This window comes from Enterobacter sp. AC1, from assembly GCF_050434705.1.
Taxonomy (GTDB): Bacteria; Pseudomonadota; Gammaproteobacteria; order Enterobacterales; family Enterobacteriaceae; genus Enterobacter; species Enterobacter cloacae_L.
Genome location: NZ_JBNDIZ010000003.1, coordinates 55235 through 111274, shown reverse-complemented (window position 1 = coordinate 111274; position 56040 = coordinate 55235). Strand labels below are relative to the sequence as shown.

General features: G+C 57.1%; 59 protein-coding genes (2 of these 59 only partly in view). 44 read left to right on the top strand and 15 right to left on the bottom strand.

All coding sequences use genetic code 11. The features are described 5' to 3' along the window. The 9 genes from fliJ to fliR form a co-directional block, all read left to right on the top strand. Positions 1-28, top strand: partial view of a flagellar export protein FliJ gene (fliJ, locus tag M2433_RS10345; protein ID WP_429054539.1) — the final stretch only. 422 nt of this gene lie to the left of the window's left edge; 28 of the gene's 450 nt are visible here — the last part of the coding sequence; the start codon falls outside the window, past its left edge; its stop codon occupies positions 26-28. Then, positions 25-1068, top strand: coding sequence for a flagellar hook-length control protein FliK (locus M2433_RS10340; protein ID WP_429054541.1), 1044 nt, complete (start codon positions 25-27; stop codon positions 1066-1068). Before fliJ ends, M2433_RS10340 begins: the two co-directional genes overlap by 4 nt. A 129-nt stretch (positions 1069-1197) precedes the next feature. Beyond that, on the top strand, positions 1198-1704 hold the full coding sequence (locus M2433_RS10335) for a flagellar basal body-associated FliL family protein (RefSeq protein ID WP_153907621.1): 507 nt from the start codon (positions 1198-1200) through the stop codon (positions 1702-1704). A 5-nt stretch (positions 1705-1709) separates the two neighbouring features. Further along, complete coding sequence (gene fliM / locus M2433_RS10330; protein ID WP_059385146.1) at positions 1710-2702, top strand: flagellar motor switch protein FliM; 993 nt, start codon at positions 1710-1712, stop codon at positions 2700-2702. A gap of 7 nt (positions 2703-2709) precedes the next feature. Beyond that, positions 2710-3093: a flagellar motor switch protein FliN gene (fliN, locus tag M2433_RS10325; protein WP_059385145.1), complete on the top strand. Its 384-nt coding sequence runs from the start codon at positions 2710-2712 to the stop codon at positions 3091-3093. Continuing rightward, on the top strand, positions 3093-3464 hold the full coding sequence (gene fliO, locus M2433_RS10320) for a flagellar biosynthetic protein FliO (protein ID WP_429054542.1): 372 nt from the start codon (positions 3093-3095) through the stop codon (positions 3462-3464). The genes fliN and fliO overlap by 1 nt, the downstream gene beginning before the upstream one ends. Positions 3465-3490: 26 nt before the next feature. After that, on the top strand, positions 3491-4189 hold the full coding sequence (gene fliP / locus M2433_RS10315; RefSeq protein WP_429054690.1) for a flagellar type III secretion system pore protein FliP: 699 nt from the start codon (positions 3491-3493) through the stop codon (positions 4187-4189). A gap of 9 nt (positions 4190-4198) precedes the next feature. After that, on the top strand, positions 4199-4468 hold the full coding sequence (gene fliQ / locus M2433_RS10310) for a flagellar biosynthesis protein FliQ (protein WP_429054544.1): 270 nt from the start codon (positions 4199-4201) through the stop codon (positions 4466-4468). Continuing rightward, entirely contained in the window at positions 4468-5247 is a 780-nt protein-coding gene (gene fliR / locus M2433_RS10305; RefSeq protein ID WP_429054545.1) for a flagellar biosynthetic protein FliR, read from the top strand. The genes fliQ and fliR overlap by 1 nt, the downstream gene beginning before the upstream one ends. Before the next feature lie 5 nt (positions 5248-5252). Here fliR and M2433_RS10300 read toward each other — a convergent pair whose 3' ends face one another. Both M2433_RS10300 and M2433_RS10295 read right to left on the bottom strand, forming a co-directional pair. Continuing rightward, positions 5253-5777: a hypothetical protein gene (locus tag M2433_RS10300; protein WP_429054547.1), complete on the bottom strand. Its 525-nt coding sequence runs from the start codon at positions 5775-5777 to the stop codon at positions 5253-5255. Continuing rightward, positions 5743-6552 (bottom strand): winged helix-turn-helix domain-containing protein, encoded by an 810-nt coding sequence (locus tag M2433_RS10295; protein ID WP_429054548.1) that lies wholly within the window; start codon positions 6550-6552, stop codon positions 5743-5745. The genes M2433_RS10300 and M2433_RS10295 overlap by 35 nt, the downstream gene beginning before the upstream one ends. Positions 6553-7007: 455 nt before the next feature. Between M2433_RS10295 and M2433_RS10290 the strand changes: the two genes are divergently transcribed. The 4 genes from M2433_RS10290 to M2433_RS10275 all read left to right on the top strand — a co-directional run bounded on the left by M2433_RS10290 (position 7008) and on the right by M2433_RS10275 (position 10203). Further along, complete coding sequence (locus M2433_RS10290; protein WP_429054550.1) at positions 7008-7499, top strand: DoxX family protein; 492 nt, start codon at positions 7008-7010, stop codon at positions 7497-7499. Between the two features lie 111 nt (positions 7500-7610). Continuing rightward, on the top strand, positions 7611-8750 hold the full coding sequence (locus tag M2433_RS10285) for a methyl-accepting chemotaxis protein (protein ID WP_429054551.1): 1140 nt from the start codon (positions 7611-7613) through the stop codon (positions 8748-8750). Positions 8751-8830: 80 nt separating this feature from the next. Beyond that, positions 8831-9082 (top strand): hypothetical protein, encoded by a 252-nt coding sequence (locus M2433_RS10280; RefSeq protein WP_429054553.1) that lies wholly within the window; start codon positions 8831-8833, stop codon positions 9080-9082. Positions 9083-9807: 725 nt separating this feature from the next. Further along, positions 9808-10203: a hypothetical protein gene (locus tag M2433_RS10275; protein ID WP_429054555.1), complete on the top strand. Its 396-nt coding sequence runs from the start codon at positions 9808-9810 to the stop codon at positions 10201-10203. A gap of 39 nt (positions 10204-10242) precedes the next feature. On the opposite strand, the gene M2433_RS10270 is transcribed toward M2433_RS10275, so the two are convergent. After that, positions 10243-11784, bottom strand: a complete 1542-nt coding sequence (locus M2433_RS10270; protein ID WP_429054557.1) for a flagellin — start codon at positions 11782-11784, stop codon at positions 10243-10245. Between the two features lie 300 nt (positions 11785-12084). Between M2433_RS10270 and fliD the strand changes: the two genes are divergently transcribed. Genes fliD through fliT form a run of 3 tightly spaced genes read left to right on the top strand, consistent with a single transcriptional unit; the run spans position 12085 to position 14325 of the window. Continuing rightward, positions 12085-13560, top strand: coding sequence for a flagellar filament capping protein FliD (gene fliD / locus M2433_RS10265; RefSeq protein WP_429054558.1), 1476 nt, complete (start codon positions 12085-12087; stop codon positions 13558-13560). Between the two features lie 44 nt (positions 13561-13604). After that, a complete protein-coding gene (gene fliS / locus M2433_RS10260; RefSeq protein WP_225283158.1) occupies positions 13605-14012 on the top strand; it encodes a flagellar export chaperone FliS in 408 nt (135 codons plus the stop codon). After that, positions 14005-14325 (top strand): flagellar protein FliT, encoded by a 321-nt coding sequence (gene fliT / locus M2433_RS10255; RefSeq protein ID WP_429054560.1) that lies wholly within the window; start codon positions 14005-14007, stop codon positions 14323-14325. The genes fliS and fliT overlap by 8 nt, the downstream gene beginning before the upstream one ends. A gap of 153 nt (positions 14326-14478) precedes the next feature. Here fliT and M2433_RS10250 read toward each other — a convergent pair whose 3' ends face one another. The 3 genes from M2433_RS10250 to flgA form a co-directional block, all read right to left on the bottom strand. Further along, the gene (locus tag M2433_RS10250) at positions 14479-14922 is read right to left on the bottom strand and encodes a flagella synthesis protein FlgN (protein ID WP_429054562.1); all 444 of its coding nucleotides are present in this window, start codon (positions 14920-14922) and stop codon (positions 14479-14481) included. 17 nt (positions 14923-14939) lie between these two features. Beyond that, entirely contained in the window at positions 14940-15233 is a 294-nt protein-coding gene (gene flgM / locus M2433_RS10245) for a flagellar biosynthesis anti-sigma factor FlgM (protein ID WP_429054563.1), read from the bottom strand. A gap of 71 nt (positions 15234-15304) precedes the next feature. Further along, positions 15305-16000, bottom strand: a complete 696-nt coding sequence (gene flgA / locus M2433_RS10240; RefSeq protein WP_429054565.1) for a flagellar basal body P-ring formation chaperone FlgA — start codon at positions 15998-16000, stop codon at positions 15305-15307. Between the two features lie 248 nt (positions 16001-16248). Between flgA and flgB the strand changes: the two genes are divergently transcribed. The 20 genes from flgB to M2433_RS10140 all read left to right on the top strand — a co-directional run bounded on the left by flgB (position 16249) and on the right by M2433_RS10140 (position 35129). Beyond that, complete coding sequence (flgB, locus tag M2433_RS10235) at positions 16249-16659, top strand: flagellar basal body rod protein FlgB (protein WP_429054566.1); 411 nt, start codon at positions 16249-16251, stop codon at positions 16657-16659. 6 nt (positions 16660-16665) lie between these two features. After that, a complete protein-coding gene (gene flgC, locus M2433_RS10230; RefSeq protein ID WP_259566646.1) occupies positions 16666-17070 on the top strand; it encodes a flagellar basal body rod protein FlgC in 405 nt (134 codons plus the stop codon). Positions 17071-17078: 8 nt separating this feature from the next. Beyond that, the gene (locus M2433_RS10225) at positions 17079-17780 is read left to right on the top strand and encodes a flagellar hook assembly protein FlgD (RefSeq protein ID WP_429054567.1); all 702 of its coding nucleotides are present in this window, start codon (positions 17079-17081) and stop codon (positions 17778-17780) included. A 22-nt stretch (positions 17781-17802) separates the two neighbouring features. Beyond that, positions 17803-18990, top strand: coding sequence for a flagellar hook protein FlgE (flgE, locus tag M2433_RS10220; protein WP_429054568.1), 1188 nt, complete (start codon positions 17803-17805; stop codon positions 18988-18990). 9 nt (positions 18991-18999) lie between these two features. Further along, positions 19000-19737 carry a flagellar basal body rod protein FlgF gene (locus M2433_RS10215; protein WP_429054569.1) on the top strand — a complete coding sequence of 246 codons (738 nt, stop codon included), beginning with the start codon at positions 19000-19002 and terminating at the stop codon, positions 19735-19737. A 19-nt stretch (positions 19738-19756) separates the two neighbouring features. Further along, on the top strand, positions 19757-20539 hold the full coding sequence (flgG, locus tag M2433_RS10210; RefSeq protein ID WP_429054570.1) for a flagellar basal-body rod protein FlgG: 783 nt from the start codon (positions 19757-19759) through the stop codon (positions 20537-20539). A 47-nt stretch (positions 20540-20586) separates the two neighbouring features. Then, positions 20587-21288, top strand: coding sequence for a flagellar basal body L-ring protein FlgH (locus M2433_RS10205; protein WP_429054572.1), 702 nt, complete (start codon positions 20587-20589; stop codon positions 21286-21288). 1 nt (position 21289) lies between these two features. Continuing rightward, a complete protein-coding gene (locus tag M2433_RS10200; RefSeq protein WP_429054574.1) occupies positions 21290-22417 on the top strand; it encodes a flagellar basal body P-ring protein FlgI in 1128 nt (375 codons plus the stop codon). Beyond that, positions 22417-23337 carry a flagellar assembly peptidoglycan hydrolase FlgJ gene (gene flgJ, locus M2433_RS10195; protein WP_429054575.1) on the top strand — a complete coding sequence of 307 codons (921 nt, stop codon included), beginning with the start codon at positions 22417-22419 and terminating at the stop codon, positions 23335-23337. Before M2433_RS10200 ends, flgJ begins: the two co-directional genes overlap by 1 nt. Before the next feature lie 93 nt (positions 23338-23430). Continuing rightward, complete coding sequence (gene flgK, locus M2433_RS10190; RefSeq protein ID WP_429054577.1) at positions 23431-25068, top strand: flagellar hook-associated protein FlgK; 1638 nt, start codon at positions 23431-23433, stop codon at positions 25066-25068. A gap of 10 nt (positions 25069-25078) precedes the next feature. Further along, positions 25079-25972 carry a flagellar hook-associated protein FlgL gene (gene flgL, locus M2433_RS10185; RefSeq protein ID WP_429054579.1) on the top strand — a complete coding sequence of 298 codons (894 nt, stop codon included), beginning with the start codon at positions 25079-25081 and terminating at the stop codon, positions 25970-25972. Between the two features lie 71 nt (positions 25973-26043). Beyond that, the gene (locus M2433_RS10180; protein ID WP_429054580.1) at positions 26044-27669 is read left to right on the top strand and encodes a methyl-accepting chemotaxis protein; all 1626 of its coding nucleotides are present in this window, start codon (positions 26044-26046) and stop codon (positions 27667-27669) included. A gap of 158 nt (positions 27670-27827) precedes the next feature. Next, positions 27828-28553: an RNA polymerase sigma factor FliA gene (fliA, locus tag M2433_RS10175; protein ID WP_429054582.1), complete on the top strand. Its 726-nt coding sequence runs from the start codon at positions 27828-27830 to the stop codon at positions 28551-28553. A gap of 361 nt (positions 28554-28914) precedes the next feature. Further along, positions 28915-29265, top strand: a complete 351-nt coding sequence (flhD, locus tag M2433_RS10170) for a flagellar transcriptional regulator FlhD (protein ID WP_025759751.1) — start codon at positions 28915-28917, stop codon at positions 29263-29265. A 2-nt stretch (positions 29266-29267) separates the two neighbouring features. Next, a complete protein-coding gene (flhC, locus tag M2433_RS10165) occupies positions 29268-29843 on the top strand; it encodes a flagellar transcriptional regulator FlhC (protein WP_225283093.1) in 576 nt (191 codons plus the stop codon). Between the two features lie 84 nt (positions 29844-29927). Then, positions 29928-30824 carry a flagellar motor stator protein MotA gene (motA, locus tag M2433_RS10160; protein WP_429054583.1) on the top strand — a complete coding sequence of 299 codons (897 nt, stop codon included), beginning with the start codon at positions 29928-29930 and terminating at the stop codon, positions 30822-30824. Continuing rightward, positions 30821-31726, top strand: coding sequence for a flagellar motor protein MotB (gene motB, locus M2433_RS10155; protein WP_429054584.1), 906 nt, complete (start codon positions 30821-30823; stop codon positions 31724-31726). Before motA ends, motB begins: the two co-directional genes overlap by 4 nt. Next, positions 31713-33623 (top strand): chemotaxis protein CheA, encoded by a 1911-nt coding sequence (gene cheA / locus M2433_RS10150; protein ID WP_429054586.1) that lies wholly within the window; start codon positions 31713-31715, stop codon positions 33621-33623. Before motB ends, cheA begins: the two co-directional genes overlap by 14 nt. After that, complete coding sequence (locus M2433_RS10145; protein WP_429054587.1) at positions 33620-34132, top strand: chemotaxis protein CheW; 513 nt, start codon at positions 33620-33622, stop codon at positions 34130-34132. The genes cheA and M2433_RS10145 overlap by 4 nt, the downstream gene beginning before the upstream one ends. 97 nt (positions 34133-34229) lie before the next feature. Then, the gene (locus M2433_RS10140; RefSeq protein WP_429054589.1) at positions 34230-35129 is read left to right on the top strand and encodes a LysR family transcriptional regulator; all 900 of its coding nucleotides are present in this window, start codon (positions 34230-34232) and stop codon (positions 35127-35129) included. Here the strand turns inward: M2433_RS10140 and M2433_RS10135 are convergent. The 3 genes from M2433_RS10135 to M2433_RS10125 form a co-directional block, all read right to left on the bottom strand. After that, complete coding sequence (locus M2433_RS10135; protein WP_429054590.1) at positions 35104-35892, bottom strand: substrate-binding domain-containing protein; 789 nt, start codon at positions 35890-35892, stop codon at positions 35104-35106. The genes M2433_RS10140 and M2433_RS10135 overlap by 26 nt on opposite strands. Then, entirely contained in the window at positions 35889-37202 is a 1314-nt protein-coding gene (locus M2433_RS10130; RefSeq protein ID WP_429054591.1) for an MFS transporter, read from the bottom strand. Before M2433_RS10130 ends, M2433_RS10135 begins: the two co-directional genes overlap by 4 nt. A gap of 280 nt (positions 37203-37482) precedes the next feature. Next, a complete protein-coding gene (locus tag M2433_RS10125; protein ID WP_429054593.1) occupies positions 37483-38781 on the bottom strand; it encodes a serine hydrolase domain-containing protein in 1299 nt (432 codons plus the stop codon). 101 nt (positions 38782-38882) lie between these two features. On the opposite strand from M2433_RS10125, the gene M2433_RS10120 reads away from it, so the two are divergent. Beyond that, complete coding sequence (locus M2433_RS10120; RefSeq protein WP_429054595.1) at positions 38883-39776, top strand: LysR family transcriptional regulator; 894 nt, start codon at positions 38883-38885, stop codon at positions 39774-39776. Here the strand turns inward: M2433_RS10120 and fumA are convergent. Together fumA and M2433_RS10110 are read right to left on the bottom strand one after the other, a co-directional pair. Continuing rightward, positions 39765-41414: a class I fumarate hydratase FumA gene (fumA, locus tag M2433_RS10115; protein ID WP_429054597.1), complete on the bottom strand. Its 1650-nt coding sequence runs from the start codon at positions 41412-41414 to the stop codon at positions 39765-39767. The two genes, M2433_RS10120 and fumA, sit on opposite strands and share 12 nt — an antisense overlap. 53 nt (positions 41415-41467) lie before the next feature. Further along, complete coding sequence (locus M2433_RS10110) at positions 41468-42976, bottom strand: anion permease (RefSeq protein WP_014884418.1); 1509 nt, start codon at positions 42974-42976, stop codon at positions 41468-41470. A gap of 610 nt (positions 42977-43586) precedes the next feature. On the opposite strand from M2433_RS10110, the gene M2433_RS10105 reads away from it, so the two are divergent. Both M2433_RS10105 and M2433_RS10100 read left to right on the top strand, forming a co-directional pair. Further along, positions 43587-46367, top strand: a complete 2781-nt coding sequence (locus M2433_RS10105; RefSeq protein WP_429054599.1) for a flavocytochrome c — start codon at positions 43587-43589, stop codon at positions 46365-46367. A 94-nt stretch (positions 46368-46461) separates the two neighbouring features. Further along, positions 46462-47424 carry an FAD:protein FMN transferase gene (locus M2433_RS10100; RefSeq protein ID WP_429054601.1) on the top strand — a complete coding sequence of 321 codons (963 nt, stop codon included), beginning with the start codon at positions 46462-46464 and terminating at the stop codon, positions 47422-47424. Here M2433_RS10100 and dcuR read toward each other — a convergent pair. Beyond that, a complete protein-coding gene (dcuR, locus tag M2433_RS10095; protein WP_395304110.1) occupies positions 47405-48124 on the bottom strand; it encodes a two-component system response regulator DcuR in 720 nt (239 codons plus the stop codon). The two genes, M2433_RS10100 and dcuR, sit on opposite strands and share 20 nt — an antisense overlap. Continuing rightward, positions 48121-49737, bottom strand: coding sequence for a sensor histidine kinase (locus M2433_RS10090; protein ID WP_429054602.1), 1617 nt, complete (start codon positions 49735-49737; stop codon positions 48121-48123). Before M2433_RS10090 ends, dcuR begins: the two co-directional genes overlap by 4 nt. Positions 49738-49902: 165 nt before the next feature. On the opposite strand from M2433_RS10090, the gene M2433_RS10085 reads away from it, so the two are divergent. Continuing rightward, positions 49903-50766, top strand: a complete 864-nt coding sequence (locus M2433_RS10085; protein WP_429054604.1) for an N-acetylmuramic acid 6-phosphate etherase — start codon at positions 49903-49905, stop codon at positions 50764-50766. A 51-nt stretch (positions 50767-50817) separates the two neighbouring features. Here the strand turns inward: M2433_RS10085 and ompC are convergent, their stop codons facing one another. Next, positions 50818-51972 carry a porin OmpC gene (ompC, locus tag M2433_RS10080; RefSeq protein ID WP_429054606.1) on the bottom strand — a complete coding sequence of 385 codons (1155 nt, stop codon included), beginning with the start codon at positions 51970-51972 and terminating at the stop codon, positions 50818-50820. Positions 51973-52256: 284 nt separating this feature from the next. Between ompC and M2433_RS10075 the strand changes: the two genes are divergently transcribed. From M2433_RS10075 to M2433_RS10065, 3 genes are all read left to right on the top strand, one after another. Then, a complete protein-coding gene (locus M2433_RS10075) occupies positions 52257-52958 on the top strand; it encodes a phosphohydrolase (protein ID WP_429054608.1) in 702 nt (233 codons plus the stop codon). Between the two features lie 61 nt (positions 52959-53019). After that, positions 53020-54435: a DNA cytosine methyltransferase gene (locus M2433_RS10070; protein ID WP_429054610.1), complete on the top strand. Its 1416-nt coding sequence runs from the start codon at positions 53020-53022 to the stop codon at positions 54433-54435. Beyond that, positions 54416-54907 (top strand): very short patch repair endonuclease, encoded by a 492-nt coding sequence (locus tag M2433_RS10065; RefSeq protein WP_429054611.1) that lies wholly within the window; start codon positions 54416-54418, stop codon positions 54905-54907. The genes M2433_RS10070 and M2433_RS10065 overlap by 20 nt, the downstream gene beginning before the upstream one ends. On the opposite strand, the gene yedA is transcribed toward M2433_RS10065, so the two are convergent. Next, positions 54879-55793: a drug/metabolite exporter YedA gene (gene yedA, locus M2433_RS10060; RefSeq protein WP_429054613.1), complete on the bottom strand. Its 915-nt coding sequence runs from the start codon at positions 55791-55793 to the stop codon at positions 54879-54881. The two genes, M2433_RS10065 and yedA, sit on opposite strands and share 29 nt — an antisense overlap. 178 nt (positions 55794-55971) lie before the next feature. On the opposite strand from yedA, the gene M2433_RS10055 reads away from it, so the two are divergent. Next, positions 55972-56040, top strand: the start of a protein-coding gene (locus M2433_RS10055; RefSeq protein WP_429054615.1) for a DUF808 domain-containing protein. Its footprint extends 843 nt past the window's final position; 69 of the gene's 912 nt are visible here — the first part of the coding sequence; its start codon is at positions 55972-55974; its stop codon lies off the right edge, out of view.

Here is a 56040-nt window from a genome sequence, read left to right as displayed (position 1 = left end):
TGCCGGACAAAAGAGAGAAAGGCTATGAACATTGATATTGCCACCCTGCTGTTGGGCAGCGGGGCACCGGGCAAACCGAAGGCCGGGCTGCTCGCTGACGAGAACTTCAGCCTGGCGCTGGATGACAAGCTGGCCGAGCTGGCGCAGCTTTTCCCGGGCTTTGATCCGCAGATGCTGGCCGCGCTGCCGGAGGACGCATTACCCGCCGGGTTACTGCCGGGCAAGCTGGCTGAAGACGCACCTGTCATCGATGACGAGGGAAGGCCGCTGATGGCGATGCCCGCGCTGGCAGAGGCGTTGCAGGGCATCGCGCTGACCGACGGTGAAGGGGACGAGAGCCCCCAGTGGCAGTTGCAGCAGCTGGTGACCCGCAGCGTCACCGGGGAGGTGCCGGTGAAAGGCGTACCGGGCGAAAAAAACGCGGCGCCGGAGGGCAAAACCGCAGCACCGTTGATGATGAGCGGGGATAAAACCCCACTGGCCGCTGCCGCGCCGCTGACGGCGCAGCCCGCAACGGTCAGCAGCGAAGCGCCGGTCGCAACCGAGGTCTCCGCGACGCCATCGGTGAACGCCGTGGCACTGCCTGCCGCCGTACGCACCAGCGTCGCCCATGCCCCGCAGCAGGTGGTCACCGTTAACCATCCGCCGGAAACGCCGGAGTGGAAACAGTCGGTCAGCCAGCACATTGCGGTCTTTAGCCGCAACGGGCTGCACAGCGCGGAGATCCGTCTGCACCCGGAAGAGCTGGGGTCGCTGCAGATTTCCCTGCGCGTGCAGCAGGATCAGGCGCAGATCCATATCGTCAGCGAGCATGCGCATATTCGCCACGTCATGGAGCAGGCGATGCCGCAGCTGCGCGCCGCGATGGCGGAATCCGGCATTCAGCTGGGTCAGTCCAGCGTCAGCGCGGAAGGGCAGTCGTTTGCCGCTGGTGAGCAGGGCGAACACGCCGCAGGTGACGAGCATGCCGCGCAGGAGGGCGAGGCGCACGTGCCGGAGGAGGAGAGCGTACCTACGTTATTAACCACCACCCCCGGAAATATTTACGGAATTAATACCTTTGCCTGAAGTGGCGAATTAGCTTCAGGAATGAAATTTTATCGCCTGATTATCAGGATGATTAAATGGACTACAATGTCCGCCATATTGACACGAGGGTAGCACGCTGCCCTCTCTTATTTATCAGGTGTACGTTCAATGAGTAATAAAAATAAAAAGGTCGCCAGTGGCGGAGGGTCTCGCTCGCTTCTGATGATGTTCATGTTTTTGACTGCCGTTGCGGCGTGCGGAGTTTCCGGCTACCTGTTCTGGGAGATGAAGTTCGCCAAACCGGCACAAGAGGTCGCGGAAGGGGAAATCAAAACACCGCCCGCGCCCGTACAGGTCGAGCCGCTGTATGCGTCAATGAATACCTTTACCGTCAGCCTGAAGCCGACGGCGAACGAATCGGACAGGGTATTGTACCTGGGCTTGTCGATTCGCGTGGCGGAACAGAAATCGCTGGCGGTGCTGGAAAAATATTTACCGGAATATCGCAGCCGCTTATTTATGTTGCTCACTCACCAGACCTATGAAGATTTATCGACGGATGAAGGAAAGCGTCGCCTGATTACCAATATTCAGAGTGAGCTCGATAAACCGCTGGCATTTAACCAGTCCATTCGCGTCACTGACGTGCTTATTAACGAATTTATTCTGCGGTAATTATTATGGCTGACAGCTTTTTATCTCAGGATGAGATCGACCGTTTGCTCAATGCCGATGTGGAGAGCAACAGCGATCGTCAGAACAATGGGGCAGACCCGGGGATCAAACCCTACGATCCGCATACCCAGCGCCGGGTGATCCGCGAACGTCTGCATTCGCTGGAGATCATTAACGAACGTTTCGCTCGTCAGTTCCGCATGGGGCTGTTTAACCTGCTGCGCCGTAGCCCGGATATTACGGCGGGGAACATTAAGATCCAGCCGTATCACGAGTTTGCCCGCAACCTGCCGGTGCCGACAAACCTGAACCTGCTGCACCTTAACCCGCTGCGCGGCACCTCGCTGATGGCGTTCTCGCCGGGGCTGGTGTTTATGGCCGTGGATAACCTGTTCGGCGGCGACGGGCGTTTCCCGACCAAAGCCGACGGCCGCGAGTTCACGCCCACCGAGCAGCGCGTGATCCACCGCATGCTGTCGATGGCGCGCGAGGCATACGAGTTCGCCTGGAGTTCGATCTACAAAATCAAAACGGAGTACATCCGCTCCGAAATCCAGGTGAAGTTCACCAACATCACCTCGTCGCCGAACGACGTGGTGGTGACCACGCCGTTTTCGGTGGAGATCGGTTCGCACCGCGGGGAGTTCAACATCTGTATTCCCTTCAGCACCATCGAGCCGCTGCGCGAGCTGCTGAGTAACCCGCCAATGGACAACTCCCGTCATGAGGACTCCCACTGGCGCGGCCTGCTGGCAAGCCAGATGCGGGAAACCGAGCTGGAGCTCACGGCGCGTTTCGCCGATATCGGCACCCGTCTGTCCCGCGTGATGCAGATGAAAAAAGGCGACATCATCGCGCTGGATAAGCAGGAGTTTATCGAGGCCAGCGTCGGTGGCGTACCGGTCTTCACGGCCCGCTACGGTGCCGTTAATAATCAATATGCCCTGAAGGTCGAGCAGATGATTCAGCCTTCATTACTTTCATTAAACAAGGAGTAATTTCCCCATGAGCGATATGAACACCTCATCGGGTTCTGACGATCAGTCCATCGATAATCTTTGGGGTGAGGCAATGACCGAACAGCACGCGGCGGGAATGACCGACACCATGGCGGGTGCACAATTTTCTGACGAAATGAACCTGATCCTGGATATCCCGGTAAAAATGACCGTGGAGCTGGGACGCACCAAAATGACCATCAAGGAGCTGCTGCGCTTAAGCCAGGGCTCGGTGGTGTCGCTGGACGGTCTGGCAGGGGAGCCGCTGGATATCCTGATCAACGGTTATCTGATTGCGCAGGGGGAAGTGGTGGTGGTGTCCGATAAATTCGGTATCCGCATTACGGACATCATTACCCCGTCCGAGCGTATGCATCGTCTGAGCCGCTGATGAACGCCACTGATTCCCTCCCGGCTACCGGGTCCATACTGACGTCGGTCAGCGGCGCGCTGGTGCTGATCCTCCTGCTGCTGGTGGTGCTGGCCTGGGCCGCCCGCCGCAGCGGGCTGGCGCGTCGGCTCAACGACGCCCAGGGCAACATGACCCTGGTGGCGACCCACTCACTAGGGCCGCGCGAGCGCCTGGTGCTGGTTGACGTTGGCGACCAGCGTCTGGTGCTGGGGGTTACCGCTTCACAGATTACCTGCCTCGCCACTCAGCCGCGTCCGGAAAACGCCCCGCAGGCCAGTGCGCCCGCAGCGACGTTTCCGCTGATGCTGGAGAAGCTGCGCCAGAAATGCCGTCCGGGAGGTGAACAGTGAGTCGCCTGCTGCTGGCATTCGCCCTGATGCTGCCTGCCGCCGGTGCGCTGGCGGCCAATGGGGATATCACTCTCGGCCAGCCCTCCGGAGAAGGGGGCTGGACGCTGCCGGTGCAAACCCTGCTGCTGCTGAGCGGCTTTACCTTCATTCCCGCGGTCCTGCTGATGATGACCGGGTTTACCCGCATCATCATTGTGCTGGGGCTGCTGCGTAACGCGCTGGGTACGCCCACCGCGCCACCCAACCAGGTGCTGGTGGGGTTGTCGCTGTTTTTGACCTTCTTTGTGATGTCGCCGGTGTTCAGCCAGATCTACGAAAAAGCCTGGCTGCCGCTGCAGGAAAACAAAATCACCATGGAAGGTGCCCTGACGGAAGGGGTGAAGCCGCTGCGCGCGTTCATGCTCGACCAGACCCGCGAAAGCGATCTGGCGATGTTTGCCCGTATCGCGAAAACGCCGGACGTTGCCACGCCGCAGGATGTGCCGCTCAGCATTCTGATCCCGGCGTTTATCACCAGCGAGCTGAAAACCGCGTTCCAGATCGGCTTTACCATTTTTATCCCGTTCCTGATCATCGATCTGGTGGTGGCGAGCATTCTGATGGCGCTGGGGATGATGATGGTGCCGCCGACCACCATTGCCCTGCCGTTCAAGCTGATGCTGTTCGTGTTGGTGGATGGCTGGCAGCTGCTGGTGGGTTCGCTGGCCCAGAGCTTTTACAGTTAGGAGAGCACCATGACCCCCGAAAGCGTAATGGCGATCGGCATGCAGGCCATCAAGGTCGGGCTGATGATTTCTGCACCGCTGCTGGTGGCTGCCCTGGTCACCGGTCTGATTATCAGTATTTTGCAGGCCGCCACGCAGGTCAACGAAATGACCATGACCTTCATCCCGAAAATCCTGATGATTGTCGGCGTCGCGGTGGCGCTTGGCCCGTGGATGATGAAAATCTTTATTGAATATACCCGCGCGGTGTTCGCCAGCATCCCGTATGTGATCGGCTGATGGCCTTTGGACTTCCCCTCGATCAGCTCTACGGGCTGGTCAGCCACTACTTTTTCATTATGGTGCGCATTGCGGCGCTGCTGCACGTTGCGCCGGTGTTCAGCGAGAAGGCCGTCAGTGCCAGACTGCGCGCCGGTCTGGCGCTGCTGACGGCGATCCTCATCGGCGGGATGCTGCCCGACGCCGGGGTAGGGCTCTATTCCTGGAAAGGGAGTTGGGTGCTGGCTAAACAGGTAATTATCGGTGCGGCGATGGGGTTGACGCTGCAGCTGCTGTTCGCCGCCGTGCGCATGTCCGGTGAAATCATCGGCATGCAGATGGGGCTGTCGTTTGCCACCTTCTTTGACCCCGGCGCAGGCAACAGTCCTGTGATCTCACGTTTTCTCAACCTGCTGGTGATGCTGCTGTTTCTCGCCTTTAACGGCCATCTCTGGCTGCTGGCGCTGCTGGCTGACACCTTCCAGACCCTGCCGGTTGACGCCACGCCGCTGCATGCGGGCGGGTTTATCTATCTGGTCACCCACGCGGGGCTGATTTTCAGTCAGGGGCTGATGCTGGGGCTGCCGGTGATTGCCCTGCTGCTGTGCATCAACTTTATCCTCGGGCTGTTAAACCGTCTGACGCCGCAGCTCTCCATTTTCGTGATTGGCTTCCCGCTGACGCTGACCTTCGGCATGCTGGCGCTGTTCCTGATTGCCGAAACGCTGGCCCCGTTCTTTGAGCGCCTGATGGCCACCGGCTTTGACCTGCTGGCCGGGCTGATTCAGGCGCTGGTGTAGTTCCCTCAGTGCATGCACGCGATGCGGGCGACGGTTTCCGAGCCGGAGGCCAGCACCTTATCGTCCAGCAGGTAGACGGTGCTGGTCGCCACTTCGCCTGGCTTAATTTGCGGGAAGATATAGTCGGTCACATCTTCATCCGTGGTCTGGCCGCCCAGCTTGCGGTGCTGGCTGGTCACGGTCAGATGGATCCGTTTGCCCGACAGTTCCACATCGTAGCGCACTTCCCGGTTCACGGCCTTTGGCAGCCCGTCGCGCTTGCCGTCTTTAAAGTGGGTGATGCTGCCGATATAGGTGGTATGCCCGCTGAACAGGCCATCGCGGTAGGAGCGGTAGATGCCCCGCGCCAGCGTCGCATTGTTGTCGTCCTCAATCACGTAGTAGGAGGTGGGGGCGACACACTGCGACGCGAACGTCGCGTTCCGCAGCCCGTACAGCGCCATGCCGCCCAGCCCGACGACCATCCCGCCCACAAACAGCAGGCTGAGCGGGGATTTAATAATGGCGAAAATAGAACGATTCGCAGTCATTCCCTGAATCCTTAAAGGGTTGTTGGCAGGCAATAAGTCCCTGGAACTGGCTCATTTTTTCTGAGCCGGTGGTGACGTACAGCACCGCAGCCGGTTTCTCATTGGGGCGACGATCCAGCACGTGACGGGTATAGGTTTGCAGCGTGGACTCAATCAGGGCGCGCTGCGTCTGTTTATCCTGCTGCACCATCACCTGGGTGCCGGGCGGCACGCCGGGGCCATTCCAGCGCACAAAGTGGACCGGCTGGGGGCTAAAATCGACGATCCCGCGCAGCAGCAGGGCAATCACCAGCCCCACCAGCACGCCACTCAGGGTGACGCAGATTTTCTGCTTCAGGGTATAGCGGCGCGCAGGGGCGTGCGCCGCCACCGGCGGCACATCAGGCGCGGCCGGTTCTTCCTGGGCGGGCAGGGTCGCGGTCTGCGCCGGCGGTGGCAGTTCACCGCTGGCCTCGCGCACGAGCAGACGATAGCCGCTGCGCGTCACGGCGATCAGGGTGATGGCTTCCTGCAGATCCAACTGGGCGAACGCGCGACGCAGCTTGGTGATCATCACCCGGACGCTGTTGTCGGTCACTTCCACGCCTGCGCTGCGCCAGCCGATCTCCATCAGCTGTTCCTGAGAAAGCACCTCTCCCTGGGCCTCCACCAGTGCGGCAAGGCACAGACACGCGCTTTGGGGAAGGGTGACCGTTTCCTGCGTATCCGTCCGGGCAAGTACGCGGGTCTGTAAATCCAGCGTTACTGACGTTCCAATCGCGATAGGGTTTAGCATAGTTATTTGATTCTTCTGGTGTATTAGGTATCGCTTCTGGCTATTGTAATTAATAGTAAGGAATACATGTTATGGCGAGCCGAAGGCCAGAACGACATGCTTTTTATGTCTTACGTCATATTTTTGCAACCACTGCGTAATAACAGCCTTAACGGCATTAAGGTTATTAATCGAAGCGTTATTAACCGCATTAAACGTGGCGCTTAATAACGTTTTACTTTAATCATATTAAAACCAATCGGTTACCTTTTTGCTGCCGAAGGGGTCGTCTGTACGGCGTTGATAATGAGACGCTATCATCATTCAGAATTAATCTTTTTTAATCTGTATATTTTTATTAATTGTGTCGGGAAGGGGGCGGGAGCAGTTGCGAATGAGACCGGCGAATTTATACTGCGTAAACAGATGTTATTGAATTTATTACACAGTACTTATTTTCTTTACAAGGATGACCGATGTTCTCGCTTAAGCGTTTATTGCATACCACCGATATGCCAGCCATGTTTCCCGTCTTTCTCTGCCGTCTGGTAGTGGGGATATTTTTCTTTACCGCAGGGTTTAATAAATTATTCGTTCCCGAGAACCAGCTGCTGATGGTGGACACCATGCATGACGCGGGGATCCCTTTCCCGGACGTTATGGCCGTGGTGGTGGCGTTCCTCGAATGCAGCATGGGTTTGCTGTTAACTCTGGGATTATTCAGCCGCGTGAGCGCGCTGGTACTGATGACGATCAGCGCCGTGGCGCTGGTCACCATCGGTATCTACACCATTCCGCGTGGTCTGAACCTGATCGCCTGGCTCAGCTGGCTGTTTTATCTGCCCGAGACGCTGTATATGGTCCTTTGCCTGCTGCCGGTGACATGGGGGGGAACCTTCTGGAGCCTCGATGGCTGGCTGGTCAGACGCTGGGATAATGTCCGGCGGATTGTTTTTATTGAGCGATAACAGAAGTGCGCGGTTATCAACGGTTTGAAGAGCATATTTACTGCCCCCCGCATAATAAAATAGCCCTGTAGCGGCAGCATTGTGCTGCCAGAATAAACAACAGGCGCTGTCATGGTTTTTATTGTCATACTGGTCGTTATTTTTATTACCTTAATTATTCTGGTGCAGGCGGGCGTCATGCCGTGGTTTATCCGCACGGAGGGGCAGCGCCTGCGCTCGCAGGTGGATGCCCTGGCCATTCAGCTGCGTGAACAGCTTGACCGGGTGGAAGCGCAGCAGCGCTCGATGACCGAAAGCGTGGTCACCCTGAAAAGCTTTGCCCTCGACAAAGCGGCGCCGGGGGAGACCGATCTCCCGGAGGAGAGCGGCAACAGCCGTCAGTTTTTCAATGCCCTGGTGAAAGAGATGGGAGAGCGGCTGGGCGGCCGTGCCTGGATTGTGGAAAACACCGGGCGCATCATTGCCGATGCCGCCGGTGCGCCCACGGTGCAATCGCTTAACGATGCCGATCTCCCTATGGCGGTCCCGCTGCGCGCTCTGCTGGCCCAGTCCGGGGAAGGGCTGCGCCATACCCGTTTTCGCAGCGCCAGCGGCGAGCATACCCTGATGGTGGTTCCCCTCGCCGACACGCCGTGGCTGCTGGCTATTGATGTTCCCACCCGCCGCATGGGCGAGCGCCCAGGCATTCTGCTCCACAAGCCGTGGCCGCTGGCCGCACTGCTGCTGGTCTCGACCCTGACGCTGCTGCGCAGTCTGAATCTGCACCTTTCCCGACTCAATGAAGAGCTGCCGTCGCAGCTGCAAACCGGGCAGGGGGCGCATCTGCCGCCGCTGATGCATGAGATGGGCGAGCAGGTGAACGCCATCGCCCGGGAGAACGAACGGCTGCTGCAGGTCCCGGACGCCAGCGCCAACCTGCTGGCGACGCTCGGCGACAGCGCCACCGGCGTGATTATGGCCATGAAGGCCTTGCATGATGCAGCCCTGCAGATTGCCGACAGCAGCGGGGCGCTGGTTCAGCTGGCGAGCCGCGCCTACAGCTACTCCCTGCATAACGAAGAGGGGATTTTTGCCGTGGAGTCGCGCAACCTGGCGAGCCGCTGCGCCCGCTCCTCGAAGGAGCTTCGGGCGCTGATTGACGATGCGATGATGCGGGGGCAGAGCGGCGCGGCGTCGGTGACGCAGAATAACAGCGTGCTGATTGAAGAGGTCTGTACCGTGGCGAATGCCCTGCTGCAGCGCACCCAGTGACGGGTTGCGTAAGCGGGATCGCTTTGCTTCACTGGAAGCAGGCTTAATGGAAAGGATCTCCTGACATGAAATAGACTCTTGTGCTCTTCGCCGTCTCGACGCTGGCGGCCTGCCAGTCGCCCACGTCGCAGAGAACAGACCGCGTGACGCTTACCCGGTGTGGTAACTATGAGATAACCCTGCTGCCCGCCGCTGCCGCCGGTATCGGCGAGCTGCCGGGGCATGAAATCGCCATTCTTCAGGCGATGCTGGCTCAGGTGAAAGAGACGCCGCTGGAGCGAACCTGGCAGGCGCAACAGCTGGAAAGTGTGGTGAATCGGTTTAAAGTTTAATTTCACCCGTAAATATGCCTGCACGGACGGCTCCCTCTCCCTTTGGGAGAGGGTTGGGGTGAGGGGGAGCATACGGCTTTCGAGGTTATTCCGTTCACTTTATGTTCCTTGCTACTCTGTAACGGCATGACCTGTGAACGTGCCAGGGTGGCTCAGTCGCCACCACCCTGGCGACCCGGGCTCCCGGCGGTAAATCGCCGCTTCGCGGTACCCTCGGCTTATTCCTTCCGGCTTATCGGGGACGGGCGGAGGTAACGTTCCTGTAAAGCCCGCCCTCTCGGCGCATCCCTGCGCCTCGCCCCGGCCGGGAGGCAAACGCCTCAGCGATTTACAGCCGGACCTGGGTGTCGCTGTAAGCCATTAATTTTTCGGAAGCAACATTCATCGCTTCAGGTAATAATGACCGGGGTAAGGGAAAGGAGGAAAAGCAAACCTGTGCCCGAAATAAAGACCGCACCGAACGGTCCCCTCACCCCTTTGGGGAGAGGGCCAGGGTGAGGGGAAGCTACCCGGCACAAATCTGGAAGGCGCCTCGCAATCCCGCAAGTAACCTTATGTAATCTGTGGTTTACCCTGTTGTTAGTTTTCATCACATCGTAAAAAGTGCCTGCGTTGCGGCAACCACCGCAGCCGGGCGTGAGAACCTGAAGATACAAGATGATACCGGAGTGACCCGCTGGTTGGCTCCCTTGTGACGCATTTCTCATCTCCCTGGAGGCTTTCCGATGACCCTTCTGTCCACTCTCACTGACGCATCCCACCATAGCTTCACCGAACGGCTTATGGCCTTACCCCTCGACCTGTTTGAGGTGGCCGATCTCTGCGCCGCGTTTGCCAGCGCGCTGGTCGAAACACAAAGCGTAAGCGATCGCCATGCCCTCTGCGGACGATTACTGCATGCCCTGGAGGCGCTGGAACGTCTGTGTGACGACGATCTGCCGCCGCATCTGATTGAGCAACTGATAGCCGGTGACGTCGCCCCGTCATGCATGCCGCACTGCTGGCAAGAGACAATCACCCCGGTCACCTATGCCCGTGCGCTGGCGCTGGCGATTCTGGGGAATACGCTGCCGGGCATAAAACAAAAAAGCCCTCCGGGGAGGAGGGCAAACCGCGCGTGAGGCACGCGCGTAATGACAATGTAAGGTGGTTTTTGCAGATTAACGCAGCAGGGACAGCACGTTCTGCGGAACCTGGTTGGCCTGGGCCAGTACGGAAACACCTGCCTGCTGGAGGATGTTCGCACGGCTCATGGCGGACACTTCCACGGAGAAGTCGGCATCCTGAATACGGGAGCGCGCTTCGGTGGTGTTGATGATGTTGGTGTTCAGGTTGGCAATGATGGAGCTGAAGCGGTTCTGAACGGCACCCAGGTCGGCACGGAAGTCGGCGATTTGGGTGATCGCGTCGTCCAGTTTAGCCAGCAGGCCATCCGCCAGCGCACCGCCCGCTTCTTTTTTAATAAACTCAGCGTCAGCGGCACGTGCTGCTGGTGTAGTCAGACCGCCTGGTGTCGTACCGCCAGTAGCGAAGATAACCTCAGTAACGACTTTATCGCCTGCTGCGTTCTCACCATAAGCGAAGACTTTAGTTGTAGCGCCTTCGGTCACGGAGAAGAGCTGCATTCCCGCTGCCTCTGCATCCTGTCCAAAAGCCGAAGTGGCAATTGTATTCAGCTGAGTTTCATCCAGCGTCACATCTGTATTGTCTGCCGCTTTAATGGTGTCACCCAGTTTCAGTTTCACTGGGTTGGTCAACTGGCTCGGGCCGTTCAGCAGCATGTCAGTATCTTCTGCACCCATTTCTGTCAGGTTGCTAAAAGCCACTGTATCGATTTTGGATGCTCCAGCGCCATTATCATCCCATGTGACTGCTGCAAGGTCGATTTTATACAGCTTGCCATCATCTTTGTTTAAGACGAAAGCCTCATCGTCCTTAACATAAATCTCGGGATCATTTGTCAGCGCTGTACCGCCATTTGCCAGCGCAGTCTTGAGCGCAGCTATATCGTCAGCATGAACTTTCCATTTAGCAGTTGGATCGGCAGTACCACCGCCAGGTGCACCCGTCACAATACCCGTGTCTTGACCAGCAGCTTTTAGATCTGCTTTATCGTCATACTGACTGCTGGCAGTCCCCGCGCCATTCACAGTGATCCCGATATCCGCGAAATCATCCAAAAATTCATCCAGACCAAGGGTCTCCATATCCAGCTTGTTCAGGGTGATGTCGATGGTGTCGTCGTCTTTGTCACCAATCTGAATAGTGATTTTTTCTTTAGAACCGTCAAAGACTTTTACGCCGTTGAAGTTGGTGGTTTCTGCTACGCGGCTAATTTCTTCCAGACGGGTGCTAATCTCTTTCTTGATGGAGTCCAGGTCGCTGGCAGAGTTAGTGCCGTTTTTCGCCTGTACGGTCAGCTCGCGGATACGCTGCATGTTTTCGGTTACTTCTTCCAGCGCGCCTTCGGTGGTCTGCGCCAGGGAGATACCGTCGTTGGCGTTACGCGCCGCCTGGGTCATACCGCGGATAGAGGAGGTGAAGCGGTTGGAAATCGCCAGGCCTGCCGCATCGTCCTTCGCGCTGTTGATACGCATACCGGAAGAGAGACGCTGAATCGCGGTGCCCAGCTGAGTCTGGGATTTGTTCAGGTTATTCTGCGCCATCAGGCTCAGTGCGTTGGTATTAATGACCTGTGCCATTGTTATATCCTTCTAAGTAATAACGAAATGTGAGATATGCGTTAATTGCGTCGCATACTGAATTCATCGGGGGGAATGGAAAACACTAAATTATTTTTTTCAATTTTTTTGCCATTGGTAAAAATGGCTTCAGATATGAGGACAATTATCCGGATAGCAAAAAACAATTAACCAATAAACGCACATCTCTGTTATCCGCGCCCCTGCGCGTTGTTCACGCATATATGAAAAATTAAACTTCCTTCTTTATTCCCCGATAGAAACGTAACAGGTCATCCCTTTACAACAGGAAGCATTCATATGGTATCAACCAATTTTTTAGGCATGGGCTCGGGTCTGCCTTTTGACGAACTGCTGGCAAAGGAACGTTCGGCCAGCGCACTCAAGCTGAATCCCTATCTGCAGAAACAAAAAACCTATAACGGACAGATTTCCGCGTGGGGCTCTATATCCAGCTCGTTGAGCACCCTGAAGGATACTCTCGGCAAGCTCGAGGATGAGGGGTTTAACGGCGTCAGCGTCAGCGATAACAAAACCTTTAAGGCCACGGCAGGTAAAGGGGCGATCCCGAACAGCTACACCATGGCCGTGGCGCAGCTGGCGAAAGCGCATCAACTGGAGGTGGAAGGAACGTCACGAGATAAGGATCTTGGTAAGAGCGCCGCGACCGTCACCATCGATATGAAAGGCAGTGACAAACCGCTGGTCGTGGAGCTCAAGCCAGACGAAACGTCCCTCGATGATATTGCCAAAAAAATCAATGAGCAGAAGGGTGATGTTGTCGCTGAAGTGGTGACGGTGAAAGAAGGAGAGTACAAACTCGTCCTGACCTCGAAAAAAACCGGTAAAGACGGGGAGATGACGATAACGGTAACGGGGGACGCCGCGGTCAAGGATGCGCTTGAGAACAGCAAAGAGATGACCGAGGCCCAGAATGCCAAAGTCTGGCTCAACGGTAATGAGGTCGAGCGCAGTTCTAACACCATTAAAGATTTGATTACCGGCGTAACCCTTGAACTGCGTGAAGTGTCGGAGAAAGACCCTGATGCCGATCCTGGCGCAGAGCATCCCTTCAAAACCGAATCCCTCACCATCACCGAAGATACCTCAAAGGTGAAATCCCTCATCGAGGAGTTTGTTAAAAACTACAACAGCTACCTGAGCACCGTCGCCAGCGCTACCAAATACACGGCCCCCGATCGCGACAAGCTCGCGGAGGGCGAAATCCCGCTGCCCGACACCGGCAACGGCGCGCTGTTCAGCGACGGCAACCTGCGCCGCCTGACCAGCCAGCTGAAGGCTACCGTAGGCGGCGAGTACCGTGAGGCTGGGGATGTGATCACCTCCCTTGGCCGTCTCGGCATCACCGTCACCTTCGATGGCAAAACCGGCGATGACCGCTCCGGAGCGCTCGGCACTCTCACCATCGACAGCAAAAAGCTTGAGGCCGCCCTGAAGGACAACCCGAAGGAGGTCGAGGCACTGTTCCTCGGCAAAGGGGGCGAGGAGGGGATTAAAGACCGCATGGAGGGCATCTTTAATACCTACCTCGGCGATAAGGACGCCGTGGCGAAAAAGGACGGGGTGATTGAAACCGCGCTGGAGTCCCTGCGCGAGCAGGAAAAACGCGTTGGCAAGCAGATCACGGCGGTGCAAAAGCGCATCGACGAAGCCATGCTGCGCCGTGAAAAGGAATATATGCGCCTGGATAAGGCGATGAGTGAGATGAACAGCATGAGCACCCGGCTGCAGCAGTCGCTGGCGGGGTTAATTTAATTGATTACCAATCCGGGCAGGCCGCTGCCCGGCAGGATTTGACGATGTACACCAAAACGGGCAACAGTGCCTACACCGCTGTCTCACTCGACAGCCAGATTAGCGGCGCGACGCCGCACCAGCTGATCGTCCTGTTGTATGACGGGGCGATTAACGCCATGAAGCGGGCGGACATCTACTTCCAGTCCGGCAATATCGCCCGCCGCGGGGAGATGATCTCCCGCGCCATCAACATTATCGACAACGGCCTGCGCGCCGGTCTTGACCACGAGAAGGGCGGGAAAATCGCCGAAGAGCTGGAGAGCCTGTACGAATATATTTCGCGCACGCTGCTGGAGGCTAACCTCAACAAGTCCGGAGAAAAGCTGCCGCACCTCATCGCCCTGATGACGGGGATGCTGGAAACCTGGCAGGCCATCGCGCCACAGCAGAAGCAGGTGAAGCATGGATAACGATGTGATTGAGCTGATTGAACAGCTGCTGGTTAGCAACAAAAAGCTGCGCCAGCAGGCCGACGACGGCGAATGGGATGTGTTTCTTGACGAGTCTGTGGCCTATACCATGGGGATGAGAACGCTGTGTGAAATCGATTTAACCCCGCTGGCGCAGCACAACAAGCCACAGGTCAGCGCCCGGCTGGCGACCCTGCTGGAGCACGATGCCCTTCTCACGCGCGCCATTCAGGGGCGTCTCACCGCCATCAGCACCGAACTCTCCGGCATGCGTAAAAGCCGTACGATGGCGAAGGCCTACACCTCTGTTTAATTTCCTTCCTGATTGCCGGGTGGCGCTGCGCTTACCCGGCCTACCCGCCCCCTAGCCCTAACCCTCTCCCCTTTGGGGAGAGGGTTAGGGTGAGGGGGGGCAAAAAAAAGCCCACCAGAGGCGGGCAAAAGAGGACAACGCAGACAGGAACGGTCAGATGCTGATGTTGTATTTGCGACCGACAGGCATCTGGCTGGATTCACCCGCCGGGCCGTAAAGCGTACTGGCGTGCCCGACATGGTCGATTGCTTTCTGAATATGCTGGTTTTTCTTCATATGGCTTTGCAGCAGGGATTCCACCTGCTGATTCAGCGCTTTGGTGCTGCGCACCTTTTCATGCACCTGCTGCCAGCTGGCAAACAGCTTGCCGAGTCCCGGGTAGGGGGCTTCGGTGCCGGAGGTTTGCTCCTGCTGGCGGCGCATATCGTCGTAGTACTGCAGGGTGGTCAGCAGCTGGTTTTTGTTATCCGCCAGCACCTGCAGCGACACCGGGTTGATCTGGGTGCGGTTGAGCTGATTCACCTCTTCAATCATGATTGCCTCCAGCTCATCCAGAGAGGTCTTCATTTGCGTCAGTATCGGGAAAAGCTTGTCCATAAGGGGCCTGTAAACGGTTAAAACGAAAACATGTCCTGCACCATCGCCTGAGCAATCTTCTCCGGCTCAATGCGCAGGGTACCCGCCGACAGCGCGGCGCGCATTTCGGCGATGCGGGCGTAGTTCACGTCGCGGCTGTCGTCGGTCTGAATTTTTTTGGTTAGCTGGCTCAGGGTGACGTTGGTGTTATCGCGCTTTTCGCTGCGCGTGGCCGCCACCTCGCTCTCCTGTGGCTGCGTGCGGGTGCGCAGATCCTGCGTTGGGGCGATCTTCGCGATCGGCGCGGTGGTCTGGCTGCTGTTGATGCTCATGGTGGTCCTCGCAATAAAATTAAGTGCTCAATACTTCTTTCTTCGGTGATTCTCAGAAAAGCTAAAATTTATTATTGAGAAAAAATCATCACCTGACCGTCGGCCGCCACTTTCCCGCTGACGGTGCGCCCGCCAGCGGTTTTCACTTTCAGCACGTCGTCCACCGCGGCGTTGTTCAGCGCTTTACCCTGACTGCGTATCCGAAAGCCTGAACCGGCGGTCACCAGGTCCACCGTCTGCCCGGCACGTAGCCGCCACTGCTGGCGCAGCTGGTTTTCCAGCAGCGGTTTACCGGCGTCGATGGCGCGGGTGAGGCGCTGACCGATGATCTGGTCGGCGTTAAAAATCAAGCCACCGGGCTGGTTATCGAGGCTGCCGGTAACCGGTTCGATATCGCTGCGCTGCACAATGGCCCCGCCGGGCAGGCTCTGGCTGGCCACCCACCAGGTGCCCTGGGCGCTGATGCGTATCGGCAGGAAATGACGACGCGCGCCGCACTGGGCCAGCACGGTACGCTTGCCGGTGAGACGGCTGTCGCGCCCTACCAGGCTCAGCTCCGGGTTCTCACACACGGCGGCCAACTGGGCAGGCGTGGCGAGCAGGGCCACGGTGCGCACCACCTCGCCGTTGCTCTCCGGCTGCTGGATCAGGGCATCCAGCTTGAGCAGCAGGCGCTGCTTCGCCGTCTGGTCAGACGGAACGCTGGCACCAGCAGACGCAGAGCAGAGCAAGACGGCCATCGCCGCGCTGAATAATCGGAGCTTCATCTCATTGCCTTAATACGGTATTTAATTTATAAAACGTGGCGAAATTATATACGCAGTGGCGAGGCTTTTATTGTCTTAAATAATGACACTTCTGACGGCATTTACATTCTTCATTTTTTTATCGCTTCCCTCATTATTTCTATTTCCCTAAATAGGCTTATTTCTGTCGGGTCTTCGCAGTGTGATATTTCACCAGCGCTGTCTACACTATCGCAGTTTAAATAACGCGAGACAGGAGTCCTGTTGTCATGAATAAACTTGATGACGCCTTTCGCTTTCAACAGCAGGCGTTAGGTTTGCTGTCGCGCCGTCAGGATATTTTGGCTTCGAATATTGCGAATGCCGACACCCCTGGCTACCAGGCGCGGGATATCGATTTTCCTCAGCAGCTAAAAGCGGCCATGGAAAATAACACCGTGGCGAAATCACCCGTATCACTGGCATTAACGTCAAACCGACATATTGAAGGTAAAGCGCAGCCGTTTGACGACGCTCAGCTGCTTTATCGCATTCCCGATCAGCCGAGTGCCGATGGCAATACGGTGGATATGGATCGTGAGCGCGTCAATTTTGCGGATAACGCCGTGAAATATCAGTCGGGACTGACGTTCCTTGGCGCGGATATTAAGAAAATGATGACTGTGCTCAGTCAGGGGTAATTAACGATGTCGCTCTTTAGCGTATTTGATATTTCAGGTTCAGCGATGGCGGCCCAGTCCCGCCGTCTTAACGTCAGCGCCAGCAATATGGCCAACGCCGACAGCGTGGCGGGGCCGGACGGTCAGCCGTACCGGGCCCGTCAGGTGGTGTTCCAGGTCGATAACACGGCCGGTCAGGAAATTGGCGGCGTGCAGGTCAGCGACGTGGTGGAGAGCAGCGCCCCGGATCGCCTGGTCTACGAGCCGGGCAATCCTCTGGCGGATGAACAGGGCTACGTGCGCATGCCCAACGTCAACGTGATGAACGAGATGGTCAACACCATCTCCGCCTCCCGCAGCTACCAGGCCAACGTGGAAGTGATGAACTCCGCCAAAAGCCTGATGCTGAAAACATTAACTCTTGGTCAGTAAGGACGCATATGGCGGTCTCTTCGATTAACAACAACAGCGGCACTGGCGGCACGGGCACGGGCAACAGCGCGGCAGATCTGTCGAACCAGTTTATGACCCTGCTGGTGGCGCAGATGAAAAACCAGGATCCCACCAACCCGATGGATAACAACCAGCTCACCTCGCAGCTGGCGCAGTTCAACATGGCGGCGGGCGTCGAGAAGCTCAACACGTCTGTCGGTTACGTCTACGCCATGATGTCCCAGCTGGGCAGCATGAGCGCCTCCTCCTGGGTCGGGCGTACCGTGCTGATTGAAGGAGAGGCGAAGGTCTCCTTTGGCGATCGCTTTGGGATTCATCAGGAAGGCGTTGAGACGCCTGAAGGCTCGGACGATTTCCACTTCGCGCTGTCGGACGATGCCGAAACGGTCACCGTTACGCTGCATGACGGCGACAAGGCTTACGCTGCCGAGCTGAAGAACGTCAAGAAGGGGATGAATACCTTCAACCTCGACGACCTGGAAAACTTCAAGCCGGAGCCGGGGCCACCACGCGATCGCGAGTACACCCTCTCCTTTGAGGCCAGCAACGCCGAAGGGGAGAACCCGACGGTGTACGGCCTGATTCAGGAGCAGGTACAGGGCGTCACCATGGATCCAAATGGGCCGATTCTGCATCTGCTGAATCACGATCCGATCGGCATGGACAAAGTGTTCGTCATTCAAAAATAAACATTACTTCTGGAAAGAAATTATGGGTTTTTCACAAGGTCTTAGCGGTCTGAGCGCCGCGGCAAAAGCGCTGGACGTGGTGGGTAACAACATCGCCAACTCCCAGACGTTTGGGTTTAAAGCAGGCTCCGCCTCTTTTGCGGATATCTTCGCTGGTTCGCAGGGGATGGGCGTGCGGGTGGCAGGCGTTGATCAGAACTTTGGCGACGGCAACCTGGCGGCCGGCAGCTCCGCTCTTGATATGGGCATCTCAAAGCGCGGCTTTTTCCGCATGGTCGATGAGGCGGGCAGCGTGTTCTACGGGCGTAACGGCCAGTTTGAACAGGACGAAAACGGCTTTATCGTCAACAGGACCAACGGACTGTTTTTAACCGGCTATCAGGCGACGAACGGGGTGATTAACCCCGGCGCGCAGGTCGGGCCAATCCGCATTCCGAAAGACGATTTGCCGCCAGAAGCTTCGACCGCAGGGTCGTTGACGGGCAACCTGAAGTCTGATGCAGAGATCATCACCAAGGCTTTCAACAAGGATGATAGCGATACCTACAACTACGTCAGCGAAGTCACTGCCACCGACAGCCTGGGCAACAAGCATGCCATTAAGGTCTATTTCGTGCATACGGCCGAAGGGAAATGGACAGCCCATGCGGAAGACTCAACCTCACCTGCGGGCATGAAACCAATTAATCTGGAGTTTGATGACAAAGGCAACATTGTTGGCAACCCGAAACTGGACATTGATGGCGCTGCCTATAACGGCTCTGCGCCACTGGCATTGGAACTGGATTTTTCAAAACTGAGCCAGAACAGCGGCGATATGCAGATTATGCTGGGCGAAATTGACGGCCAGGCGCCGGGTAAATTCAATACGTATGAAGTCAGTGACAGTGGCGAAGTGATCGCCATCTACAGCAACGGCAAGCGCCAGACCGTGGCGCAGGTGGTGCTGGCGGACTTTGCCAACGTCGGCGGTCTGGCGCAGCAGGGTAACAATCTGTGGGCGGAGACCGGACAGTCCGGCCAGCCGTTCCTTGGCACCTCCGGCAGCGGCAGCTTCGGCACCATCAACGGCGGCATGCTGGAGACCTCCAACGTTGAGCTGGGTGAAGAGATGGTCAATATGATCGTCTATCAGCGTAACTACCAGTCCAACTCGCAAACCATCAAAACCCAGTCTGAAGTGCTGCAGACGCTGGTTAACCTGCGTTAAGGCTGAACGATGGATCGCGCTATCTATACCGCCATGAGTGCCGCCAACGCGGCGCTCAACCGCCAGGCGGTCACCTCAAACAATCTGGCGAACAGCTCCACCGCGGGCTTTCGCGCCCAGCTGGCGGCGTTCCGTTCGGTACCCATCGAAGGGGAAAGCCTGCGCACCCGTGCGCTGGTGGCAGAGTCGACGCCGTTTCACGACACCACCATGGGGCCGATCACCCATACCGGCCGCAGCCTCGACGTAGCGCTGCCGCAGAACGGCTGGCTGGCAGTGGCGCTGGACGACGGCAGCGAAGGCTATACCCGTAATGGCGCTATCGAGGTGAATCAGGACGGGGCGCTTCGCGTCAACGGCCGTCCGCTGATGGGCGACGGCGGGCCGCTGGAGGTACCGCCGCAGTCCCACGTCACCCTCGGCAGCGACGGCACCGTGTCGGCGCTCGGCATGGGCGATGACCCGACGGCGCTGGTGCTGGTGGGCCGCCTCAAGCTGGTCAATGCCGACATGAACGAGATGGTGCACGGCGACGACGGGCTGTTCCGCACCGCGGGCGGCAACCCGCTGGCGCAGGACGAAACCCTGCGTCTGACCCCGGAAGCCATCGAGGGCAGCAACGTCAGCCCGGTGCAGGCCATGACGCAGATGATCGCCAACTCGCGCGGTTTCGACATGAACATGAAGGTGATCCGCACCGCCGACGAAAACGCCCAGAAGGCCAACCAGCTATTAAGCGTGAGCTAAGGCCGCGCAAGGAGTCACTATGATTCGTTCCTTATGGATCGCAAAAACCGGGCTGGAAGCACAGCAGCTCAATATGGACGTCATTTCCAACAACCTGGCGAACGTTAATACCAACGGCTTCAAGCGTCAGCGCGCCGTGTTTCAGGACTTGCTCTACCAGAACATGCGCCAGCCCGGCGCCCAGGCGAGCGAGCAGAACACCCTGCCGAGCGGTCTGCAGCTGGGGACCGGGGTGCGTCCGGTTTCCACCCAGCGTGTTCACACCCAGGGAAATATGAACCCCACCGGCGACGAGTACGACGTGGCGATTGAAGGGGAAGGCTTCTTCCAGGTGCAGATGCCGGACGGCAGCACCGCCTACACCCGCGACGGGCACTTCTCGAAAAATCCGGACGGCCAGCTGGTGAATGCCGAAGGCTACCCGATCCAGCCGGGGATCGTCATCCCGCAGGATGCCATGAAGCTCAACATCGGCAGCGACGGGATCGTCAGCGTGAAGGTGCCGGGGCAGGCGGAAGAGCAGCAGATTGGCCAGCTGACGCTGACCACCTTCGTCAACAACGCCGGGCTCGAAAGCATTGGCGGCAATCTCTACAAAGAGACCCAGTCCTCCGGCGCGCCGAACGAGCTCAACCCGGGGATGGAGAGCGCGGGCACCCTGAAGCAGAGCTACGTGGAAATCTCCAACGTCAACGTGGCGGAAGAGCTGGTGACCATGATTCAGGTGCAGCGCGCCTACGAAATCAACAGTAAAGCGGTCTCGGCATCCGACCAGATGCTGCAGCGGCTTTCCCAGCTGTAATCCTCTCTCTGGCCGCTCGCGCGGCCAGACATTTTATCGACACTAAAATGAATACACTTTCTCAACACATCCCGGCGGCGGCGCTGCTGGCAGGCACGCTGCTGCTCGGCGGCTGTGCGCACATCATGCAAAAGCCTCTCGTCGAGGGGCCGACGACGGCAACACCATTACCGATGGCACCGGCGGCCACCGGCGGCTCACTGTTTCAGGCCGGGCAGGCCATGAACTACGGCTATCAGCCGATGTTCGAAGACCGTCGCCCACGTAACGTGGGTGACACGCTGACCATCCTGCTGCAGGAGAACGTGAGCGCCAGCAAGAGCTCCTCCGCCAGTGCCAACCGTAATGGATCGGCCGGTATGGAGCTCCTTGCCGTGCCGACCGCCGCCGGCAGCTGGCTTGGCGACGGCAAAGCGGATTTCAAAGCCGAAGGATCAAACGATTTTTCCGGCAAAGGCGGTGCCGCGGCGCGCAATACCTTTACCGGCACCATCACCGTGACCGTTAACGAGCTGTTGCCCAACGGCAACCTGCGGGTAGTGGGTGAAAAGCAGATCGCCATTAACCAGGGCACCGAATTCATCCGCTTCTCCGGCGTGGTGAACCCGCGCTTTATCAGCGGCAGCAATACGGTGCCTTCCACCCAGGTGGCGGACGCCCGCATCGAGTACGTCGGCAACGGCTACATCAATGAAGCGCAGAACATGGGCTGGCTGCAGCGCCTGTTCCTGAACCTTTCTCCTTTCTGATATGACCATGAAAAAAGAATCTATTCTGTTATTCCTCAGCCTCCTGCTCTACGGCATGACGCTGGCGGTACCCAAAGCGGTACACGCGGAACGCATTCGCGATCTGGCGACGGTACAGGGCGTGCGGTCCAACTCCCTGATGGGCTACGGCCTGATCGTCGGCCTTGACGGCACCGGCGACCAGACCATGCAGGCGCCGTTCACCGGCCAGAGCCTGAACAACATGCTCTCGCAGCTCGGGATCACCGTCCCGGCGGGCACCAATATGCAGCTGAAAAACATCGCCGCGGTGATGGTCACCGCCGAGCTGCCGCCATTTGCCCGTCCCGGCGACAAGCTGGACATTGTGGTCTCCTCGGTGGGGAACGCCAAAAGCCTGCGCGGCGGTACGCTGCTGATGACCCCGCTGAAAGGGGCGGATAACCAGATCTACGCTATCGCTCAGGGCAATATCCTGATTTCCGGCGCAGGGGCGCAGGCGGGCGGCAGCCGCGTGCAGGTGAACCAGCTTAACGGCGGGCGCATCAGCGGCGGGGCCACCGTGGAGCGCGAGGTGCCAAACGACTTCGCTACCCAGAACATCGTGCGCCTGCAGCTCAACGAGAGCGACTTCTCGCTGGCGCAGCAGATCAGCGACGCCATTAACCAGCGCTACAGCGGCGGGGCGGCGCTCCCGGAAGATGCCCGCACCGTGCGCCTCTTCGCGCCCCCGGACGGCCCGTCCCGCGTGCGCTTCCTCGCCAACATTCAGGACATCCCGCTGCGGGTCAACGTTCAGGACGCGAAGGTGATTGTCAACTCGCGTACGGGTTCAGTGGTGATGAACCGCCACGTGTCGCTGGACGCCTGCGCGGTGGCCCACGGCTCGCTGACGGTGGAGGTGATGCAGAACAACATCATCAGCCAGCCCGATACGCCGTTCGGCGGCGGCGAGACGGTGGTGGTGCCGCAAACCGATATCTCGGTGCGCGACAGCGGCGGCTCGCTGCAGCACGTGCGCAGCAGTACCGATCTGAACGCGGTGATCCGCGCCCTCAACAGCCTGGGCGCTACGCCAAACGAGCTGATGTCGGTTCTGCAGGCGATGAAAAACGCCGGCTGTCTGCGGGCGAAGCTGGAGGTGAACTGATGAACGCTTTCGACAAGCTTGATCAACCCGCCTTTGACGTCCGCTCGCTGGACACCCTGAAACGGGAGGCCGGGCGGCAGTCGCCCGGCGCGCTGAAGGCGGCCGCGAAGCAGATGGAAGGGATCTTCGTGCAGATGATGATGAAGAGCATGCGCGATGCCACCTTCAAGGATGACCTGCTTCACAGCCAGTCCGCCGAGATGTACACCGCCATGCACGATCAGCAGGTGGCGCAGAATATTGCCGGGAGTGGTCAGCTCGGCTTTGCCGATCTTATCGTCCGCCAACTGGGCGGGGAGAGTGATGAACCCGTCGTGAGCACGCCGGGGCGCGATCTCCTGCGGCCTGGGCTTTCCGCCACGCCCGCCACCGGCCCACTGCGCCTGCCTGCGCCGGTGTCGTTCGCCAAACCGGCGGACGGGGCGCATCCGTTTATCGCCCGTCTTCTGCGCCCGGCCCAGGCGGCCGCCCAGCAGAGCGGGCTGCACCCGCATCTGATCCTCGCCCAGGCGGCGCTGGAGTCCGGATGGGGCAAACGCGAAATTCCGGCCACCGACGGCAGCCCGAGCCATAACCTGTTCGGGATAAAAGCCACCGGCGACTGGCAGGGTAAAACCACCGAAATCACCACCACCGAATACATCAACGGCGTGAAGCAGAAGGTGAAAGCCGCCTTCCGCGTCTACGACTCCTATGAACATGCGCTGGCGGACTACGCGAAGCTGCTGACCCGCAACCCGCGCTATCGCGGCGTGGTGCAGTCCGGCTCGCCGGAACAGGGGGCGAAAGCGCTGCAGGCGGGCGGCTATGCCACCGATCCGGCCTACGCCAAAAAGCTCATCACCATTATTCAGAAGGTGAAAGGGGATATTCAGCAGGGGGTGAATGCCTATAAGCACGACCTCGATAAAATTTTTTAGAAAATTTTGTCATCACCGATGAAATAAGCAGAGCCATGAACATCTGGCCCGGAAATCAATGCCGGGCCCGCAATCAGGGAATATCCAGAGCGTATGAACAACCTTTTTAATTTAGCCAGAAACGGTATCAGCGTGGCGCAGGCCGCCATCCAGGTTACCGGTGATAACCTGGTCAATGGCATGTCCAACAACTACAGCCGCCGTAGTCTGCTGATTGGTGAGCTGGGCGGTAAGACGACCCCGCAGGGCTTTTACGGATTCGGGGCGCGGGTCGGCGGCGTGGAGCGTGCCTATGACGCCTTCGCCAATACTCAGCTGCGGGATTCACTCTCTCATTACTCGTCACTGACCGCACGGATGGAGCAGCTGGCAGATATCGACAACATGCTGGCCGACGAAGCGGATAACGTGGACGTCTCGCTGAACAAGCTGTTTAAGGATATGGCGACGCTGAGCGGCTCACCGGAAGATGGCCCAGCGCGTGCGGCGGTGTTCACCTCTCTCGACGTGCTGGCTAACCGCTATAACGCCAGCGCCAAACGTCTGACGGGGCTGGAAAAGAGCACCAATACCCAGATTGAGCGCAGCGCCAGCGAGATCAACACGTTCACCGAACAGCTGGCACAGCTGAATAAGCAGCTGGAGCGCGCGCAGGGCAGTGGCACTCCGCCTGCTGACCTGCTGGACCAGCGCGACGAACTGCTGGAGAAGTTGAGCGAGCAAATTGGCGTTACCGTGTCCGAAGATCAGATCTCTGGTCGCGTGACGGTGACGCTGTCAGACGGACGCCCGCTGGTCTCCGGCGAGACCGCCTACAAATTGCAGACCTCACCCTCGGATGCCGACCCGAATAAAACCATCGTCTCCTACGTGGATGCTAACGGTAAGGCGTCACCGCTGGATGAAAACAGCATCACCAAAGGTCGCCTCGCCGGTCTGTTCAAGTTCCGTAACGAAGACCTGACCGTTGCGCGTCAGGATCTGGATCAGATCGCCTTTATGATGGCGCACCGGATGAACGAGCAGAACCGCGCCGGGTTTACGCCAGACGGCGATCCGGGCGGGGACCTGTTTTCACTGCCGGATATCAAGGCCATTGCCAATGCGAAGAACGCAGGTACGGGTGCGCTGGATCCGATCGCGGTTGTGAATTTCAGAGAGGTGAAATCTGAGAATTACGATATTAGCTTCGATGGGACAGACTGGGTGGTTAAAGGTGCGGATGGTCGTACCGTCCCCGCGACCCTCGCTGGTGGCAAACTCAGCTTTGACGGTATCGAGATAACATTACCGCCAGCGGGGGATGCCGTTGCCGGAGATAAGTTCACCCTCAACCCGATGGCCGGTGCCGCGGAAGGTATCAGCCGTAAGATTACCAGCGCGCAGGAATTTGCTGCTTCCGACAGCGCGACGGGCGGCCCGGGGAATAACAAGAACCTCGAAGAGATGCTGAAGATCCAGAAAGAGGCGCTGATCGGCAATGACACCCTCAGTGCGGCTTATGCCAGCCTGGCAGGCAAAATTGGTGAAAGCGCCCGTGAGGTGAAATCTTACGCCAACAGTGCTTACACCGATCTGGAAACGAAATACAACACCAAACAGGCCCTCTCCGGCGTGAATATGGACGAGGAATACATCAACCTGGACATGTTCCGGCAGTACTACAACGGCAACGCGCAGCTGCTGAAAACCGCCACCGATATGTTTGATACCCTGCTGTCCATCCGCTAAGGAAAAAAGAATGCGAGTAAGCACGCTTTATATGTATAAGCAGAGCGCGGAGTCGATGACGAAGCGCATGAGTCAAAGTCACGAAGTCTATCTGCGGATGTCGGCGGGAAAAACCCTGTTAAAGGCCTCCGATAACCCGACTGCCGCAACCGACGCGATAAAGCATCAGGACGCGCTGGCGCAGCTGGAGATGTACAGCGGCGTGCGCTCCCGCGTGCGCAGTGCGCTGGAATATCAGGACAATATTCTCAATGGCGTCGGCAATCTGATGACCACCTCCCTTAAGGAAAAAATGGTGGCTGCGGGATCTGACGCCTACTTTGACGATGACCGTAGGGCGCTGGGCAAAGAGATTGAGGGCATACGCGCCAATCTGCTGGATTTAGCCAACAGCCGCGATTCTGCCGGTCGCTATATCTTCAGCGGTTTTAATACCGATACGCCAGCGTTTGATGAGAACGGCGATTATCAGGGTGGAAATGAAGCGCGTCAGCAGACGGTGGCAGACGGTACCACGATGCAAACCGGCCATCTGGGTGATGAAATCTTCGGTGATATCTTTGCCCTTCTCGACGATGCCGTGGCGGAGCTTACCAACGATCCGATCGACTACGACGCGATGCGTGCCGCCCTCGAAGCCGCCAGCAAAGGCATCGATGCGGGTATTGACAGTCTGGGTAAGGCGCAGGCCGAGCTCGGCACCAACCTGCAGCAGCTTGATTCCCTGGATTTGACCGGCAATGTGCTGATCAACGACACCATTGTGAAAGTGCAGGATGCCATCGGCGCCGACACCAGCGTGCTGGTATCGCTGGTATCGGAATCGCAGATGTCGGAACTGGCCTTTAATGCCTCGATGTTCGTTTACAAGAATATGCAGAAGATGAATTTGTTTAATCTGTAATTCGAACCGCCTTTTTAATCATTTCAGACGCTACCGCGTACGGCATGCCCGTGCGCGGAGGGTGGAAAACTATGTTAGCTAAACTCAAAATTTACAGCACCGTCACGCTGATTATCGGGCTGTTCGCGGTGATGCTTTTCGGCTTTACGGCCTATTCCGTGTTTAATGCCATCTCTAAAAACGAGAACTTCAAACGTATTGTCGTGGCCTCTGAGAATAACGACCAGATGCGCGATGCGGCCTACAACATTAGCGCGGTCATGGCCAACACCAATGGCATGATGCTGCAGGCGGCGCTGGGTAATCCGGTTTCGCAGAATGTCTCCAGCCATACGCTTAACGTGGTGAAAATCGCCCGCCGTAATATGGATGACTTTATGGCCTCACCGTTTAATACGGAGGAGGAGCGTCGCCTGGCGGCGGAGGTCAATGCGGCGTTTAACGAGGTCTATAAAGCGGCGGAAGTGAAGCTTGGCTATGTGCAAAACCCGGCGGGATATAGCGGCTCTCTGGAGCACGATATGGAGCTTCGCACCCAGCTGCGTAATAGGGTTGAGCAGTACACGGATGCCAGCGCGCGCATAAGCGAAGAGGTCATTCGGACGACAGAGCGCGACTACAAAATCATGCTGGGCGTGGGACTGGTGGTGGTGGTGCTGGCAGTGGCGCTGCTGTTTGTGATCCGCTTCTGGCTGCGCCAGACCCTGGTTCAGCGTATGGCGATGACCGTCGATGTGCTTAAGCGTATCGCCGATGGCGATCTGAGCAAGGAGATTGAAGCCGGCAGCGAGAATGAAATCGGCAATATGCTTCGTGAGCTGGAGCAGATGCGCACCTCGCTTGCCGCGACCGTCTCCGGCATTCGTGAAAGCGTTTCACGTATTCACAGCAACGCGCAGGAAATTGCCCACGGCAATAACGATCTCTCGTCCCGCACCGAAGAGCAGGCGGCGGCGCTGCAGGAGACGGCGGCCAGCATGGAGCAGATCAAAACCACCGTGCGCCAGAATGCCGACAACGCCCACGCGGCGCGTGAACTGGCGGAAAGCGCCAGCACCAATGCCCATAACGGCGGGGAAGTGATGCAGAACCTGGAGCAGATCATGGCCCAGATCACCACCAGCTCGCGTCAGATTGCCGATATCAACGGCGTGATCGACAGCATTGCCAACCAGACCAATATCCTCGCCCTGAACGCGGCGGTGGAAGCGGCGCGCGCCGGTGAGCAGGGACGCGGGTTTGCGGTGGTGGCCGAAGAGGTGCGTAACCTGGCCAAACGCAGCGCCGATGCGGCGAAAGAGATCAATCAGCTGATCAACACCAGCGTGAACAATATTGATATCGGTTCGCGTCAGGTAGGGCAGGCCAGCCACGTCATGCAGGAGATTGTGACCTCCGTCGGGCAGGTGACCCAGATCATGGGTGAAATCACCTCCGCCTCGGACGAGCAGAGCGCGGGCATCAACCAGATCTCGCAGGCGGTGAACGAGATGGATCTGGTCACCCAGCAGAACGCGGCGATGGTGGAAGAGGCGGCGCTGGCGGCAAGCGAACTGGAAGCGCAGTCTGACGCACTGGAGAAGCTGGTGGCGCAATTTCGTCTTAACCAGGAGAGCCGTCAGGTGAACGTCACGCCTGCGCCTGAAAAAATGCCACGGGCGAAGGAACCCGATCTGGCCCAGTGGGAAACCTTTTAATTCTGTGAATTAACGTCATTAATAACGATATATTTCCTCGATGCGTGCACATTCACGCGAAGTAACAGAATGCGCATTTTTATATAGGCTTATCGCACTATTTGAATGCGCCATTTCACCGGATAATTCTCGCAGAGAATAGTGGGTGGAATGTAATCGTGGATGGTATTTATACGGCCGAAGGCCTGGAAGATAAATCGGTAGTCTGGTCTAAATATCACTATCTGGTGCGGCAGGAAGCAATGCGTTTACATAAGCGGCTTCCTGCCAGCGTCGAGCTGGATGATTTAATTCAGGCAGGATCGATTGGCTTTTTAAGTGCGGTCGAAAGTTTCGACCCGAAAAAAGGGGTAACGCTCACGGCATGGATCACCCAGCGGGTGAAATGGGCGTTATTAGATGAGCTGAGAGAAAGCGACTGGGTTCCGCGACGGGTTCGCACCCATACGCGGGAAATTGTCGCGATTATTCAGCAAATCGAACAGGAAAAAGGCGGTGAAGCTACCGAGGCTGAAATTGCCGAGCGCATGGGCGTATCGCTGCAGGAATTTCAGCAGATGCTGGCGGATAATAACATCAGCCAAATGTACTCGGTTGATGAGTTGCAGGATAATTATGCCGACAGCTGGGAAGTGAGCGATAACGAGAATGAATCGCTTAATCCGCTGAATGACACGGTGCGCCAGAATCTTTTAGAGCGAATAACGGAACATATTCAGTTCATACCGGAAAGAGAGCAGGTGCTATTGCAGCTCTATTATCTCCAGGATTTGAACATGAAAGAGATTGGCCTGGTGTTGGGCATTACGGAAACACGCGTGAGCCAGCTCCACAGCCTGGCGGTTAAAAGGTTAAGAAGTCGTATGGAATCGGATTGCAGATAAATACAGGCTCTTAACATTTATACTGTTAACACCGGTGAAGCCGCAGGGTTAATCATTAAAATCAAGGTTTAATAACGTTTAACAATCCTTTATTGGCTTTTTAAATCAATACGTTAACATTGATTGGGGGATTTGGAGGAATTTCTGTCGCTTGTTCGGAAAATACTTAGTGTTTATGATTTTGCCAGTTTTGTGATGCAGCCTCCTTTGGCATTGAGAAGTACGAAAAACATTTACTGAGGAAGAATGACTTACCTTATTGAATATCAATACCAAAAGACTCTCTGCATCAGTTCGGAAACGTTATCTATCTAAACTGACATGCCAGCGATTGGCAGAATAACATTGGGAGTTTTCGCCTGTGTCTAATTTCGACGAGTACCTGCAAAATATTCATGATATCAACCTGTCCTATTTGCTGCTGGCCCAGCAGCTGATTCGTCAGGATAAATTCGCGGCGGGTTTTCGCCTGGGGTTATCCGAAGGAACCATTGATAACCTGAAAGAGCTTTCTCTGCCGCAATTAATGAAGCTGGCGACGACCAATCAGCTTATTTGTCGTCTGCGCGTGGATGATGAAGTGGTGATTGAAAATCTGACCAAGGATTCACGCATTGAAGCCCTGCAGCAGATCCATACCGGCATTATTTTGTCGACCCATCTTCTGAATGCCTTAAGTGAAGAAGATGCGGTTACGGCGGAGGAGGCATAATCATGTGTGGTGAAAAAAGTCTGCTGCAGGAAATTGATGAAGTAAATATCGCCATGGGATTAATTTCTCTCGGAGCGAGAATGCAGGTACTGGAATCAGAAACCTCCCTGAGCCGTCGCCGTCTGCTGCGTTTATATAAAGAATTACGCGGCTGTCCGCCGCCAAAAGGGATGCTGCCTTTTTCAGAAGACTGGTTTATGTCGTGGGAACAGAATATTCACTCGTCCATGTTCTACAACATTTACCTCTATTTGAAAAAGACCGAGCAGGGGCGCTCCATTGAAATGCTGATGAAGACCTATCGTCTTTATCTGGAGCAGTGCAGCACCTGTTCCGATGAAAAACCGGTGCTGGGTCTGACCCGTGCCTGGACATTATTACGCTTTATCGACTGCGGCATTATTTCGCGTAAAGCCTGCAGCGTGTGTGGCGGCGGTTTTATCGTCACCACCGAATTTATCAAAAACCCATTTACCTGCAGCTTGTGCAGCCCGCCGTCGCGTGCGCTTAAAAAATCCCAGGTGAGCAATCCCGGCCTGCTGGGGTCGTTCGCCGCGCCGGAAATCCTCACGGCGTAAATCCTGACGGGCGACTGTGCGCAAGATGGCGTTTACCTGATGCCGGTAAAACCGGCATCGGTCAAGTAAGGAAAAGGAGAGAGTGTGTTAGTTATTGTTGGCTATCTTGTTGTCATATTGACCGTTTTTGGTGGTTTTCTCTTATCCGGCGGTAACCTCATGGCGCTGTTTCAGCCGCTGGAGCTGTTGATCATCGGCGGGGCCGGGGTCGGGGCGTTTATCGTTGGCAATAACATCAAATCCCTGAAAGCGACGGGCAAAGCGCTGGTCAAAATCTTTATGGGCAAGCGCTACAACAAAGCGGTGTACATGGACCTGATGGCGCTGATGTTCCTGCTGCTCTCCCAGAGCCGCGTGCACGGGCTGATGTCGCTGGAAAAGGACATTGAAGACCCGCAGAACAGCGATATTTTTAGCGCCTATCCCCGCCTGATGAGCGACCCGATGCTCGCCAACTTTATCCTCGACTACTTCCGCCTGATGATCGGCGGCAGCATGAATTCCCATGAAATCGAAGCCCTGATGGATGAAGAGATCGAGACCTGCGAAGAGGAGCTGGAAGTGCCTGCGCACAGCCTCAACACGGTGGGCGATGCGTTCCCGGCGTTCGGCATTGTGGCGGCGGTGATGGGGGTGGTGAACGCCCTGGGGTCGGCGGATCGCCCGGCGGCGGAGCTGGGGATGCTGATTGGCCACGCGCTGGTAGGGACCTTCCTCGGGATCCTTATCGCCTATGGTTTCGTGCTGCCGCTGGCCACCCTGCTGCGCCAGAAGAGTTCCGATCAGGTCAAAATCCTGCAGTGTATCAAGGTGACACTGCTCTCCAGTCTCAATGGCTATGCCCCGCAAATTGCCGTGGAATTTGGCCGTAAAACCATCTTTACCAGCGAACGTCCGTCGTTCGAAGAGCTTGAAGAGCACGTCCGCGAAGTGAAGTCCAACGCCACGCTGAAAACCAAAACCTCGGACAGCGCCGCATGAAGAACGTCACGCCTGTCATCATTTCCCGTAAGCGTAAAAAGAAAAAGCATGCGCACCACGGCGGCACCTGGAAGATTGCCTATGCCGACTTCATGACCGCCATGATGGCCTTTTTCCTGGTGATGTGGCTGCTGTCGCAGTCCACGGACATGGAGAGGGAGCTGATAGCCGACTACTTCCGCATGCCGCTGAAGCCGTCGATGGCGAACGGCGATAAAACCAGCCTCAGCGACAGCGTCATCCCCGGCGGCGGGGATGACATCATCAAGCGGCAGGGCGAAGTGTTTAAAGGACAGCTTAACCAAATCGACAAGCACAAGCGCGTCGAGAGCCTGAAGCAGGCAAAAGAGAAGCTGCAGAAGATGATCGAAACCGATCCGCGGCTGAACAACTTCAAGTCCAACATTTTGCTGAATCTGACCAACGACGGTCTGCTGATCCAGATCACCGACTCCCAGGACCGCCCCATGTTCCGCGTGGGCAGCGAGCTGCCGGAATCCTACATGAACGGCATTCTGCAGGCGCTGGTGCCGCTGCTCCAGGAGCTGCCCAACGCGCTGAGCCTGACGGGCCATACCGACTCCCTGCCGTATGCCGGGGGCGAGGGCGGTTACAGCAACTGGGAGCTGTCCGCCGGTCGTGCCAACGCCGCGCGTCGGGTGCTGGTCAGGGCCGGGCTGAGTGATGAGCGTTTTCTGCGCGTGATCGGCACCGCCAGCCGGATGCCGCTGGAGAACACCCCGCCTGAGAGCGCGGTGAACCGCCGCATCAGCATTCTGGTCCTCAGCCGCTCGAAAGAGCAGGAGATCCGTCTGGAAGATACCCAGGCCCAGCGTGCAGAGAGCGTGCTGAACGACATTAATCTGCAAAACGTGCAGGGCTATACCGATGGACATGAATGATTTTTCGCAGATCTTTTTTACTGAGGCAGAAGAGCTGCTGGCCGACATGGAGCAGCATCTGCTGCAGCTTGACGTGGTGGCGCCGGACCAGGAGCAGCTGAATGCCATCTTTCGGGCGGCACACTCCCTGAAAGGGGGCGCAGCCACCTTCGGTTTTACCGCCTTACTGGAGACGACCCACCTGCTGGAGAACCTCCTCGACCAGGCGCGGGCAGGGGAGAGGACGCTCAGTCGCTCGATCATCAACCTTTTTCTGGAATGTAAGGACATTATGCACGCGCAGCTGGAAGCCTATCAGGCTTCGCAGGAGCCTGATGACGCTCAATTTCGCTATATCTGTGAAGCCCTCAGAGAGATAGCCCTTGAAGGAAAACCGCCCGCACCCGAGCCTGAGCCCGTGCCAGCCCGGGCGGCCGAAGAGAAGGAAGCCACGCTGGTCGTGACCCTGCGAAACGTTGACGCGCGCGAGCAGACGATGCTGCGAGACGAACTGAGCAATATGGGGACGATTTCAGACGCGCAGACGTCGTCTGACGGCATGACGGTGACGCTACAGACCACCGCCTCGGCGGACGATATCACCGCCGTGCTCTGCTTTGTGCTCGACAGCAAGCAGATTGAGGTCCGGCCCGCAGCGACACCAGCGCCCGCTGCGCCACCCGACGCCGTTGCCAAAAAAGCGCCACCGGCGCCGCGGGCGGCCAGTCAGGAGTCCGGCAGCATTCGCGTGGCCGTGAGTAAAGTGGACCAGATCATCAACCAGGTGGGCGAGCTTATCATCACTCAGGCGATGCTCTCCCAGCTTTCACGGACCCTCGATCCGGCCAGCTACGATCTGCTCTCCAACTGCGTGGCACAGATGGAGCGCAACACCCGCGAATTGCAGGAGTCGGTGATGTCCATTCGCATGATGCCGATGGACTATGTTTTTAGCCGTTTTCCGCGTCTGGTTCACGACCTTGGGGCGCGTCTCAACAAACAGGTTGAGCTGATCCTCAAAGGCGGTTCCGCGGAGCTCGATAAGAGCCTGATTGAACGCATTATCGACCCGCTCACGCACCTGGTGCGAAACAGCCTGGACCACGGCATTGAAGAGACAGAGATGCGCGTGGCGAAGGGAAAATCGCCCGTTGGGACCCTGACGCTTTCCGCCGAACACCACGGCGGCAATATCGTGATTGAAGTCAGCGACGACGGTGCGGGTCTGAACCGGGAGAAGATCCTCGCCAAAGCCCGTTCGCAGGGGATGACCATCAGCGACACCATGAGCGACGACGACGTGTGGATGCTGATCTTTGCCGCCGGTTTCTCCACCGCCGAGAGCGTGACGGACGTCTCCGGGCGCGGCGTGGGGATGGACGTGGTGCGACGCAACATTCTGGCGATGGGCGGCCACGTGGACGTGCTCTCCACGCCGGGTGCCGGGACAACCATTCGCATTATTCTGCCGCTCACGCTGGCGATCCTTGACGGCATGCTGGTGAAGGTGGGGGAAGAGATTTACGTCCTGCCACTGGGGGCGGTGATGGAATCGCTCCGGCCCACGGAGGCGATGCTGTGCCGCTTTGTAGGCGAAGAGCGTCTGCTGCAGGTACGCGGCGAATATCTGCCGCTGGTGCTGCTGCGTCAGCGCCTCTCGGTGCCGGGCGAAGCGCCCGCGGACGATGGCATTGTGGTTATCGTGCAAAGCGCGGGCTGCCGCTATGCGCTGTGGGTCGATCAGCTTATCGGCCAGCAGCAGGTGGTGGTCAAGAATCTTGAACATAACTACCGCAAAGTTCCTGGCGTCTCCGCAGCGACCATCCTCGGCGATGGCAGCGTGGCGCTGATCCTTGATGTGGTTGAGCTTTCGACGCTCAACGCTCCACAACCCCAGAGGGAGGGGGTAAACGCATGACTGTAGCAACCACCGTTAAACCTGCCGCAGCCGAGGCTATCGCTCAGGAGTACCTGGTATTCCGCCTGGGCAGCGAAGAGTACGGCATTGATATTCTCAAAGTGCAGGAGATCCGCGGCTGCGATCGCCTGACGCGCATTCCGAACGCGCCGAACTTTATCACCGGCGTGACCAACCTGCGCGGCGTCATTGTCCCGATTGTCGATCTGCGCGTGCGCTTCGATCTGCCCGACCCCTCGCAGGATGACAGTACGGTAGTGATTGTGCTCAATCTGAACGACCGCGTGGTGGGCATTGTGGTTGACGGCGTGGTGGATGTGCTGTCAATGGACGTGGATAAGATCAAACCGACTCCGGATGTGGCCTCGGTGCTTTCGGGGCGCTACCTGCTTGGGCTGGGCGTGCTCGACAGTCGAATGATTATTCTGGTGAATATTGAGACCCTGCTGAGCCGCGAGGAGCTGGCGCTGGTGGATGCGGTAACGGAGACATATAGCGATTCCCACTGAGGCAGGGCACATATCAGCGGCGGAGGTTGCCGCTGATTCATAAGTCGCTATTATGAATGTTCGAGTTTCCAGAAAGCGCTAAGGATTGCCAGAAAAAATGCCCGTCAATTTCGACCTCAACGATCTTTATGCTTTCCGAGCGTTAGTGGAATACGGTAACTTCCGCGTCGCCGCTGAATCTATCTGCCTGTCCCAGTCGGCGCTGAGCCGCAGGATTGAGAAGCTGGAGGCCGCGCTGGGAACAAAGCTCTTCGACCGCACCACCCGTCGCGTGGCCTTAACGTTATACGGGCAAAACTTTGCTGAACGCTCCGCGCAGCTGCTCGACAACGTTGAGTCAATGCTGGCGGATGTCGATAAGGTCAGCGAAGAGCGGACGGGGCTGATCACGGTCGCCACGGTACCCTCTGCGGCCTGCTATTTTATGCCTGACGTGATCCGTCGTTTTCAGTCCCGCTATCCACGCGTTCGCATTAAGCTCATCGACAGCAGCGCGGGGACTGTGATTGACGCCGTGGCCCAAAGCCAGGCGGATTTTGGCATCTGCTTTGCAGGAAACTTGCCGTCGGAAATCGAGTTTTTCCCGCTGGTGGAGGATGTTTACGTCGCGGTGTGCCGAAAGGATCACCCGCTGGCGCAGAAGAGCCACCTGACGTGGCAGGCGTTTTATCAGCAGGATTACATCTCTCTCGATAAAACGTCAGGTAACCGTAACCTGCTCGACCGGATGCTGGGGGATATTGTTCCCGAGCGCCCCAGCGTTTGCGAAACCCGTCACGTCACCACGATGCTGGGTATGGTAGAGGCGGGGATCGGCATTGCTGCCGTTCCCGCCATGTCGATGCCCACGTCAGAGCACACCGTGCTGACGCATCTGCCGCTGGTGGCGCCGGAGGTGAAACGCGCCGTGGGGCTTATCCGGCGCCGGGGGCGCATCCAGTCCTATATTGCGGCTGAGCTGGAAAAACACATCACCGAGCAGTATCGCCGGACGTAACGGGGATCATCCCCGTCTCCTGGATGACGGCCCGTGAGGGCGGCGAGGCGAGATAGGTCAGCAGCGCTTTTCCTTCGGCGGGATGCTCCGCGTGACGGGTCACCGCCCCGGCGAAGCGCGTAATGTATTGCAGATTATCAGGGATTTTACCGACAAAGGTGACGCCATCAACCGGCAGCAGCTCGCTGACCTGCTGGAAGCCCACGGCGTATTTACCTTTCGCCACTTCCGAGGCGACCGGAATACGCTCGACCTTTGTCGCTTTACCCGTCACCTCTTTCTCTATCCCCAGCTTTGTGAACAACGTCTGGCTGACATACCTGCCGCTGGCGCTGTCAGAGTAGGCGATGGAGCTGGCCTGCAGCAGCGTTTTACGCAGGTTTGCATCGTTACTGATATTGGGAACCTCGTCGCCTTTTTTGACCACCATGCCGATGGGGGAGTCCGCAAGCTCGGCTCGCGAACCGGGCTCGGTCAGGCTGGCTTTTTCGAGCTTCTCCAGCGCATCGCCCACCATAATCACCACGTCGGCTTTCTCGCCGCGCGCGAGTCGGTTGGGGATCGCCTGCGGCGTAGCGCCCATTGAGGGGCCGGGGATAATAACAATCTTATCCCCGGTCTGGCGTTCATATTCCGGCGCCAGCTTTTCAAGGGCGGCTTTGAAACCGCCTGAGATCATGACTTTGACGTCCTGAGCACAGGCGTTGGCGCTCAGGAATGCCAGCACCAGCGCGCTGGCGGCAAAGCGAGACGTACGTTTCATGCGGCCTCCTGTGACTTGACGGTGTTTTGCAACGATACCGCGCGACGGCGATAGAGGTAGAGCGTTGCCAGCAGCGCACACACCGCGGCGAAGCTCATCCAGTAGCCCGGTGAGGCTTTATCACCGGTGTATTCAATCAGCGCGGTGGACACCACCGGGGTAAAGCCACCGAATACCGCCGTTGCCAGGCTGTAAGCCAGCGAGAAGCCTGCCACGCGCACTTCCGCAGGCATAATTTCCGTCAGGGCCGGGATCATCGCGCCGTTATACAGGCCGTAAAGGAAGGAGAGCCACAGCAGGACGCTCAGCATCATGGAGAAGCTGGGTGCGTTAGCCAGCATCGTCAGGGCCGGGTAGCTGGTCGCCAGCGCCAGCAGGGTCATGGCAATCAGCACCGGCTTGCGTCCGAAGCGGTCCGACAGCGCGCCCCCCACCGGCAGCCAGATAAAGTTAGAGATAGCCACTAGCAGCGTCACCAGCAGGCTGTCTGAGGCGCTCAGCATCAGCACCTTTTTGCCAAAGGTGGGGGCGTAAACGGTGATCAGATAAAAAGCCGTTGTGGTCATCGCCACCATCAGCATGCCCGCGACCACTACCTGCCAGTTAGCCAGCAGCGTTTTAAAGACCTGGCGCATTTCCAGATGATGGCGGCGCGCGCTGAACTCTTCCGTCTCCTCCAGCTTACGGCGCAGGAAAAAGATAAACGGCACGATTAAACAGCCGAACAGGAACGGGATGCGCCAGCCCCATTCGCGAATGGCGCTCTCCTCCATCAGGGCGTTCAGGGCAAAGCCCATCGCCGCCGCCACCATAATGGCGACCTGCTGGCTGCCGGACTGCCAGCTGGTGTAAAAGCCCTTGCGGCCCGGCGTGGCGATTTCAGCCAGATAGACCGATACGCCCCCAAGCTCCGCCCCGGCGGAAAAGCCCTGCAGCAGGCGGCCCGTCAGGACCAGCAGAGGCGCCCACAGGCCAATGCTTTGATAAGACGGGATCAGCACAATCAGGAAGGTGCCCGCCGCCATGATGGAAAGCGTGACGATCAGCCCCTTTCTGCGCCCCACCTTGTCGATATATGCGCCAAGCACAATGGCCCCGATCGGACGCATCAAAAAGCCCGCGCCGAAGACGGCAAAGGTCATCATCAGCGACGCAAATTCACTGCTCGCCGGGAAGAACGTGTGGGCGATGTAGGTGGCATAGAAGCCGAAAAGAAAGAAATCGAACTGCTCAAGGAAATTGCCGGACGTCACGCGAAGTATCGCGCCCGCTTTCGACCTTACGGTTGCAGGTGAGGTTGAGGAAAACATGGTTATCTCCAGTTTATTATTGACGTTTTCGCGTCTGTTTCTGAAAACTGGATCAGGATGGGAAAATAGATAAGCGCAATTAACACATTGATTGATGCGCAGGGCGCATCAATGGCGATGCGGTAACAATGAGCGCTATAAGCAACAATAACTTAACAAACCATTGGCTTTTTATTCACCAATGTTCCGTAAGTCGCTGATATTGCAATTTTGTGAAGTCGCGCAGAGGCGGTGCTTCAGAAAGAGCCGGGTAACCGCTTCGTTACCCGGCGGATGCAGTTTAGCGCAGCGCCCTGGCAATGGCGCTAAACATCAGAGAGGCCTCCAGCGGCTGGGCGCTAAAGGACGGCTCCGCCTGCGGCCAGGTAGACCACTGGACGATGACCAGGTTTTCCTTCTGGTTCACTACGATCATTTGACCAAAAATGCCCAGCGCCCAGAGCGAGCCTTTCAGCGAACCCTGCGCTGCCGGCTCGACGCCGGTAGCGTTGGCGGGCACCGCGTTGTTCCACCACTGATAGCCGTACAGCCCGTCCGGATGGGCGTCTGATACCGAGCCTTTCGCCTTCGTCCAGTCTGACGACTGCTGGATCCAGCCGTCAGGCAGGAGCTTTTTACCGTCCGGCAGCGTGCCGTTGTTGCGGATAAACTCCCCGAAGCGACCCCAGTCCTCCAGCGTGGCGTTAAAGCCGTGCGCGCCGACGTCGTGCTGGCCTTTGCTGTAGGCATGCCATACGCCGTCGCTCGCCATGCCGTACGACTGCCAGATGCTTTTTTCCAGATACGCTGCCAGCGTCATTCCGGTGGCGCGCTCCAGCACGTCACCCAGCAGCCAGGCGCCGCCGGAGGAGTAAGACCAGTTCTCTCCGGCCGGGTGAGCCCTGCTTAACCCTTTCACCAGCTTGCGCACGCAGTCGTAGGTACCCGGCTTTGCCTCGCACTCGGTGAGCTGCGCGAAATCAGAGTTCGGATTGGTGTAGTCCTCGTTCCACGCCACGCCGGAGGTGTGGGTGATAAGCTGTTTGAGCGTCACGCCGTCCCACGCGGTGCCTTTCAGGTCGGGTTCATACCGCGTGACCAGGTCGTTGAGCGAGTGAATTTTTCCCTCTTTAAGGGCTACGCCCACCAGTGCCGATACTACCGATTTACCTACCGAACGCGAGGTCCAGAGCGTGGAGTCGGTATTGCCCTGGGAGAGATACTTCCAGGCGATTTTGCCGTCCTTCAGCACCAGCATGCCGCTGACGTTCTGGCGTTTAAGGTACTCCTGCAGGCCGTAGCGCCTGCCGTTGACCTCATAATGGGCGTCCGTGAGCGGCTTATCCGAGATTTCCAGCGGCACGGCGTTACCGTGGCGGAAAACATCCCCGGCGTAGTTGCGGTAGTCATTGCGAAAACCCACCACGCGATCGGCCTGACTCCAGGTGAGCATCTTATGGGTATCCGGCAGCGCGGCGTCAAAGGGGGCAGGGCAGGCGCTGAGGCCGGTGTCTTTGCAGGCGGCCATTGCCGCAGGGGAGAGCAGGCTGCTGAAGACAAGGCCCGCCAGCAGGGCATGGTTTACTTTTCTGTTTTTCATATCCGTCTCGTATAGGTTAAGAACGGCTTCAGTTTAAAAAGCCCGGCGCTATAATAAAAAACGCATAATGGGGGAAAATCCCCCTAAAAAACGGAGAAAACGTGGCGGGTCTACTCTATTCCTTTGCACAGCTTGAGGCATTCACCGCCGTGGCTGAGAACGGCAGCCTGAGTAAAGCGGCGGTGGCGCTGAAGAAAGACCGCACGACGCTTCGCGATCTGATTGATTTTCTTGAGGACGGGCTGGGTTACCCGCTGTTTATTCGCGAGGGACGCGCTCTGCGGCTCACGGCGGAAGGGGAACAGCTCCAGCGCCAGGCGCACCTTCTGATGCGGCAGGTAAAAGCCTTTGAGGCCTTTGCCAGAGAGGTGCCTCACGGCGCCACGCAGGACCTGACGCTGGTCTACGATCCTTTTACGCCCAGAACCTTTCTGCACGGGGTCATCGCTGAAATGGCGGCGCGAAAAATCCGGCTGAGCCTCATCTGCGCCTCGCGCGATGAATCTGAACGCCTGCTGGCGAGCGGCCGCGCGGATCTGGCCATCTGCCAGGCGCGAAACCGCAGCGTGGGCAATGACATGGAGTGGCGGGCCCTGGGGGCAATCGATATGGATTTTTACGCCTCCGGCACGCTGTTTACGGATATTGCATCCCCCCTGTCGCTGCTTGACCTCTCCCTGGTTCCACAGGTCGTGATGCACCCCGCCTCGGACGAGCCTGTCGCGCGTCGCCTGCAGATTTCAGGGCACACCCTTTTTACTAACGAGCCGGAGATGCTGCGCGGCCTGCTGGAGCGCGGATGCGGCTGGGGATTCTTGCCGACCCATTTTGATGCAGTGCGGTGGCAAAACGTAAAAAGGCTGCGCACCGAAGTGGGCAGCCAGGGGATTAGTCAGACGATGGTCACCATCTGGAAGCCGGGGAGCGACAAGCGCGCCGTCATTGCTGTCGCGCTCGCGCTATTGCCGGACCTGTGGAAGCGCTCAGCGCTGTGAACAGCCTTTGCACTGCTGGTTCTGGATCTGCTGGAAGAAATCGTTGCCTTTGTCGTCCACCAGGATAAACGCCGGGAAGTTTTCCACTTCGATTTTCCAGATGGCTTCCATTCCCAGCTCCGGATACGCGACGCATTCCAGGCTCTTGATGCTGTTTTGCGCCAGCACCGCCGCCGGGCCACCAATGCTGCCCAGGTAGAAGCCGCCGTGCTTATGGCAGGCATCGGTCACCTGCTGGCTGCGGTTGCCTTTCGCCAGCATGATCATGCTCGCACCGTGGGACTGCAGTAAATCGACATACGAGTCCATACGTCCCGCCGTGGTCGGGCCGAGCGAGCCGGACGCGTAGCCTTCCGGCGTTTTGGCCGGGCCTGCGTAGTAGATCGGGTGATCTTTGACGTACTGCGGCAGTTCTTCGCCGTTGTCGAGCAGCTCTTTCAGCTTCGCGTGGGCGATGTCGCGCGCCACGATGATGGTGCCGTTCAGCGACAGGCGGGTAGAGACCGGGTGAGCGGAGAGCTGCGCCAGGATCTCATTCATCGGCTTGTTCAGGTTAATGCTGACCACGTCGCCTTCGCCCTGCTGGCGCAATGATTCAGGAATGTACTGGCCCGGGTTGTGTTCCAGCTTCTCAATCCAGATCCCGTCGCGGTTGATTTTCGCCTTGATGTTGCGGTCCGCGGAGCAGGAGACGCCCATGCCGATCGGGCAGGAGGCGCCGTGGCGCGGCAGGCGGATCACGCGGATGTCGTGGGCGAAGTATTTACCGCCGAACTGCGCGCCGAGGCCGAGGTTCTGCGCTTCCTGGAGCAGTTCCTGTTCGAGCTGAACGTCGCGGAACGCCTGGCCGTGTTCGTTACCTTCGGTAGGCAGCGCGTCGTAGTAGCGGGTGGAGGCCAGCTTCACGGTTTTCAGCGTGCTTTCCGCCGACGTGCCGCCAATCACAAACGCGATATGGTACGGCGGGCAGGCCGCGGTGCCCAGGGTACGCATCTTCTCAACCAGGTAGTTTTTCAGCTTCGCCGGGGTGATCAGCGCTTTGGTTTCCTGGTAGAGATAGGTTTTATTCGCGGAGCCGCCGCCCTTCGCCATGCACAGGAATTTGTACTCGTCGCCGTCGACGCTGTAGAGGTCAATCTGCGCAGGCAGGTTGGTGCCGGTGTTCACCTCTTTATACATATCCAGCGCCGCATTCTGGGAGTAGCGCAGGTTGTCTTCAATGTAGGTGTTATAGACGCCCTGGCTCAGGGCCGCTTCATCACCGCCGCCGGTCCAGACGCGCTGGCCTTTTTTGCCCATGACGATCGCCGTGCCGGTATCCTGACAGGTTGGCAGCACGCCTTTGGCGGCGATTTCAGAGTTACGCAGGAACTGCAGGGCAACGTATTTGTCGTTCTGGCTGGCTTCCGGGTCGTTGAGAATGGCGGCAACCTGCTTCTGGTGGGAAGGACGCAGCATAAACGCGGCATCGTGGAAGGCCTGCTGCGCCAGCAGGGTCAGCGCTTCCGGCTCCACCTTCAGCACTTCCTGGCCGTCGAATTCGGCGACGGAGACGTGCTCTTTGGTCAGCAGATAGTATTCGGTGTCGTCATGGGAAAGCGGGAAGGGGTTCTGATAAAAAAACGGTTTATTCGACATAGTATTGCTCCACAAAAATAAAACCGCCGGAGGAAACGTCCGGCGGTCAGGAATCAGAACATCATGGACATCCACGGATAACCAATCAGCAGCAGGGCCGCCAGGAAGATGGCACCGAAGATGGTGCCGAGGCGCCAGTAGTCTTTGGTTGGCAGGTAGCCGCTACCGTAGTAAATCGGGCTTGGGCCAGTACCGTACGGGGTGATGATCCCCATCACGCCCAGCGAGGTCACCATCAGCAGGACGAACACTTCCATATTCATGCCCGGAATGGTGGAGGCGATGGTCAGCATCGCCGGCAGCAGCGCCGTGGTGTGCGCGGTGGTGCTGGCAAACAGGTAGTGCAGCAGGTAGAACGCCAGCAGGAGGACGATGGTCGCCACGCCCGGAGAGATACCGCTCATCAGCAGGCCGCCTTCTTTACCTAACCAGCTGATAAAGCCGGTAGAGGAGAGGCCGTCCGCCAGCGCCACCAGGGTGGCGAACCAGACGAAAGTGTTCCACGCGGCTTTGTTACCGGTGATATCGTTCCACTCCAGCACGCCGGTCCACAGCATCAGACCTACGATGAGCAGGGCCGCCATCGCCGGTTCAATCCACGCGGCAGCGAAGATCCACATCAGCAGCGCGCAGCACACGAATACCAGCAGCAGAATTTCATTGCGGGACAGTTTGCCGAGTTTTTCCAGCTCGCGGGTTGCCCACAGCGGCACTTCGTTATTCACTTTGACTTCAGGTGGGTAGAACCAGTAGGCCAGCAGCGGCATGGTCAGAATCAGCAGGATACCCAGCGGCAGGAAGGCGAGGAACCAGGTCCCCCAGGAGATATCAATCCCAACCGTACTTTTCACCAGCGCCAGCGCCAGCAGGTTCGGCGCGAGGGCGGAGAGGAACATTGAGCTGGTGATACAGGCCGCGGTGATCGCCACCCACATCAGGTAGGAGCCAATCTTACGCGCGCTTGGGTCGTTCGGTTTTGAACCGTACAGCGGCGGCAGGTTAGCGATGATCGGGTAGATGGTCCCGCCGCTGCGCGCGGTGTTGGACGGGGTGAACGGCGCCAGCAGCAGGTCTGCGAAGGTAATGGCATAACCGAGCGTCAGGCTGCGACGGCCGAGATACTTCACCAGAATCAGCGCCAGACGGCGGCCGAAGCGGGTTTTGTCATAGCCTGCGGCGAACATAAAGGCCCCGAAAATCAGCCAGACGGTAGAGTTACCAAACCCGCTTACCGCCCATTTAAAGGAGGCGCCCGCCAGCTTGAATTTTGGGTCAGCTAACTGGTCAGGGCTGAACAGCACCCACTGGCTGCACAGGGCAATGGCGACGACGCCCGTCAGGCCGATGACTGCGCCCGGCAGCGGTTCGAAGATCAGGCCGACGATCACGCCGACAAAAATAGCGAAGTAGTGCCACGCGTAAGGCGGTAAACCTTCAGGGACGGGAACAAACAGCAGCAGTACGGCGACGATGACGGGCAATGCCATCATCAGCAGTCGTTTTGCTTTTCCGTTTGATGCCTGGTTCGCCACAGGGGGCGTTACAGCAGTTTTTGTATTCATAGTTTCACGTCTTAAGTTGTCAAGGATTCGGTTGTCCTGAAAACACAAAATCGCTTTCTTAAGTTTTTTTGCTTTCTTTAGTTATTTAAGGTGCTGTTTTGTATTTTCAGTAATAGCGATTTAACGCTTTTTTGTTTGCGCTAAACTAAAAATTGATGATGTTTTTATATTGCGCCTTTGGATGCCATAACTATTGATCGTGATCAAAAAAACAGAATTGCAGCGTTATTTTTATGCTTTTATTAATAACCACTCTGGCGTATGTGGGTATTACGTATTTTACGGATGTCTTTTTTCATTCTTGTAACATTTTTACTTTTTGTTGTTTATCATGTTGCTGATTTATATTGTTTTTTATGTGTTATGGTGAAATGGTTTTACCATTGATTTTTTAACGAATTTTAAATTATTGTGAATAGCTGAATTACAATCGCTAACACCAATGTGTTATTTGTGTTATCGCAGGGATTAAATAGTTTTTTAACTAACGTAATAACTTTAGAAACTAAAAAAATCATTATATTAATATCATGACATCGGCAAATAATGACGAAATAAAAAACCAATCCGATAACGAATTCTTAATTTTTAAAAGTTTGGAGTTTCTATTATGAGCACTAACGAACGCATTCTTAGCCCCTTCACATTACCGAATGGCACTGAACTGAAAAACCGTTTGTTAATGGCCCCTATGACAACCTGTACCGGCTATTATGACGGCACCGTCACCAGCGAGCTGGTGGAGTACTATCGGGCCCGTTCCGGCAGCATTGGTACCATCATCGTGGAATGTTGCTTCGTCGACGATCTCGGTCTCGCCTTCCCGGGTGCGATAGGTATTGATAATGACGAGAAAATCGCCGGGCTGGCGAAAATCGCGGAGGCGATTAAATCCAAAGGCTCTAAGGCGCTGCTGCAGATCTACCACGGCGGCCGCATGGTCGACCCGAAACTGATCGGTGGCCGTACGCCTGTTGGCCCAAGCGCTGTTGCCGCGCCGCGAGAGGGCGCAGCAACGCCGGTTGCGCTGACTGGCGAAGAAGTCGAAGGCATGATCGGCAAGTTTGGTGAAGCCGTACGTCGCGCTATTCAGGCCGGCTTCGACGGCGTGGAGATCCACGGCGCAAACACCTACCTGATTCAGCAGTTCTATTCGCCGAACTCTAACCAGCGCGACGACGAGTGGGGCGGCAGCCGCGATAACCGCGCGAAATTCCCGCTGGCGGTGCTGGATATCACCCATAAGATGGTGCGCCAGTACGCGGACGATGCGTTCATCGTTGGCTATCGCTTCTCACCTGAAGAGATGGAAGTCCCGGGCATTCGCTTTGACGACACCATGTACCTGCTGGAGAAACTGGCGGCGCGCGGCGTGGATTATCTGCACTTCTCCGTCGGCGCTACCCTGCGACCTTCCATCGTCGATACCCAGGACCCGACGCCGCTTATTGAAAAATACTGCGCCATGCGTTCAGAAACGCTGGCACAGGTTCCGGTCATGGGCGTGGGCGGCGTGGTGAATGCCGCGGACGTCAATGAGGCGCTGGATCATGGTTATGACCTGATTGCCGTGGGTCGCGCGACTATCGCTTACCCGGACTGGACCGACCGCATCGCGTCCGGCGAAAGCCTGGAGCTGTTTATGGACAGCACCAAACGCGAGGAGCTGAGCATTCCTGAACCGCTGTGGCGCTTCTCGCTGGTGGAGGCGATGATCCGCGACATGAGCATGGGCGAATCCAAATTCAAACCGGGCACCTTTGCGGAGAAAGTGCAGGATGACGCGAACGAACTGGTGATTAACGTCAGCCTGGAGACCGATCGCATTGCCGATATCGAGCTGGCGTCTGGCCCGAGCGAAGACGTTGAGTTCGTTACCAGCTTTGAAGAGATCCGCACCCGCATTCTGGACGCCAATACCCCGCATGTGGATGCCATCACGGGCGCAACCAGCCAGAGCGAAGCGGTGAAGAAAGCGGTCTCTAAAGCGATGCTGAAATCCAGCAAAGCGCTGGCGGCAGAAGAGGGCGTTGACCCGAACGAAACCCGCAGCGTGGACGTTGTGGTGGTCGGTAGCGGCGGTGCCGGTCTGGCCGCGGCCATTCAGGCCCACGACGAAGGCGCAAGCGTGCTGATTGTTGAGAAGATGCCAACCATCGGCGGTAACACCATTAAAGCCTCTGCCGGGATGAACGCCGCAGAGACGCGCTTCCAGCGGGTGAAAGGCATTCAGGACAGCAAAGAGCTGTTCTATCAGGAAAGCCTGAAAGGCGGCGGCAACAAGAACAACCCGGAACTGCTGCGCCGCTTTGTTGAGAACGCGCCGCAGGCGATTGAGTGGCTGGCAACGCGCGGCATTATGCTGAATGACATCACCACCACCGGCGGGATGAGCATCGACCGTACTCACCGTCCAAAAGACGGTTCTGCGGTAGGCGGCTATCTGATCAGCGGCCTGGTGCGTAACGTCAACAAACGCAACATTGAGGTCATGCTGGATACCTCCGTCAGCGACATCGTCTTCGAAAACGGTGAAGTAACCGGCGTGCGCCTGACCACCGAAGAGAACGAAACGCTCACCGTGGCAACCAAAAGCGTGATTGTCGCTACCGGCGGCTTCAGCGCCAACAGCCAGATGGTTGTTAAATACCGTCCGGATCTGGAAGGTTTTGTCACCACTAACCACAAAGGAGCGACCGGCGGCGGTATCGCGCTGCTGGAACGTATCGGCGCAGGTACGGTCGATATGGGCGAGATCCAGATCCACCCAACCGTTGAGCAGAAAACGTCGTATCTGATTTCCGAATCCATCCGCGGCGGTGGGGCGATTCTGGTGAACCAGCAGGGGAACCGCTTCTTTAACGAGATGTCGACCCGCGATAAAGTCTCGGCGTCAATCATCGCGCTGCCGGAGAAATACGCATACATCGTCTTTGACGAGCACGTTCGCGCCAAAAACAAAGCCGCGGATGAGTACATCGCCAAAGGCTTTGTGACCAGCGCCAGCTCGCCAAAAGCACTGGCCGAGGCGCTGGGGATGGATTACCACGCTTTCCTGGCGACCCTGGAGCGCTACAACGGTTTCGTTGAAAAACAGCACGATGACGATTTTGGCCGCACCACCGCGCTGCGTGCGCCAATCAACGAAGGGCCGTTCTACGCCATTCAGATTGCGCCGGGCGTGCACCACACTATGGGCGGCGTGACCATCAACACCGAAACCTGCGTGCTGGACAGCAACCACAACGTGCTGCCAGGGGCGTTTGCGGCGGGTGAAGTGGTCGGCGGGATCCACGGCGGTAACCGTATCGGCGGTAACGCGGTGGCAGATATCATTATTTTTGGTACGCTTGCCGGACATCAGGCGGCGATGCGCTCGAAAAGAACGTAAGGCACCTGTTATGTAGGCCGGATACGCGCAGCGCTATCCGGCAATTTCCCCGGCGGCGCGGTGCTTGCCGGGGCTACATCTGAGGAAACATGCCATGTCTGATAACAACCGCGTCTACAGTTACTCCGCCGTCCTGATGGGTTCACCCATCCTCCTGAAACTCTTCTCTCATGACGAAGCCCTCGCGTCCCGCACGTTTCGCCTGATCAAACAGTATGAAGATCTGCTCACCGTCAACCGCGCACGCTCGCAGGTGATGGATATCAACCATGCGGCCGGCCAGCATCCGGTTACCGTCAGCCGGCCGGTGTTTGAGCTGATCCGCTGTGCGAAAGCGGCCAGCCTGCTCAACGGCAGCGCCTTTAACCTGGCCATTGGCCCGCTGGTGAAGCGCTGGAAAATTGGCTTCCAGGGAGACCGCGTTCCGCCTGCCGATGACATTGCGTCGCTGCTTGCGATTACCCGTCCTGAGGACGTCATTCTTGATGAGGCCAGCAGCAGCGTGTTCCTGGCCAGAGCGGGCATGGAGATCGATCTGGGAGCCATCGCCAAAGGGTATATCGCCGACAGGGTACGTGATTACCTTCATAAAGAGGGCGCTGAGCTGGGGCTTATCAACCTCGGCGGGAATATCCAGACGCTGGGCTCGCCGGAAGGGGGCTGGAACGTGGGGCTTAAAAAACCGTTCGCCGGAGAGGCGCTCATCGGCACCATGACCGTTGAGAACCTGTCGGTCGTCACGTCGGGAACGTACGAGCGCTATTTTGAACAGGACGGCAGGCGTTACCACCACATTCTCGACCCGCGCACCGGGTATCCGCTGGATAACGAACTGGACAGCGTGACCATTATTTCTAAAAATTCCATCGACGGTGATATCTGGACCACGCTGATGTACGGCATGGGCATGGAAAAGGGCTGTGCCGCCCTGCGCGCGCGCCCCGATATTGACGCTATCTTTGTGACCAAAACAAAAGAAGTGGTGTTCTCTTCAGCACACCACTTCCGCTTTACCCTGCTGGATAACGACTACCGCGTTATTGACAGTATTGCTTGAGCAGGCCCGTCTGCTCTGGCTGGAGACGGTAGCGATACACCGGACGCCCGGTGGCGCCATAGTGAATGCTGGTGAAGAGAATATTGATTTGCGCTAGCCAGATCAGATACTTGCGGCAGGATACGCGGGAGATATTGACCGCGTTTGCCAGGTCATCGGTGGAAAACTCCGTCTCCGGGTGGGCGTCGATCCACTGGCAAATCGTGCGCAGCGTTTGCGGCGTTAACCCTTTCGGCAGCTTTTTACTGTCCGCCAGCTCCGGCGCCCCGCCGTGGATCAGTCGGTCGACGTCCGCCTGCTCATAATACTGGTGCGATCCCATCAGGCTGTGCTTTGCCTTCCAGCCGTTCAGCGCCTCTTCAAAGCGCGGGAACTGGAACGGCTTTATCAGATAATCCACCACGCCGTAATGGATGGAGGTCTGGATCGTGGCGGCGTCGGCAGCCGAGGAGATCATAATCACATCGATTGGACGGCCAGATGCGCGAATAACGGGCAGCAGATCCAGCCCGTTATCCTGCTGCATATAGACGTCCAGCAGCACCAGATCGACAGGCTGGCTGGGGTTATTAATGATGGCCTCGGCCTGGTTTAGCGTGGAGGCGACGCCGCAGCAGCTAAAGCCTTCAACACGGTTAACATACAGACGGTTGAGGTCGGCTACCATGGCGTCATCATCGACAATTAATACATTTATCACGCGATATTCCTCTCGCTATCCCAGGGGATGTGAACAAAAAATTGGGTAAATACGCCTGGCTCAGACTCGACGGTGATATCACCGCCGAGGTTCTGGATTTGCTGGCGAGCAAGGAACAGCCCAACGCCGCGGTTTTCACCTTTTGTTGAGAAGCCCTTTGTAAAAATAGCCTCCAGCTGCGTGGGATCAATGCCGGGGCCATCGTCGCTGACTTCACAGCTGAGCCAGCCGTTCTGATAGTGCAGCAGCAGGGTGATCTCACCTTCCGGCTGGCCTTCCATCGCGTCGAGCGCGTTTTCAATTAGGTTACCGAGCACGGTGACCAGCACCGCGACCTGCTCTTCGCTGGCGGTATCGGGGATCTGGCATTCGTCCGCCAGCGTCAGGGTGACGCCCGCTTCTTTCGCCCGGTTGATTTTACCCAGCAGGAACCCGGCAATCACCGGGGATTTTACCTTGCTCTGTATCGTACCGATATCCGTCTGGTAATGTTGTGCCGTCTGGATGATGTACTCTTCCAGCTTGTCGTAGCGCTTAATGTGCAGCAGGCCCAGGATCACGTGCAGCTTGTTCATAAACTCGTGCGTGTGGGCGCGCAGGGCGTCGACGTAGTTGACCATGCCATCGATACGCTGCATCAGCTGGCTGATTTCCGTTTTATCGCGGAAGGTGGTAATGGCGCCGATCACCCGATCCTGACTTTTAACGGGCACCATGTTGCACAGCAGCAGCCGGCCATTGCAGCTGATCTCCTGATCCTGGCGCGCAACGCCCGTCTTAGAGACTTCACGCAGGCCGGCCAGCAGGGGAGCGCTGGCGTTTTCGGTCTGCTTGCCGGAGGGCAGAAGCAATATTTCTCTGGCGGTGTGGTTAATCATCGTCACGCGCCCGTGAATATCGACGGCCAGAACCCCTTCACGCAGCGACTGCAGCATCGCCTGACGCTGTTCGAACAGGGCGGAAATTTCGTAGGGTTCGAGCCCGAACAGGATGCGCTTCAGGACCCGTACCAGGCCCCAAATCCCCATAGAGCTCATAAAAATACTGAACAAAATGGTCCAGACGGCGTTGAGCCGCCCGCGGGTGATTTGCTCTTCAACCTTATTGAGGGAGATACCCACCGCTACCACGCCGATCTGCTCGTGCTGACTATCGTAGACGGGCGTAAAAACGCGCAGCGCTTCGGCGAGCGCGCCCCGGTTAACCGACACGTTCTCTTTGCCTTCCAGCGCGGGAGTTAAATCGTCGCCGATAAAATGCAGCCCCAGCAGCGCCTCGTTCGGGTGAGAATAGCGGATCCCGCGCATATCGGTCACCACGGTGAACAGCAGATCGTTTCGTTTCGTCACCGCCTGGGCGATGGGCTGAATAATATTCTCCTGCGGAGCCTGCATCAGGCCGTGCTGAATCTCGGGGCTGTCGGCGAGGGTGCGGGCAATGCCGAGCGCGGTGTCTTTGACGTCATCGCGCGTTGCCCGGGTGATCTGCACCGAATAGAGCGCAAAGACCACCAGCAGCACTGAACCGATAATCGCGCACACCATCAGCGTGACCAGGGTGTTCAGCTTCATGGGGCGCTTGCGCGTCGGAAGGAAAGGCTGCAAATCGCTCATTAACACTCCGCGATGATTAAGAAAGGGGGTAATTATCGCTGATGACGCGCTTTTCTTAAAGCCGAGTAAAGCCGTGGATTTGGTCCTCTTTTCGTGACCCTCCTCGCAGGTCATCGATATAAAACACTTTATAGTGTGTGGGTACTCATAATAAGGAGGCTGTTTATGAGCATTATGCTTACCGGTTCGGTCAAGGAAAGACGGCACGCCAGCACGATGAATATTGATAGATTGTCCACGCTGGACATGCTGAAAGTCATTCACCAGGATGATGCACTCATTTCTGCTGCTATTACCCCCTGTTTACAAACTATCGCCCGCGTGGTGGATAACGCCGCCGCGACCCTCAGCCACGGGGGGCGGCTGGTGATTGTCGGCGCAGGGCCGTCAGGCTGCGTCGTACAGCAGGCTGCCGATGACTATGCGCCGGGCAAAACCCCGGTGATTGCCGTGACGCCACAGGAAGGGGAAGGGAGCTACGAGCGCGGCGTTGCCGACCTGCAGGCCATCAAATTTGGTGAACACGATATGATGCTGGCAGTAAGCGTCAGCGGAAAAACGCCTTGGGTCTGGGGCGCAATGCGGCATGCCTGGTCGCTGGGTTCGCCGGTCGCCATCATTACCGGTGATGCGCAAAGTGAAGCCGCGCAGCTGGCGAGCATGGTCATCGCTCCGGAACTGGGGGCTGACGTGGTCGCCGGCTATCTCAACACCAAAGCGGGGATTGCGCAAAAAATGATCCTCTCGATGATGACTACCGGGCTGGCCGTTCGAACCGGACGCGTTTACAGCAACCTGCGCGTGGACCTCGAGGCAAGCAATACCAAATGGGCCGAGCGGCAAATCGCCATTGTGGTGGAGGCGGGGGGATGCACCCGGGCGCAGGCAAAAGCCGCGCTGGAGAGCTGTAACCATAATTGTAAAACGGCAGTACTGATGGTGCTGACGGGGCTGGATGCGTGGAAAGCTCATGAGCTGCTGGCGCAGAACAACGGATTTATTCGCGTGGCGCTGCAGGAAGCGCCGTAAGATCTTCAGATAGTAAAAAGGCCGCGATTGCGGCCTTTGTTGTTTTGGGGATTAGAACTGGTAGGTCATGCCGATGCCAACGATGTCATCCGTTGAGATGCCATTGTCTTTATAGAAGCGATCGTCGTTGTCCAGCAGGTTGATTTTATAATCAACGTAGGTAGAGAAGTTTTTGTTAAAGCTGTAGGTCATGCCGAGATCGATATAGTTTACCAGATCCATATCACCATGCTGACCCTGAGGATTGCTTCGATTACCTGGATAAGTCATGTCTTTACCCTTGGAGTAAACCCATGCCAGGGAAGGACGCAGACCAAAGTCGAACTGATATTGCGCTACGGCTTCAAAGTTTTGTGTCTCATCCGCAATACCATAATTGCCGTATGGCGTCATGTTGCGGGTTTGGGCATACATCATCGCCAGATAGATGCTATTAGCGTCGTACTTAGCGCCAATAGTCCCTACATCTGCTTTTTTACCGCCAGCGATAAGAGCACTATTATGACCTAATCCTTCTTGTTCATTGGTACGGTCAGAAGAAGAGTACGCAGCGCCAAGGCTCAGGCCGAAGTCAAAGTCATAAGAGGTAGAGATACCAAAGCCATCACCGTTCTGGAAGCGCACGTCATTGTGACCGTTTTTGGTGCCTTCCTGATCTTCATCAGCGTTAGAGCCTTCGTTAGCACCCTGATACTGCAGCGCGAAATTCAGACCTTCAACCAGGCCGAAGAAATCTGTATTACGATAGGTTGCCAGACCGTTAGCACGGCCGTTCATGAAGTTATCGGTCCAGGTGTAAGAATCACCGCCAAATACAGGCAGCATATCGGTCCATGCTTCAACGTCGTACACGACGCCGTAATTACGACCATAATCAAATGAACCGTATTCGCCATATTTCAGGCCAGCGTATGCCAGACGGTTAAACGATTTGTCACCCGCGCCTTCGGTATCGTTAGCGTAGGTTTTATATTCCCACTGGCCGTAACCGATCAGATCGCTGGTGATTTGTGTTTCGCCTTTGAAACCAATCTGCACGTAGGTTTCGTCGCCATCGTCGCCAGGGTTGTCAGAGAAGGTATGACGCGCATCAACCTTACCGTACAGGTCAACCTTGTTGCCGTTTTTGTTGTACATCTCAGCCGCATTTGCTGCGCCTGCCATTAATAAGGCGGGTACAAGAATAGCCAGAACTTTTCTTTTCATTATATATTCCCTTGAAAGATAATTTATATGAATATATGTAATCACTCTCCATAATTACAGGGTCGATATTATTCCAGGATTTGTTATTTAGTTTCAAAAATAAATGTAATTAAATTCGTTCAAATATTGCAAAATATTTCTATTAATCTCTTTATTTTTCATGTGAATTAATTGATTGAATTAATATGACGTAATTATTATTAAGTATTTCGCAATTCTATTATTAAATTGATTTAATTCGATTGTGTTATAATTCATTCTCTTTTTAACAACAGGACATGACGATGGAACTTGCCCGGTGGCAGCACGGCTTTGAGCGCTGGCTCGAGGAAAACCACACGACCGACGATACCGCACATGATATTTCGCACTTTCGTCGCGTCTGGATGACGGCGCAAAAAATCATGGCGCACCAGACGGCAAATCCGCTGGTGGTTCTGTGCGCGTGTTATTTTCACGATATCGTCAGCCTGCCGAAAAACCATCCTGAGCGCAGTCGGTCATCGCAGCTGGCAGCGCGCAAGACGGGTGACATTCTGCGCCGCGACTTCCCTGACTTCCCGTCTGAATGCTATGCCGCCGTGGAGCATGCTGTTGAGGCGCACAGCTTCAGCGCCGGGATTACGCCGCAGAGCATCGAAGCCAAAATTGTGCAGGATGCTGACCGGCTGGAGGCGCTGGGAGCTATTGGCCTGGCGCGCGTCTTTGCCGTCTCGGGCGCGCTGGGCGTACCGCTTTTTGACGCGGACGATCCCTTTGCCGATGCGCGCCCCCTCGACGATCGCGCGTTTGCCCTCGACCATTTTCAGACCAAGCTGCTGCGCCTGCCTGATACAATGCAAACGGAAATGGGCCGCGAGCTGGCACGCCACAACGCCGATTTCCTGATCCAGTTTATGGCGAAACTGAGCGCTGAACTGCACGGCGACTGTATTGGGCTGGATAGCCAGGTGCTGAGCCGCTTCCGTCGCAGTTTGCGTGAATGAACTGTGGTAATCTGTTCCCAGTCTTTCTTCTCCGGTTAAAAGAATGCAGGAAAATCTATCAGTGACAGAGCCCGCGCCTGAGCAGGCTGAGAAATCAACGGCAACGGTGCAGGCGTTACTGCGCCAGCTGTTGGATAGCTATGATGCTAAAACGCTGGCAAATCTGCTGGTGGCACACGGTGAGAGCCACTGGAGCCCGGCCATTCTTAAACGTCTGCTGACCAGCGAACGAGCAGGGCGTCGCCTGAGTGAAGGCGAGTTTCGTTATCTGCAAAACCTGCTTCCGCGTCCTCCTGCTGCGCACCCGAACTATGCCTTCCGCTTTATCGATCTGTTTGCCGGTATCGGCGGCATCCGACACGGTTTCGAAGCTATCGGTGGCCAGTGCGTGTTTACCAGCGAGTGGAACAAACATGCCGTGCGTACCTACAAGGCTAACTGGTACTGCGATCCGCACGAGCATCATTTCAATGCGGATATCCGCGATGTCACCCTGAGCCATAAAAGCGGCGTGAGTGATGAACAGGCCGCTGAACATATTCGTCAGACCATCCCGGCGCATGACGTGCTGCTGGCGGGCTTCCCGTGTCAGCCTTTCTCGCTGGCCGGCGTATCAAAAAAGAATGCCCTCGGACGCGCCCACGGTTTCGCCTGCGATACGCAGGGAACGCTGTTTTTTGACGTGGCCCGTATCATTGACGCCCGTCGTCCGGCCATTTTTGTGCTGGAAAACGTCAAGAACTTAAAAAGCCACGACGGCGGGAAAACCTTCCGCATTATCATGCAAACGCTGGATGAGCTGGGCTATGACGTGGCCGATTCCCAGGACATGGGCGCGGACGATCCAAAAATTATTGATGGGAAACATTTCCTGCCCCAGCATCGCGAACGTATCGTGCTGGTAGGTTTCCGCCGCGACCTTAATCTCAAGGGCGATTTCACCCTGCGGGATATCCCGTCTCTCTATCCGGAGCGACGTCCCACCGTTGCCGACCTGCTGGAACCTGTCGTTGACGCCAAATTTATCCTCACCCCCGTGTTGTGGAAATATCTCTACCGCTATGCCAAAAAACATCAGGCGAAAGGCAACGGCTTCGGCTTTGGGATGGTCAACCCGAACGATCCGCACAGCGTAACCCGCACGTTGTCCGCTCGCTACTACAAAGACGGCGCGGAAATTCTTATCGACAGGGGCTGGGACAAGGCGCTGGGTGAAAAAGATTTCGACGATCCGGACAACCAGCGTCACCGTCCGCGACGCTTAACGCCGCGGGAGTGCGCCCGGCTGATGGGCTTTGAAACCCCGCAGGGTTACCGCTTCCGCATTCCGGTTTCGGACACACAGGCGTACCGCCAGTTTGGCAATTCGGTGGTGGTTCCCGCGTTCGCGGCCGTGGCAAAACTGCTGGCCTCGCGCATCAGACAGGCGGTGGCGCTCCGTCAGGGTGAGGCCGTCAATGACGGATGTTCACGATAAGGCGACGCGCAGTAAAAACATGCGCGCCATCGGCACGCGTGACACCGCCATCGAAAAGCGGCTGGCAGGGCTGTTGACGCAGGCGGGATTTGATTTCCGCGTGCAGGATCCCGCCCTGGCGGGTCGCCCCGATTTCGTCATCGACGCATGGCAGTGCATCATCTTTACCCACGGTTGCTTCTGGCACCACCACGACTGCTACCTGTTTAAAGTCCCCGCAACGCGCACCGATTTCTGGCTGGAGAAGATTGGCAAGAACGTCGAACGCGACAGGCGGGATCTCACCGCGCTGATTGCGCAGGGCTGGCGGGTGCTTATCGTCTGGGAGTGTGCCCTGAGAGGCAGATTAAAATTGAACGACGTCGACCTGTCGGAACGGCTGGAAGAGTGGATCTGCGGCGGCGGCCAGAACGCGCAGATCGACACGCAGGGTATTCACCTGCTTAAGGTTTCTCCACCTCGCAAGGGGTAACCACCGGTTTTGCTGGCAGCAAATATTTGCCTAAGGTGACCAGCACGACGGCAAAAACAATCACCCCTAAAGCAATCCATTCAACGGAAGAGAGCGTCTCCCCGCCTAATCCCGTGCCGAGCAGCACGGCCACCACCGGGTTGACGTAGGCATAGCTGGTGGCAACCGCCGGGGAGACGTTGCGGATCAGGAACATATAGGCATTAATGGCGATGAGCGATCCAAACAGCGCCAGATACCCTACCGCGAGAAAGCCCGACAGACCCGGTAGGGTAGTCAGCGTTTCTCCCGTGAGCGCGGAGGCGAGCAGCAGCACAATCCCCGCGGCGAGCATTTCAATCGCGCCGGCCATCATGCCGCTGGGCAGTTCGATGCGTGAACCGTATACGGAACCAAAGGCCCAGCTCATTGAGCCAATCAGGATAATCACTGCGCCCCACGGATTCCCGCTCAGGTTACCGCCGCTATTGAGCAGAATAATGCCGGCGAGGCCAATACCAATCCCCAGCCATTCCAGCTTGCGGGTGCGGATGCCGAAAAGGCGGCTAAAGCAGAGGGTAAAGAGCGGAACGGTGGCAACGACCACGGCGGCGATCCCGGACGGTACGTTCTGGTGCTCGGCAATCGTTACAAACCCATTACCCACCGCCAGCAGCAGCAGGCCGATCAGGGCGGCGTTCAGCATCGGGCGCAGAGGGGGAAGCTTATGTCCGCGCAGCAGCAGAAACGCGAGCAGCAAGACGCCAGCCGACAGGAAACGGATGCCCGCCATCATCAGCGGCGGCCAGCTTTCCACGCCGATGCGAATGACAAAGTAGGTTGAACCCCAGATGATGTACAGCGAAAAGAGTGCCCCGATGAGCGGTAGCAATTGCCGGAAACGCATAATCCCTCACGACGTAATAAAAAGGTCGCTGATAGTAAACGCGAAAACTATCGTGCTGGCGAGTCCTTTAATTGTGCAGTTGATGTTAATTTTTTGTTGACGTGAGGTGCCTGTTTCCGGGTTTGCGCTTTTGCTCCATACTATTCACCTAATTACCAAAAAATGAAGGATTAAGATTTTGGCAGGAAGTAGCTTATTAACATTGCTGGATGATATTGCCACCTTACTGGATGACATTTCAGTGATG

Excerpts from the sequence above, each read along its gene's own strand:
- M2433_RS10135 (WP_429054590.1), bottom strand. The coding sequence starts at position 35,892 with ATGAAACGTACGTCTCGCTTTGCCGCCAGCGCGCTGGTGCTGGCATTC.
- flgL (WP_429054579.1), top strand. The coding sequence starts at position 25,079 with ATGCGAGTAAGCACGCTTTATATGTATAAGCAGAGCGCGGAGTCGATG.
- fliM (WP_059385146.1), top strand. The coding sequence starts at position 1,710 with ATGGCTGACAGCTTTTTATCTCAGGATGAGATCGACCGTTTGCTCAAT.
- fliN (WP_059385145.1), top strand. The coding sequence starts at position 2,710 with ATGAGCGATATGAACACCTCATCGGGTTCTGACGATCAGTCCATCGAT.
- M2433_RS10270 (WP_429054557.1), bottom strand. The coding sequence starts at position 11,784 with ATGGCACAGGTCATTAATACCAACGCACTGAGCCTGATGGCGCAGAAT.
- flgA (WP_429054565.1), bottom strand. The coding sequence starts at position 16,000 with ATGAAGCTCCGATTATTCAGCGCGGCGATGGCCGTCTTGCTCTGCTCT.
- M2433_RS10250 (WP_429054562.1), bottom strand. The coding sequence starts at position 14,922 with ATGGACAAGCTTTTCCCGATACTGACGCAAATGAAGACCTCTCTGGAT.
- M2433_RS10295 (WP_429054548.1), bottom strand. The coding sequence starts at position 6,552 with ATGCTAAACCCTATCGCGATTGGAACGTCAGTAACGCTGGATTTACAG.
- flgK (WP_429054577.1), top strand. The coding sequence starts at position 23,431 with ATGAACAACCTTTTTAATTTAGCCAGAAACGGTATCAGCGTGGCGCAG.
- flgB (WP_429054566.1), top strand. The coding sequence starts at position 16,249 with ATGAATAAACTTGATGACGCCTTTCGCTTTCAACAGCAGGCGTTAGGT.
- M2433_RS10110 (WP_014884418.1), bottom strand. The coding sequence starts at position 42,976 with ATGAATACAAAAACTGCTGTAACGCCCCCTGTGGCGAACCAGGCATCA.
- M2433_RS10335 (WP_153907621.1), top strand. The coding sequence starts at position 1,198 with ATGAGTAATAAAAATAAAAAGGTCGCCAGTGGCGGAGGGTCTCGCTCG.
- M2433_RS10180 (WP_429054580.1), top strand. The coding sequence starts at position 26,044 with ATGTTAGCTAAACTCAAAATTTACAGCACCGTCACGCTGATTATCGGG.
- M2433_RS10100 (WP_429054601.1), top strand. The coding sequence starts at position 46,462 with ATGTCTGATAACAACCGCGTCTACAGTTACTCCGCCGTCCTGATGGGT.
- flgE (WP_429054568.1), top strand. The coding sequence starts at position 17,803 with ATGGGTTTTTCACAAGGTCTTAGCGGTCTGAGCGCCGCGGCAAAAGCG.
- M2433_RS10275 (WP_429054555.1), top strand. The coding sequence starts at position 9,808 with ATGACCCTTCTGTCCACTCTCACTGACGCATCCCACCATAGCTTCACC.
- fliR (WP_429054545.1), top strand. The coding sequence starts at position 4,468 with ATGGCCTTTGGACTTCCCCTCGATCAGCTCTACGGGCTGGTCAGCCAC.
- M2433_RS10215 (WP_429054569.1), top strand. The coding sequence starts at position 19,000 with ATGGATCGCGCTATCTATACCGCCATGAGTGCCGCCAACGCGGCGCTC.
- yedA (WP_429054613.1), bottom strand. The coding sequence starts at position 55,793 with ATGCGTTTCCGGCAATTGCTACCGCTCATCGGGGCACTCTTTTCGCTG.
- M2433_RS10085 (WP_429054604.1), top strand. The coding sequence starts at position 49,903 with ATGAGCATTATGCTTACCGGTTCGGTCAAGGAAAGACGGCACGCCAGC.
- M2433_RS10290 (WP_429054550.1), top strand. The coding sequence starts at position 7,008 with ATGTTCTCGCTTAAGCGTTTATTGCATACCACCGATATGCCAGCCATG.
- ompC (WP_429054606.1), bottom strand. The coding sequence starts at position 51,972 with ATGAAAAGAAAAGTTCTGGCTATTCTTGTACCCGCCTTATTAATGGCA.
- fumA (WP_429054597.1), bottom strand. The coding sequence starts at position 41,414 with ATGTCGAATAAACCGTTTTTTTATCAGAACCCCTTCCCGCTTTCCCAT.
- fliP (WP_429054690.1), top strand. The coding sequence starts at position 3,491 with ATGCTGCCTGCCGCCGGTGCGCTGGCGGCCAATGGGGATATCACTCTC.
- motB (WP_429054584.1), top strand. The coding sequence starts at position 30,821 with ATGAAGAACGTCACGCCTGTCATCATTTCCCGTAAGCGTAAAAAGAAA.
- flgG (WP_429054570.1), top strand. The coding sequence starts at position 19,757 with ATGATTCGTTCCTTATGGATCGCAAAAACCGGGCTGGAAGCACAGCAG.
- M2433_RS10200 (WP_429054574.1), top strand. The coding sequence starts at position 21,290 with ATGACCATGAAAAAAGAATCTATTCTGTTATTCCTCAGCCTCCTGCTC.
- flgM (WP_429054563.1), bottom strand. The coding sequence starts at position 15,233 with ATGAGCATCAACAGCAGCCAGACCACCGCGCCGATCGCGAAGATCGCC.
- M2433_RS10300 (WP_429054547.1), bottom strand. The coding sequence starts at position 5,777 with ATGACTGCGAATCGTTCTATTTTCGCCATTATTAAATCCCCGCTCAGC.
- M2433_RS10090 (WP_429054602.1), bottom strand. The coding sequence starts at position 49,737 with ATGAGCGATTTGCAGCCTTTCCTTCCGACGCGCAAGCGCCCCATGAAG.
- fliQ (WP_429054544.1), top strand. The coding sequence starts at position 4,199 with ATGACCCCCGAAAGCGTAATGGCGATCGGCATGCAGGCCATCAAGGTC.
- cheA (WP_429054586.1), top strand. The coding sequence starts at position 31,713 with ATGGACATGAATGATTTTTCGCAGATCTTTTTTACTGAGGCAGAAGAG.
- M2433_RS10285 (WP_429054551.1), top strand. The coding sequence starts at position 7,611 with ATGGTTTTTATTGTCATACTGGTCGTTATTTTTATTACCTTAATTATT.
- M2433_RS10140 (WP_429054589.1), top strand. The coding sequence starts at position 34,230 with ATGCCCGTCAATTTCGACCTCAACGATCTTTATGCTTTCCGAGCGTTA.
- flgC (WP_259566646.1), top strand. The coding sequence starts at position 16,666 with ATGTCGCTCTTTAGCGTATTTGATATTTCAGGTTCAGCGATGGCGGCC.
- M2433_RS10075 (WP_429054608.1), top strand. The coding sequence starts at position 52,257 with ATGGAACTTGCCCGGTGGCAGCACGGCTTTGAGCGCTGGCTCGAGGAA.
- flgJ (WP_429054575.1), top strand. The coding sequence starts at position 22,417 with ATGAACGCTTTCGACAAGCTTGATCAACCCGCCTTTGACGTCCGCTCG.
- M2433_RS10125 (WP_429054593.1), bottom strand. The coding sequence starts at position 38,781 with ATGAAAAACAGAAAAGTAAACCATGCCCTGCTGGCGGGCCTTGTCTTC.
- M2433_RS10225 (WP_429054567.1), top strand. The coding sequence starts at position 17,079 with ATGGCGGTCTCTTCGATTAACAACAACAGCGGCACTGGCGGCACGGGC.
- fliO (WP_429054542.1), top strand. The coding sequence starts at position 3,093 with ATGAACGCCACTGATTCCCTCCCGGCTACCGGGTCCATACTGACGTCG.
- flhC (WP_225283093.1), top strand. The coding sequence starts at position 29,268 with ATGTGTGGTGAAAAAAGTCTGCTGCAGGAAATTGATGAAGTAAATATC.
- M2433_RS10145 (WP_429054587.1), top strand. The coding sequence starts at position 33,620 with ATGACTGTAGCAACCACCGTTAAACCTGCCGCAGCCGAGGCTATCGCT.
- fliT (WP_429054560.1), top strand. The coding sequence starts at position 14,005 with ATGGATAACGATGTGATTGAGCTGATTGAACAGCTGCTGGTTAGCAAC.
- fliD (WP_429054558.1), top strand. The coding sequence starts at position 12,085 with ATGGTATCAACCAATTTTTTAGGCATGGGCTCGGGTCTGCCTTTTGAC.
- fliS (WP_225283158.1), top strand. The coding sequence starts at position 13,605 with ATGTACACCAAAACGGGCAACAGTGCCTACACCGCTGTCTCACTCGAC.
- M2433_RS10340 (WP_429054541.1), top strand. The coding sequence starts at position 25 with ATGAACATTGATATTGCCACCCTGCTGTTGGGCAGCGGGGCACCGGGC.
- M2433_RS10205 (WP_429054572.1), top strand. The coding sequence starts at position 20,587 with ATGAATACACTTTCTCAACACATCCCGGCGGCGGCGCTGCTGGCAGGC.
- M2433_RS10065 (WP_429054611.1), top strand. The coding sequence starts at position 54,416 with ATGACGGATGTTCACGATAAGGCGACGCGCAGTAAAAACATGCGCGCC.
- M2433_RS10105 (WP_429054599.1), top strand. The coding sequence starts at position 43,587 with ATGAGCACTAACGAACGCATTCTTAGCCCCTTCACATTACCGAATGGC.
- M2433_RS10130 (WP_429054591.1), bottom strand. The coding sequence starts at position 37,202 with ATGTTTTCCTCAACCTCACCTGCAACCGTAAGGTCGAAAGCGGGCGCG.